This window comes from Pseudomonas sp. N40(2020) (assembly GCF_014472415.1).
Taxonomy (GTDB): Bacteria; Pseudomonadota; Gammaproteobacteria; order Pseudomonadales; family Pseudomonadaceae; genus Aquipseudomonas.
The window spans coordinates 54,196-111,866 of sequence record NZ_JACSZV010000015.1; the positions used below are offsets into that span (position 1 = coordinate 54,196).

Below are 57,671 nucleotides of genomic sequence, written 5' to 3' on the forward strand. Positions count from 1 at the left end.
CGGTCGATGGCTCCGTTTATGAAGTGAGCATGGACGACTGGATGTACTTGATGGACGAAGACACCTTGATCAATCGCACCACCATGTCCAAGTTCGGTGTCGAGATCGGCCAAGTGACATTGTTCTTCCGTCGCCAGAGTGCGGGAGACAATCAATGACCGACTCGCTCACGATGACTTCACTGGGTGACGGCTACCGCGCCCTGGTCATCGGCGCCAGTGGCGCACTCGGCGCTGCGTTCTGCGAGTGGCTGAAGCAGGACTCTCGATGTGCAGGTGTTCGTGAACTGGGGCGTAAAACGGATCCCCCGCTGGATCTGGAACGGCCAGAGACAATTGCCAGCGCCGCCGCGGAACTGGCGACAGAAGCGCCTTATCAACTGATCGTACATGCCGCCGGCCTGCTGCATCGCGATGCGATCAAGCCGGAAAAAAGCTACAGCGCGATGGAACACGACGCGCTCCAGGCAGTGTTTCAAGTAAACACGCTGGGGCCGGCGATGGTCTTGCGCTACTTCCTGCCACTGCTAGATCCCCAAGGCGCGATGGCGATGCTCTCGGCCAAGGTCGGCAGCATCGACGATAACCGTTTGGGCGGCTGGTACGCCTATCGCGCCTCCAAAGCCGCGCTGAACATGCTGATCAAAACCGCGGCCATCGAACTGGCCCGCACTCGCCCTCACAGTCGCTTGCTGAGCCTGCATCCCGGCACAGTCGTTTCGGCGCTGTCGCAACCTTTTCGCGGTGCATCGGCGGCCCGCCCGGCCAGCGTTGCCAGCCACGAATTATTGACCCTGATCGACCGGCTGACGCCGTCAGACAGCGGCCATTTCTTTGCCTACGACGGAGAACGCCTACCCTGGTAGGCAAGGAGTGATTGATGAATCTGCAAACCCTCACCGAACGCGCTGCCAATAGCGAAATACGTGAACTGGAACTGCTGTCGCTCGAAGGTGGCTTTTATCTGGCGCGCATCCGCATGGATCACGGCCATTTCACTTTGCTCGACGATGCGGCAAAACCCATGCGACTGCGCTCAATCAGTCATCTGCGGGACTTGCTGCAAACCGTTCCGGCGTTTCCCTGCGTGTTGGTGCAGCAATGTGTCCACGACGAAATGTGCGGCCGGGATTCAGGCCCGGTCGAAGAGTTGCGGCTGCCTTTTTCGCTGACAGCAACTTGATGAAGCGGACGCTGCTGGACTGTTCCGAATGAGCAAGGTCAATCGCCTGTGCCTGATCCTCGGTGATCAGCTTTCGTTTGACCTGGCCTCATTGCAAGGGCTCGATCCCGAACGGGATGCGGTGCTCATGGTCGAGGTGATGGAAGAAGCCAGCCATGTGACTCATCACCCACAAAAGATTGCCCTGATCTTTAGCGCCATGCGTCATTTCGCCAAGGCGTTGCAAGCCAGAGGCGTACGTGTGGAGTACGTCACCCTTGATGATCCGCACAACAGCGGATCGGTGCCGAGTGAATTAGGTCGCTGGCAGGCACTTCTGCAACCGGAAGAGCTGCACGTCACTGAATGTGGCGACTGGCGTCTGGAGCAGTCTCTCAGGGACTGTGATCCAGCCATTCATTGGCATGCCGATACGCGTTTTCTGTGCAGTCGAACGGAATTCAGTGCGTGGGCGGCCGGCAAAAAGCAGCTGCGTATGGAGTTTTTCTACCGCGAGATGCGCCGCAAGAGCGGGCTGTTGATCAATGGCGACGGTACGCCGGTCGGCGGCGCCTGGAACTTTGACGCCGAAAACCGCAAAGCCTTGCCCAAGGGAGTGAACGCGCCCTACCCGGCGGGTTTTTCCAACGACGCCATCACCCTCGAAGTCCTTACGCTGGTCAAAGCACGCTTCAGCCACCACTACGGTTCTCTGGACGATTTCAACTATCCAGTGACCCACGCCGACGCCCAATCACTGTGGCGTTACTTCCTCGATTATGGCCTGGCCGGGTTCGGCGATTATCAGGATGCCATGGCCAGCGATGAACCCTTTCTGTTCCATGCGCGCATCAGCGCTGCGCTCAATATCGGACTGCTGGATTTGCGTCAGATGTGCAGTGACGTGGAGTCGGCTTACTGGTCAGGCAGCGTTGCGCTGAATGCCGCCGAGGGATTCATTCGTCAACTGATCGGCTGGCGCGAATACGTGCGCGGTGTTTACTGGCTGAAGATGCCTGACTATGCCCAAGGCAATTCATTTGGTAACAAGCGCCCATTGCCGGAATTCTACTGGACTGGCGAAACGAAAATGAACTGCATGCGTCAGGCAATCGGCCAAAGCCTGAAACACGCCTATGCTCACCATATCCAGCGGCTGATGGTCACGGGGAATTTTGCGTTGCTCGCCGGCATCGCGCCGAGCCAGATCTGCGAGTGGTATCTGGCCATCTATATGGATGCGTTTGATTGGGTGGAATTGCCCAACACCTTGGGCATGGTCATGCACGCTGACGGAGGTTATCTCGGTTCCAAGCCTTACTGCGCCAGCGGCCAATACATCAATCGAATGTCTGACTACTGTCGCGGCTGTGCTTACAAGGTTAGCGAAAGCACTGCTGACAACGCATGCCCTTTCAATGCGTTGTACTGGCATTTTCTGATGCGCCATGGCGATCTTTTACGCAGCAATCAGCGTATGGGCATGATGTACAAAAACCTCGACCGCATGCCTGAGGCCAAGCAGCAGGCGCTTTGGCAGCGAGGCGAGAAGCTGCTCGCCACACTGGATGCCGGCGAGGCGTTATAAAACGGGCTTCCCCCTCCTGTGCGGGTGCAACTTAACCATCAGACGGCGTGTCAATGTGAGGATTCCCAGTGTTCGATTGAACCGCGTTGAATGAATTCAAACAAAAATCAAGAAGGCCCCTGTGGTGGAAATTCTGAAGCATCTTACTCGCGAGGAGCTTGAGGCAGAGGTGATGCGCCTGCGCCTGGCTCTGGAGAGCAGCGCAGTAGCAACACCGGAGATGGCCCAGCAGCTTGCAGCCAGCCGAGCGGCGCTCGCCAATAGTGAGGCGCGCTTCAGTACCATTCTGGAAACCATCGAGGCCGCATTCGCCATCGTCAAAGTCAAATTCGACGCCGACGACCACCCCGTGGATTATTGTTTCGTCGAGGCCAACCCGGCGTTCGAACGTCAGTGCGGCGTCAACCTGCGGGGTAAATGGGTCACAGAGTTCGCCCCTAACCTTGAGAAGTTCTGGTTCGAGACTTACGGACACGTGGCCAAGACCGGCGAGCCGGCAAACTTCGAGAATTACGCCAATACGTTTGAACGCTGGTTCGATGTGCGTGCAGTGCGGGTCGGTGACCCTGCCGATCGCCAGATCGCGATTTTCTTCAGCGACGTCACCGCACGCCGAGACGCCGAAGAGCGCTTGCGGATCAGCGAAGCGGTAGCGCGGGAAAACGTCGAGCGCGTGCAACTCGCCCTCGCGGCCGGCGCCATTATCGGTACCTGGCACTGGGATCTGCCGACCGATCGCTTCACTGTGGATGAGTCCTTCGCCAGGGTTTTTGACCTTGATCCCGCATTGGGCCGCGACGGCCTGACCCTGGAACAAGTGGTGATGACCGTACACCCCGATGACAGAGAGGGGCTCACCGGTGCGATCAATGAAGCGATTGCCCGCGGCGGCGCCTACTCCCATCAATACCGGGTGCGCCGCGCCGACGGGAAATACAACTGGATCGAGGCCAACGGTCGCGTCGAATGCGCCGACAACGGCACCCCGCTGCGCTTTCCCGGTGTGCTCATTGATGTTGAGGATCGGCGCAATGTCGAGGCGGAGCGCGACCGCGCCAACGCCGAATTGCGCGCGCTCAACGAAACTCTGGAACAGCGTGTATTGGCACGCACAGCCGATCTCATGCAAGCCGAAGAGAAATTGCGCCAATCACAAAAAATGGAAGCGGTCGGCCAACTGACCGGCGGCCTGGCCCATGACTTCAACAATCTTCTCGCCGGCATCTCGGCCGCCCTGGAACTGATAGAAAAACGCATCGCTCAAGGCCGCCTGAAGGAGGTCGACAAGTACTTGGTCACCGCCCAGGGCGCGACTAAACGCGCCGCGGCCCTGACCCATCGCCTGCTGGCCTTCTCCCGACGCCAGACCCTCGATCCACGGCCAACGGATGTGAACACCCTGATCGCCGGGGTGACCGAACTGATCCAGCGCACCGTCGGCCCGAGCATACGTTTGAATACCGTCGCCGCACCCGATCTCTGGCCGGCCCTTGTCGACGCCAGCCAACTGGAAAACGCCCTGCTGAATCTGTGCATCAACGCCCGCGATGCCATGCCCGATGGCGGAAGAATCACGGTCGAGACGGCCAATCGAACAATGGCGTTCGAGACCGCCCGTGCTCTGGACATGCCCGAGGGGGAATACCTCTGTCTATGTGTCACTGATACCGGCACTGGCATGAGCGCTGACGTCATCGCGAAAGCCTTCGACCCGTTTTTCACCACCAAGCCGCTCGGCCAAGGCACCGGCCTGGGGCTGTCGATGATCTACGGGTTCACCAAGCAATCCGGTGGTCAGGTGCGGGTGCATTCGAAAGTAGGCCAAGGCACCACGATGTGCATCTACTTGCCTCGGTATCGCGGGGAGGCGCTGCAAAATCACGATGCCACTCACAGCACGACAACGCCTCTGGCAAAAGCAGGGGAAACCATCCTGATTGTCGACGACGAGCCGACAGTGCGGATGTTGCTCATAGACGTACTCAGCGAACTCGGCTACACCCTCCTGGAAGCGGCCGACAGCGTCGAGGGACTGGAAGCATTACGCTCCAGCGCACACATCGATTTGCTCATCACTGATGTCGGATTGCCCGGCGGTATGAACGGGCGACAGATGGCCGATGCGGGCCGGGAAATCCGCCCAAAACTGAAGACCTTGTTCATTACCGGCTACGCCGAAAACGCCGTTATCGGCAGCGGCCAACTCGGGCCGGGCATGCAAGTGCTGACCAAGCCCTTTGCCGTCGACACACTGGTTTCGCGCGTCGGCAGCTTGATGTCCGCCAAACTGGATTGAGGCTGCCTCAGGCAACGACTCGCAGGCATCGCTGCGCCCGATATTGCGCTTCCGGGTCGTCGCCAGGATTGGACTTTCCAACTGCAGAAAAAACCAAAGCCTGCTTTTAAGGGCAGGCTTCTGGCATTGCAGCGTCGGCTTACTTCTGCTGAGCGGTCAGCGCCGCATAGCCATTCATCAAATTGCGATAGTTCGGAATTCGCTGCGACAGCAAGTTACCCAGCCCTTCGATGTCATTGCGCCAGTCGCGGTGCAGCTCACAGGCGACCGAGAACCAGTTCATCATCTGTGCGCCGGCCTGGGTCATGCGGTTCCACGCGGCTTGTTGCACGGTGGTGTTGAAGGTGCCGGAGGCATCGGTCACCACGAACACATCAAACCCTTCCGCCAGTGCCGACAGGGTCGGGAACGCTACGCAAACATCTGTTACCACACCGGCAATGATGATCTGCTTGCGGCCGGTGGCCTTGATCGCCTTGACGAAGTCTTCGTTGTCCCAGGCGTTGATCTGGCCTGGGCGAGCGATGTAAGGCGCATCGGGGAACATCTCTTTCAGCTCCGGTACCAGAGGGCCGTTCGGGCCTTGTTCGAAACTGGTGGTGAGGATGGTCGGCAGTTCGAAGAACTTGGCCAGATCGGCCACCGCCAGCACGTTGTTCTTGAACTCGTTCGGCGAGAAGTCCTGTACCAGAGAAATCAAACCGGTCTGGTGGTCGACCAGCAGAACTACGGCGTCGTCTTTGTTCAGGCGGTTGTAGGTTGGAGTGTTCATCTGTGCGTCCCTTTGTAATTGTGGAAGTTCGTTTGCGTTCAAGATGGGCACAGATTACTGAGACACTGAAACGGGATAAATCGGCTGAAAAGCGTTTCTCCGTCAACTCAGAAGAGACAATGTTGAAGAGTGGTTTGCACCGAGAGTTTGTCCAGGTTCTGCCACCGAGTGCTCACCGGAGCGATTACGGAAACGACGCCATGCTATGCTCTGAAAGAGTATATGAGGGGTTCCAAATGACTAGATCAGCCACTGACAGCGTTGCGTCTGAAGTTCGCCAGCTCGCCAAAGAACATGAGATTACCGCCGACCGCGACAGCCTGAGCCACATGGCCGTTACGATTACGCGCTTGGCCGGTGATGTCGTGGAACTGGACAGTGTTGAGCAAATGCTCGTCAACCTCAAAAGAAAAGGCGTACTGAGCAAGACAGAGCTCATGGCCTTTCAAGGGCGCTACCTGCAGGAAAAAAGGCGTTGTAAAAAGCAGATCAGCGCATGACTTTCGACCCCTTCGGCGATTTCGAGACTGAAGGTTATCTTCAAAACTCGCTCAAACTCAAAGACCCCATTGAAGTAAAAGAGTCTGAGCACCTCTCCTTCGAAGCCAGCATCGACGACGCTCTTGCCTATCTCGCCAGGAAGAAGCCTATCGACTACAACACAGTCCTCAAAACACACGAAATCCTTTTCTCCGGTTTTTATCCTTGGGCGGGGAAAGACAGGAATGAACTGGTCCCCCATTTGGCGGTTTTCAAGGGAACGAAGGATGATCCTCATCACACGATATTTGAGCGTCCCGACCTTATCAAAAGGTCGGTCGAATACGCGCTTGAACTTGCGGCAAACAAGAAACGCTTCCGGACTCGGCCTGGCGAGGTAATGGGCCAGTTGGCTTCTGCGCACCCTTTTCTCGATGGCAATGGCCGCACCATCCTGCTCATTTACATGGAGCTGTGCTTTCGGACCAGATTCGCCATCGATTGGTCAAAGACGAGCAAGGATGACTATTTGCGGGCACTCAGCGACGAGATTCGAGATCCGTTTCACGGCCATCTGGATAGCTACCTGGCGCCTTTCATCATCGATATCACCACCCGTGAGGAATGGCCGGAAATGATTGGCGGCATAAAAGGACTGGATGGTTTGGATAAGGACGGCATTTCGTACCAGAGTCTGGATGATCCCGAGGTTCAGCAGCTCTACAAAACGTATCGGGTGATGCCTCTCGAATAGCATGACTTCCCGATGAATCGCCACTGGAATGTGGATTCAGACTTCAACGGGCAAAAGCCTGCTTTTAAGGGCAGGCTTCTGGCATTGCAGCGTTGGCTTACTTCTGCTGAGCGGTCAGCGCCGCATAGCCATTCATCAAATTGCGGTAGTTCGGAATTCGCTGCGACAGCAAGTTACCCAGCCCTTCAATGTCGTTGCGCCAGTCGCGGTGCAGCTCACAGGCCACCGAGAACCAGTTCATCATCTGTGCGCCGGCCTGGGTCATGCGGTTCCACGCGGCTTGTTGCACGGTGGTGTTGAAGGTGCCGGAGGCATCGGTCACCACGAACACATCAAACCCTTCCGCCAGCGCCGACAGGGTCGGGAACGCTACGCACACATCCGTCACTACACCGGCAATGATGATCTGCTTGCGGCCGGTGGCCTTGATTGCCTTGACGAAGTCTTCGTTGTCCCATGCGTTGATCTGGCCGGGGCGAGCGATGTACGGCGCGTCGGGGAACATCTCTTTCAGCTCCGGTACCAGCGGGCCGTTCGGGCCTTGTTCGAAACTGGTGGTGAGGATGGTCGGCAGTTCGAAGAACTTGGCCAGATCGGCCAGCGCCAGCACGTTGTTCTTGAACTCGTTCGGCGAGAAGTCCTGTACCAGAGAAATCAAACCGGTCTGGTGATCGACCAGCAGAACTACGGCGTCGTCTTTGTTCAGGCGGTTGTAGGTTGGAGTGTTCATCTGTGCGTCCCTTTGTAATTGTGGAAGTTCGTTTGCGTTCAAGATGGGCACAGATTACTGAGACACTGAAACGGGATAAATCGGCTGAAAAGCGTTTCTCCGTCAACTCAGAAGAGACAATCAATTCATACTGAATCTTGCTCTGACAACAACCCGACCTTCCTGGCGATCCTTGTCATACTGTTGCCATGCATTACGTTGAATCGAAACCAAGGAGATGTTCATGCTCGGACGCCACCCGCCAGAGCGGAACGCTGACAAGCTCACCTCCCCCGCTGCCCTGAAAGCCGTGAGGGCGGGATCGACTTTTCGCCTCACGGTCAGTTTCATGCTGGTGGTGGTCGTTGCCTTTCTGGCAGTCGAGAGCTGGCGGACATGGCGCGACTATCGCGCCGCTTTCGCCTCCGCGCGCGACTCAGTTACCAACCTGACCCGCGCGACGGCTCAACATGCCGAAGACACCATTCGGCAAATGGATGTGCTGACGGCGGCCCTCAGCGAACGGATCGAAGGCGATGGTCTGCAAAACCTCGATGTGCCGCGCATTCACAAACTGCTGGTGCAGCAATCGACAATCATGCCGCAGTTGCACGGCTTGTTTATCTACGGGCCTGACGGACAGTGGATCGTGACCGACAAGGAGGTCACGCCCGAGACTGCTAATAACGCCGACCGCGATTATTTCCAGTACCACCGCACCCATGACGATCGGCAAGTGCGCATTGGCGAGGTGGTCGAAAGCCGCTCCACCCACGACCTGATCATTCCCATCTCGCGCCGCCTGAATAATCCCGATGGCTCGTTCGCCGGTGTACTGCTGGGCACGATCAAAGTGAGCTATTTCGTCGACTACTACGGCGACTTCAGGATCGACGACAAAGGCGCGCTGGTGTTGGCCAAACGTGACGGCACAATCCTCGTGCGCCGCCCGTTCATTGCGTCAGTGATCGGCAAGAGCCTGGCCAACAGCGAGATATTCAAGACCTACCTGCCCAACTCCAATGTGGGCATCGCGCAAGTGCGCGCCGTCATCGACGACACCGAACGTCTGTACGGCTATCGCGCCCTCAGCACTTATCCGCTGGTGGTGGAGGCCGGGCTTTCCCAGGAATCGATCATCGAACCATGGCGCCAGGACTTGCTGAAAAACGGCTTCGTGCTGGTGTTTCTGATCCTGGTGCTGACTTGCTTCGGCCTCATCGTACTGAGCCAACTGCGCCAGCGCATGGCGATGGAGCGGGAAATCCGCCACGCCCACCAGACCATGCGCGACATGGCGCTGACCGACAGCCTCACCGGACTTGGCAACCGGCGCCGACTGGACAATGCGCTGGCCGATGAAGTCCGTCTGGCCCGGCGCCAAGGCTCGGCACTCTCGCTGATCATGCTCGATGTCGACTACTTCAAACGCTACAACGACCAATACGGACATGCCGCCGGAGATGACTGCCTGAGCGCGGTCGGACGCGCGATCCAACAAGCGGTCAAGCGTCCGGGTGACTTGGCCGTGCGCTACGGCGGCGAGGAGTTCACCGTGCTGTTACCCAATACCGATAGCGATGGAGCGATTCAGGTGACCGAAGATATTCTGCAAACCATACGCTCGCTCAGAATGGAACACGCCAGGCACCCTTTGGGCTATGTCACGGCCAGTGCCGGGATTACCACGCGTCATCCGGTCGATGACACGGTCACGCCTGCCACCTTGCTGAAATCGGCGGATACCTGCCTGTACCAGGCCAAGCAACAGGGCAGAAACCGTTGGTGCTCAACGGCTCCGGTTATGAGCTAATAACGCCTTCATTAAACCGTCGCTCAAACGTTGTACTAGGATAAGAACCAATTTCTGCAATTTTCGTCGCTCAAGGACATCGTCGACAAAGTCGCAGGAGTGTTAGCCCCCGCAAACTCATGGATGATGTAAATGAATTCATACCTGTTCCCTCACATCGGCAAAGTCATCGCCAGCACCGGTAGCCGTCATTTCCCGCGCATGCTGCATGACCTGATCCTCACTCAACTGGCAGTCGATGCCACGCACATCCGCCAGATGCGTGTTGAACCGGTGGGCCGCACCGCGACCCGCAGTGAACCGGAACCCATGAAAGAGCCGGCGTTGTTGGCCGAAACGGTATTTTCCGACCACAGTGTCGCGGCGGTCGACGATTTGCCTAATCCGGAATCATCGACCGCCGCCGAGGCTTCGCAACTGCACCTGACCCGGCGCAAGGACGGTTACCGCTACGTGATTTCGGTATACCGCAACGGCCAGTCGCAACGCTTCTCCGCGCAGGAGCGCAGCCTGTTGCAGGACATCTCCCCGGTTCTGTTGCCGATGGTGGAAAAGCACATCGATGCACTCCAGCCAGCCAACCCTTGTGCAGAAAACCCGGGCGAAGCTGCCGAGGGCACGGGACTGGAAACCCTGCGGGCGCGCTTCAATGAACGCTTGCAGCAATTGGGGTTGAGTCTGTCCAATCGTGAAACCGAAGTGTGCATCGGCCTGCTTGCAGGACGTACTGCGCCGGAGCTGGCCGAGCAATTGCAGTTGAAGGTCAACACGGTAGAGAGCTATCTCAAGCGCGCGGCGATCAAGTTGGGGATCAGCGGGCGGCATTCGTTGATGCGCTGGATGTATTCGCCGCAGGAAACTTCGGCTTCCACGGCGGCCTGACAAAAATCCCACCTGTAGGAGCTGCCGAAGGCTGCGCCTACAGGAATTCGGTGAGTACCATCAGTCGCGGGCCAACGCCTCGATCGGATCAAGCCGTGAAGCATTGCGCGCCGGCACAAAACCAAACACAACGCCGATCAGCGTCGAGCAAACCACCGCTGTCAGCACCGATGCCAGCGAGAACACCATCTCCCATTCTTTGATAAATACTGAAAACAAGTGGCCAATGGCGTAGGACAGCGAAATCCCGATCGCCCCGCCCAACAGACAGACCATCACCGCCTCCACCAGAAACTGCTGACGAATATCCGATTGCCGGGCGCCGACCGCCATGCGAATCCCGATCTCGCGAGTACGCTCGGTCACCGACACCAGCATGATATTCATCACCCCGATACCGCCGACCACCAGCGAAATCACCGCAATCAACGACAGCAGCAATGCCAGCGAGCGACTGGTTTTCTGCACGGTCTGCATGATGCTGTCGAGGTTATTGGTGAAAAAATCCTTGGTGCCGTGGCGTTGCAGCATCAGTTTGTTGACGTGTTCATCCACCACGTTGCTGGGTTGGCCGTCCTTGAGCCGCACGCTGATGCTGTCCAGGTAGCGCTGGCCCAACAGGCGCCCGGCAGCAGTTTCGTAAGGCACCCAGACGTTGAGCGACTTGCTCGCAGCGAACAGGTTTTTGTTCTCGGCGGCCACACCGATCACCGTACAAGGCAAGTTGCCGATCAGGATCACTTGCCCCAACGGGTCGACATGTTCGCCGAACAGCCGAAGCCGGGTTTTGTGATCGATCACCGCCACCTGTGCCTGGCGCCGGGCGTCGCTTTCACTGAACGGGATACCGGCCTCCATCTTGATACCGCGTACCTGAAAGTACAGGTCGCCGACACCATTGACCTGCGCATCCAGATCAATATTGCGATAACGCAGCAGCAGGTTTCGGCCGACCACCGGCGTGGCGCTGTCGACGTAATACAGCTGATTGAGGGCGGCAACGTCAGCGGGCACCAGGGTTTCGATGGCCGTCGAGCGGCTGTCGCCAAAACTGGTGCCGGAATAGATATCGATGGTGTTACTGCCGATCGCCTGAATGTCCTTCAACACGTAACGTTTGGCACCCTCGCCGATTGCCGAGATCGACACCACCGACGTAATGCCGATTACGATGCCAAGCATGGTCAGCAAGGTGCGCATGCGGTGCGAAACCAGCGCGACCCAGGCCATGCTGAACGCTTCCTTGAACAAACCGAGGCTGGCGACCAGGCGTCGTCCAGCGGTGGATTTGGCAGGGACCGCTTCGTCGCCTGACAGCTGCGCCGTGTCGCGCTCGTTGCGTCGGTCGCTGAGGATCTCACCGTCACTGACCTCAATGATGCGCTCGGCGTTGGCCGCGACTTTCGGGTCGTGGGTCACCAGGATCACCGTATGCCCGGCAGCGTGCAATTCCAGCAGAATGCGCATGACCTCTTTGCCGCTGGTGGTATCGAGAGCCCCCGTTGGCTCATCGGCAAGGATCACATCACCGCCGTTCATCAACGCCCGAGCGATACTCACCCGCTGCTGCTGCCCGCCGGACAGCTGACTCGGTCGGTGGCTCAGGTGCCCTTGCAGACCCAATCGCGCCAACAATTCCCGAGCGCGGGCATGACGTTGCAGCTCCGGGATGCCCGCGTAGATCGCGGGCATCTCGACGTTATGCATGGCACTCAGGTGCGGCAGCAGGTGATAGCGCTGGAAGATGAAGCCGAAGTAGTCGCGACGCAATGCCGCCAGGGCCTCGTTATCGAGGTCACGGGTTTCCTGACCGTTGATCCTGTAACTGCCGGCGGTGGCGTAATCGAGGCAGCCAAGAATGTTCATCAACGTCGACTTACCGGAGCCAGAGGCGCCAATGATCGCGACCATTTCCCCGGCATGGATCGTCAGGTTGATGTCCTTCAACGCGAGAAACTCACGGTCGCCGGCGGTAAAGCTGCGGCTAATCCCGCTCAGTTGCAGCAAGGGCTCGTTCATCGTCAAGACCCCGCCACGGTCGACACCGGATCACCGATCACCACGCGGTCGCCCTCGGCCAGACCGTCATTGACCTGCACCTTGACGTTGTTGTTGATCCCGGTCTGCACATTGCGCGCCTGTGCCTGGCCCTTGGCGTCCAGCACGCGTACTGGAAAACTGCCGTCGCTGTTGCGCGGCCCCAGCGCTGCCACCGGAATGGTCAACACGGATTTGGCGGTATCCAGCACCACCCGCACCTGCGCGGTCATCGAGATGCGCAAGCGATGATCCGGGTTGGGCACCTCGAACAGTGCGTTATAGAACACCGCCGTGTTCTGTTTTGGCGTGCCGGCGGGCGGCGTTTCGAGAAAGTTCTGCGGTGCCGGTTCAGTGCCGCGCAGCTTGCCGTAATAGCGTTTGTCCTCGCCGAGAATGGTGAAATACACCTCCTGCCCCGGCATGATATGAATCACGTCGGCCTCGGAAACCTGCGCCTTGACGGTCATGGTGTCCAGATCCGCCAATTTCAGCAGGATCGGCGCCAACTGGTTTGCGATAACGGTCTGGCCTTCTTGAGTAACGATGCCGACCACGTCGCCATCGATCGGCGCGACGATTCGTGTGTAGGCCAGGTTGACCTTGGCGGTGTCGATCTGGATGTGCGCACTCTTGATCTGCGCGTCCAGTGACATCAGATTGGCCTGCTGCACTTCGTAGTCAGACTGCGCGGTTTCGAAGTCCTGGCGCGAGATCGACGCGTCGTCCTGCAAGTTCTTGTAGCGTTCGTAAATCGCCTTGGTCTGCCTGAGTTGGGCCTGCGTGGCGCGTTTTTGCGCTTGCAGGTTTTCCTCATCGACCTGGGCTTGACGCAGGGTGTTCTGCAACACCAGCGGATCGATTTCTGCCAGCCACTGGCCCTTTTTCACCTTGTCGCCCACCTTGACCTTGAGCGACTTCAACTGGCCGGACACTTGCGCACCGACGTCCACCTGCTTGATGCCTTCGAGCAACCCGGTGGCCAGCACCGCGTTTTCGATATCACTGCGTTCAACCGTGGCAGTCAGGTACTGCGGCGCCTCGGCCGGCGCCTTTACCGCATAGAACACCAACCCGGCCAGCGCCACCAACGCCAATCCCATACCGACTTTGCGCAACTTCGACTTTTCCATAAATGACCACAAGTCCGTTCAGGATTGAACCCGGCCAGCGGCCGGGCTCTGGTAGATAAACAACACTCAGGACAGCACTTCGTTAACCGGCACCGACAAGCCGTCATGCCACCACGCCGCAAGACTGAAGACGTTGGGCGCCTTGAGAATCGTGAAGTGGTTGCCCGGCCCGTACCACACCGCCAGATCCGTCACCTGGCGCTGCCAGCCTTCGACCATCGCCGCTTGCTCGCGCTGATTGCCCGCCGCGTCCAGCGTCGGGTCGTCGACCAGCGCCAGCCGCACCAGGCCGGTGTAAGCCTGGCGTGGCTGGTAAACAGTGCGCAGCGCAGTGGCAAAGGTGCGCACCGGGCCATGCATCGCCTGTTCGGATGAGCGTGCGGACAGCACGCCGGCACGCACCATGCCTTGGTGCAACAGGCGCATTTGCAAAGCGTCGTCAGCCTCGGCAAACGCCTGCGCATCGATACCCAGCGATTTACCGGAAGACAGCTGCAACGCCTCGATCAAGCGCTGTAGCGCAGCAGTGGTCGTGTACGGTTTGCCCACCACACCGTTACCGCCGGGCGCTTCGCTGTCGATCAGGGTCAACGAGGCGACCTTGCGCCCGGCATCCTGCAATTGCGCGGCCATGGCGTGGGCGACCCAACCACCGAATGAATGGCCGATCAGGTGCACCGGACCTTGCGGGTAGAGTTGCTCGATGGCTTGCAAATAAAACCTGGCGGCGGCCTCGACCTGACTGTGCGGCACCGTGGCGCCATCGAGACCACGCGGTTGCAGACCGTGAATCGGCCACTCCGGCCCGAGTGCCTCGGTCAGATGGATAAACCCGGTGACGCTGTCACCCGCGCCGGGTACGCAAAAGATCGGTGCATGCCCGGGGTGGCCGGTCTGCACCGTCAACAACGGCTGATAAGTGACGGGCGCAGGAACCTTCGCCCCGTCCAGTGCCTGACCCAGCGCTTGTCCCAGGGCACCGATATGCGGCGCCTTCATCATGCTCTGGTGATCCCCGGGCACGTCGATGCAATGCAGCAAACCCGCAGGCAACTCTTCGGCCCAACCCCGCGTCGGGCTGAGCAGTGACATTTGCGCCGAACGCTCCTGAGCGCGCAGTAAATACAGGGGTAGCGGAATCGGAGCAATCCGGTAGTGCGCCAGCGCATGCCCGTGGGCCACTTCACGGTCGAGGTAGTGCCAGGCATCCGTCGAAGCGATCGCCGCCAGTTCCGGACGCAACAATTGTTGTTCCCGGCAGCGCTCGAACAGCTCCGCGAACCCCATCGGCTCCAGCTCGGTCTGCAGCAGGGCCAGGCGAGCCAGGGCTTGCTGCCCCTCGGCACCCTGCCCGGCCCAATGCGCCGTACAGTGCAGCAACAATTGGCGCTTGTGCACATGGGCATCGTTCCAGCGTGCCTTGTCCGGGTCGGCCAGACGCGGCACATAGGTATCGATCAAGCCGAGGAATTCCACCCACTCATCCATGCCGAGCAATTGCAGGGCAATTTCATACGCCAGTACGCCACCGAACGACCAGCCGGCCAGTCGATATGGCCCACTAGGCTGCTGTGCACGGATAATCCCGACCAGCCGCGCCGCGAGGCATTCCATCGTGCGTAATTGGGGTTGCCCGAGGTCGATGCCCGGCAAGCCATAGATGGGGAACTCACCGGCGATGTGCGTGCCCAGCGCCGGGAAATACACGTCCCGGCCACTGAATTCATGCACCAGGAACAACGGTGTGCCATGACGGCCGGCACGCACCACGACCAGACCGTTTTGCGGCTCGGCAACGCCGTTGCGCGAGCTGAGCAGCGTTGCCGCAGACTCCACAGTCGGATGCTGGAACAGTTCGGCCAGAGTGATCGTCTGGTTGTTCTGTTGCAGCAGGCTGACCAGACGCACCGCCAACAATGAATGCCCGCCCAGTTCAAAGAAGTTGTCGTGGCGGCCGACGCGTTCGACCTGCAACACCTCAGCCCAAAGCCGGGCAAGATTCGCCTCCACGGGATTGGTCGGCGCTTCGTAAACGCGACTGAGCAAGGCTTGCGGTGTCGGCTCCGGCAACGCCTTGCGATCGACCTTGCCATTGTTGTTCAGCGGCAGCGTGTCGAGGCGCACCCAGGCCGCAGGCACCATGTACTCCGGCAGGCGTGCTTGCAGCAGCGCACGCAGGGTGGCGCTTTGCAGACTGGCATCATGCGCCGTGTAATAGGCCACCAGGCGAATCGGTTCCTGTCCGTCGCGCCGGGCCAGTACCACCGCTTCCCTGACGCCCGGACAGCTCAACAGGCGGTTTTCGATTTCACCCAACTCGATGCGGAAACCGCGGATCTTCACCTGATCGTCGTTGCGCCCGATGCATTCCAGTTGCCCCGGCGCCAACCAGCGCACCAGATCTCCGGTGCGGTACATCATTGCCTCAGGCTTGGCGCTGAACGGATCGCGGAGGAATTTCTCGGCAGTCAGTTCAGGTCGATTCAAGTAACCCAACGCAACGCCCTGCCCGCCGATATACAGCTCACCGATCACACCAAACGGCACCGGTTGCTGATGGGCATCGAGCACATACGCAAGGGTGTTGGAAATCGGGCCACCGATCGACACGCTGTCGGCATCGTTCGCAACAGAGCGCACTTCAAAAGTAGTGGCGTAGGTCGTGGTTTCCGTCGGGCCGTAGCAGTGCACCAGACGCAGATCCGGCGCCTGCGCCAGCAGAGCGCGAAACGCCGCCGGATCACCCCGTTCACCACCGCACAGCAGGATTCGCAGACCTTTGAGTGCCTCGGGAATCAGTTGCACGTACTGGTTGAACAGCGCGGTGGTGACAAACAGGATGGTCGCCCCGCAGCGGCGCAACTCGTGCCCGAACGCCTGCGGGTCGAGCAAGGTGGCTGGGTCGATCACCGCAACCTGAGCACCGTTGAGCAGCGCCCCCCAGACATCCATCGTGCTGGCATCGAATGCCGGGTTGGAAGCGAAGGCCACCCGATCAAGCGGATTGAAATCGGCGTAGCCGTTATTGATCACCAGCCGGGTGATCGCCCGGTGTGGCACCATCACGCCCTTCGGTGTACCGGTTGAGCCGGAGGTGTACATGATGTACGCCAAAGACTCTGCCGACTGCGGCAGTTGCGGGTTGTGCGACGGTTGCCCGTCGAGTGCCAGGGCATCCAGATCAATCCGGAGCACCGGGTCATCGAATACGGCACCGGTCGCCGTCAGCAAGGCCGCCGCCTGACAGTCCTGAACCATGAACGCCTGACGATCGGCAGGCGCGTTGATGTCCAGCGGCAGGTACGCCGCCGCGCATTTAATGATCGCCAGTTGCGCGATCAACAGATCCAGCGAGCGCGGCAGCAGAATCGCCACAGGGTCGCCGGGACTTACGCCCTGAGCCATCAAGTAATGGGCCAGTTGGTTGGCCTTGCGGTTCAATTCGGCGTAACTCAACGCTTGCGCGCCATGCACCGCCGCAACGGATTCGCCCCGCGCCGCCGCGTGCTGTTCAAACACGCGGTGAACGGTCAGGGTTTGCGGATACTCCCGTTCAGTGGCGTTGAAGTCGACCAGCAATCGCTGGCGTTCCTCGTCATCGACAAGTGGCACGTGTTCCAGCACCGCTTGATCATTGCTGACCATCGCCTGCAGCAACTGCTGGAAGTAACCGACAAACCGCTGCGCCGTTGCTTCATCGAACAGTGCCGTGGCGTACTCCAGCCACCCGCCGATAACGCCCTGCGCGTCGCCCAGGGTCAGCGTCAGGTCGAACTTGGCGAAGTGGCTTGGCTCCGCGACGGGCTCCAGCGTCAGCTCACCCAAGGCCAGCGCCGGGCCATCGCTGTTACGCCAGTTGAGCATGTTCTGGAACAGCGGGCTGTGCGCCAGACTGCGCACCGGCCGGGTGATTTCCACCACTTGTTCGAACGGCAGATCCTGATGCGCCTGGGCTTGCAGCGTCAGCGCCTTGACCCGCGACAGCAACGCTTCGACGCTCAGCGCTCCCGAGGTATCGATGCGCAATGCGAGGGTGTTGACGAACAGGCCGATCAAACCTTCGATTTCGGCTCGCGAGCGGTTGGCCACCGGTGAGCCAATCACCACATCAGCCTGCCCGGACAAGCGACTGAGCACCATCGCCCAGGCACTCATCACCGTCATGTACAAGGTCACGCCATGACGCTGACTCAAGGCTTTGAGCGCAGCGCTCAAGCGCTCGTCCAGGCGCACCTCGACGCTGCTGCCGGCATAGTCCTGTTGCGCCGGGCGCGGTCGGTCGGTGGGCAGCGTGAGCACGGCCGGCGCGTCAGCCAGCGTGCGTTGCCAGTATTCACTCTGGCGCTGCAACACCTCGCCGCTCAACCAGCGTCGTTGCCACAGCGCGTAGTCGGTGTACTGCAACGCCAGCGGCGGCAACGGATCTTCCTCGCCATGCCTGAACGCCTGATACAGCGCCATCAGTTCACGGGTCAGCACGCCCATCGACCAGCCGTCCGAGATGATGTGGTGCAAGGTAATCAACAACACATGGTGATCGTCCGCCAACCGCACCAGCCGTCCGCGAATCAATGGATCGCTCTCCAGATCGAACGGCCCCGATGCCTCGCCCTGAATCAGCGCGAGCAAAGCCTCGTCAGCCGCCGGGTGCAGACGCAAATCCTCAACGCGCAACAGCAAACCGCTGTCCACCGGCGTAATCAGCACCTGTGCGTCGCCGTTGAACGGGGCAAAACGACTGCGCAGGGTCTCGTGGCGCGCGACGATGCGGGCCAGCGCCCGTTGCAGCGCATCGTCGTCAAGCACGCCTCGCAAGCGCAGGCCGATCGGGATGTTGTACGCCGTGTTGGCACCTTCCATCTGCGCCAGAAACCAGAATCGCTGCTGGGAAAATGACAGCGGCAGCCCCCCTTCGCGCGGCACGGCCAGAATCGGCGGCTGCGTACAGCGCCCGGCCTGGGTCAACGCTTGCGCCACCGCCGCCAGTTCGGCATTGGCGAACAACTCGCCTAGCGCAAGCTCGACGCCCAGGCGCTGGCGTACTTGCGCGACCATGCGCATGGCCAGCAACGAATGGCCGCCCGACTCGAAAAAGTGATCTCGACGCCCGACCCGTTCAACCTGCAACACCTCGGCCCAGATCTGCGCCAACGTGGTTTCCACTTCACCCTGCGGCGCCTCGTATGCCCGAGTGAACAGCGCCGAGCGCTCAGGTTTGGGCAAGGCCTTGCGGTCGAGTTTGCCGTTGGCGGTCAGCGACAGCGCATCAAGTTTCACGAAGGCTGACGGCACCATGTACTCGGGCAACTGGGTCAGAAGCTGCGCGCGCAGTTCAGCCACGGCCAATGGCTGGACCTGCGCCTGTTCGGTGAAATACGCCACCAGTCGTGGCTGCCCCGGTTCATCCTCGCGAGCCAGCAACACCGCCTCCTGAATGCCGGGGAGCTGGTTGAGACGGTTCTCGATTTCCCCCAACTCGATGCGCACGCCACGGATCTTCACTTGATCATCGTTGCGCCCCAGGTATTCGAGGGTGCCGTCGACCCGCCAGCGTGCCAGGTCGCCAGTTCGGTACATCCGCGCTTGCGGTACGCGGCTGAATGGATCGCGCAGGAAGCGTTCGGCGCTCAGGTCCGGCCGATTCAGATAGCCGCGGGCAACACCGCTGCCGCCGACATACAACTCTCCCGTCACACCAATCGGTACCGGACGCTGTTGAGCATCGAGCAGATACACCGTCGCATTGCTCACCGGTTTACCGATGTGCAACCCATCGCCAGCCTCGATGCGCCCGGACGTTGCCACCACGGTGGTCTCGGTCGGGCCGTAGTTGTTGATCACGTCGAAGTGCTGATTGCGCGAAAACTGCCGCAACCGGTCGCCACCGATCAGCAGCGTGCGCAGGGTCGGATGTTCCAGGTTCTGGCTGAAGGCGTACTCGGCAACCGGCGTCGGCAGAAAACTCACGTCCAACGGCTGCGCACGCCACCAGGCGAGCAAGGCATCAATGTCTTCACTGCCCTCGTGAGCCGGGGCGATATGCAAGGTCGCGCCTGCACACAGCGCCGGCCAGATTTCCCATGCCATGGCATCGAAACCGAACCCGGCCAGACTTGAGGTGTGGCGGCCGGCGCATAAATCGAAGGCTGCACAGTGCCAGTCAACCAGATTGCACAGCGTGTGGTGCTCGACCATCACCCCTTTGGGCAGGCCGGTGGAGCCGGAGGTGTAAATCACATAGGCCAGATGCGAGGGATTCAGGCCGGGCACCTGGGGATTGTGGGTGGGGCCCAGCGGCCAGGTGCATGGGTCAAGATCGATCACCGGCACGTCCAGAACGGGCAGGCGTTGCGCAAGATCACTGGATGTCAGCACAGCCACCGGCGCACTGTCGCTGAGCAGGTAGCTCAAGCGCTCGGCGGGGTGCGCCGGGTCCACCGGTACGTAAGCGGCCCCGGCCTTGAGAATCGCCAGCAATCCGACCAGGGTTTGCAGGCCGCGTCGGGCGACAATCGCCACCCGATCGTCGGGTTTCACGCCCAGCCCGATCAGATAGTGGGCCAGGGCGTTGGCCTTATGGTTCAACTCGGCGAACGTCAATGTATCACCCAGATACACCGCCGCCAACGCGTCGGGCCGGGCGACAACCTGAGCCTCAAAACGATGATGAAGGGGCTGCGCCGGCGGGCACTCGACGTGAGTGGCGTTGAACCCCGACAAAACCTGCTCGCGCTCGGCCGGCGGCAACACCGGCAATTGATTCAACGGGGTGTCCGGTGTGCGCTCCAGGGCCAGCAGCAGATTTTCCACCGCGCACAGCATGTAGGTGCAGATTCGGTGGGAGTCGACCTCGGTGCTGGCGAGCAACGTCAGGCTGAAGCGGTCAGCAAAATCGTCGATGCTCAGGGTCAGCGGGTAGTTGGTACGTTCTTCCGAACGCAAGACACTGATGCCCTCCCAGGCTGCGAGCGCCTCGGCGCTGGCATTGGCACTCGACGCGCTGTGCCGGTAATTGAGCAGCGTGCTGAACAACGGCGAAGACGCCACCACGCCACTGCAACGCTGGGCCAGCGCCAGCGGCGCGTGTTCGTGGCGCATCAGGGTGGTCAGGCGCGCATGAGTGGCCTTCACTGCCTCGCCCGCCGCTTGCGCCCCCGCATCGACCCGCAACGGCAACGTGTTGATGAAAATCCCCAAGGCGCGGTCGGTGGATTCGGCGCCTTGCATCCGCCCCATCAGCACGGTGCCAAACACCACATTCGATTTACCGGTCAGCGCGCTCAAGACCTGCGCCCAACCGAGATGAAACAGGCTCGCGACACTCACCCCCAGCAACCGTGCCTGTGCCCGCAAACGCTGACCGAGTAGCGGATCAAGCGCCAGACTGAGCTCCTCGATATCGCTGCCGTCACCGTGGACGCCTTGCAAACCAAACGGCAATGTCGGCTCGTCAATGTCACCGAGCATGTCGCGGAAAAAGGCTTCATGTTCCTGCTCGCTGATCCCCAATCGAGCGTGTGCCACGTAGTTGCGAAACGGCACGGGCGGCCCCAATCGAGCAGCGAATCCTGACAGACAGGCTTGCAGCTCTTCGCTGACCACCGCGAGCGCGGAATGGTCCATCGCCATGTGATGAAACAGCAACATGGCGACGATGCGCTCCTCGCGCGGATCCCACGCGTGGACCAGACGCAACAGCGGCGCACGGGAGACATCGAGGCGAAAATGCCGGGCGTCGAAACGCTTGTGCAACTGCGTCAGCACGTCACCGTCGGCCACTTCCAACTGCACCTCTTCCAGCGGCAGCTCGGCGGTTCTCAAGACCACTTGCAACGGCGTATCAAGGCCCTCCCAGAACACCGCCGTGCGCAAAATGTCGTGACGGTCGATCACGGTCTGCAAGGCCCGGACGAACGCCTGCAAGCGCTCGCGCCCGCTGAACGCAAAATGCGCCTGCATGACGTACGGATCGCCATGGGTGGCACTGACATGGTGGTAGAGGATGCCTTCCTGCAACGGTGTCAGCGGATAGATGTCCTGCACGTTGGCGGCGCCACCGGGGATGGTGTCGACCAATTGATCGAGACGGTCCTGACTCAGCTCGGCGAGCGTCAGCATCGCCGACGTGATTCGCGTGGAGCCTGGGACGATGCCATTGACCGGCACCTCGACTTGCCCCGCTCTCGCCGCCGAATACGTCCCGGCCTTGATCAGTTCGATCAGCGCCGGCTTGTGTTCGCGCAGTGACGCCAGCAGGGCCGGCTCGCTCAACGCCTGTTTGTTGCCGTTGACCCGTAACTGGTCATCGGTGACCGCCAACTGGATGTCCTTTTCCTTCAACGTCACTAACAGTTCGTTCACGTTCACAGGACGATCTCCATTCTTTCCGTGATTGCCGCGTAACCGGCCAGGGTCGGGTGTTCGAACAACGCCCTGACATCCGCTTCCATGCCTTCCTGTTGCAGGCGTCCGACCAGACTCACCGCCAGCAACGAATGCCCACCCAACTCGAAGAAATGGTCGTGACGCCCTACCCGCTCGACGTTGAGCAACTCGCACCAGAGCGGCGCCAGGATGATTTCCAACTCACCGACCGGCGCTTCGTATTCGCGGCTGATCACCGAGTGCTGATTCGGTACAGGCAACGCCTTGCGATCGAGTTTGCCGTTGGGGCTGAGCGGCAAGCGGTCGAGATGGACGAAAATCGCCGGGACCATGTAGTCCGGCAGATGCTGCAGCAACGCCCCACGCAGAATGTCGACATCCAGCCGTGCGCCGGTGTAATAGGCCACCAGGCGTTTGTCCCCTGGAACATCTTCGCGGGCAACCACGACCGCTTCCTGCACGCCGCCGATCTGTGTCAGGCCTGCCTGAATCTCGCCAAGCTCGATGCGCAGCCCACGGATTTTCACCTGGTCGTCGTTGCGCCCCAGATACTCGATATTGCCGTCGGCACGGTAGCGGGCAATGTCGCCGGTGCGGTACATCCGCGCGTGCGTCTGATCACTGAACGGATCGTTGAGGAACCGTTCGGCGCTCAGCTCGGCACGGTTCAAATACCCCCGCGCCACTTGCACACCGCCGATGTACAACTCGCCGACCACGCCTTGCGGCACCGGTTGTTGCCACGCATCAAGGATGTACATCCGGGTATTGGCGATCGGTTTGCCGATCGGCGTGTTGTCTGGAATGTCTTCGCAAGATCCGGTGCAATGCCAGGCAGTGACATCCACCGCCGCTTCGGTCGGGCCGTACAGGTTGTGCAGTTCGCTGGCCGGCAATTGTTGTTTGAACCGCCGCACCAGACTGCCGGGCAACGCTTCGCCGCTGCACATGACCTGACGCAGCCCTGTACAACGCTGGGTCTGGCCGTGGGCGAGAAACACATCGAGCATCGATGGCACGAAATGCACGGTGGTGATGTTCTCGCTTTCGATCACTTCACTCAGGTAGGCCGGCTCCTTGTGTCCGCCGGGACGGGCCAGCACAAGCCGCGCACCGGTCATCAGCGGCCAGAAAAACTCCCAGACCGACACGTCGAAGCTGAACGGCGTTTTTTGCAGCACCGCGTCCGCCGGTGTCAGCGCGTAGGCGTCCTGCATCCACAGCAGGCGGTTCACCACTGCCGAGTGCTCGTTGGCCACCCCTTTGGGCTGGCCGGTAGAACCGGAGGTGTAGATCACATAGGCCAGATGGTTGGGTGTCAGCCCGGCGACTGGCGGATTGTCCGCCGACAAGTCCTGCCAGGTTTCCTGATCCAGATTGATCACCGGCACAGCCACTTCAGCCGCCAACCCGGCCGTAGCGCTCTGCACCAGCAGCACCACGGGAGCGCTGTCCGCGAGCATGTAAGCGATGCGTTCCGGTGGATAATCCGGATCGAGTGGCACATACCCGCCACCCGCCTTGAGAATCGCCAGCAAGCCAATGACCATTTGCACACTGCGCTCGACGCCGATCGCCACCCGTGAATCCGGCTGAACGCCAAGATTGCGCAGGTGATGGGCCAAGCGGTTGGCGCGCTCGTTCAATTGCTCGAAGCTCAAGCGCTGGTCACCGACTTGCACCGCTGGCGCTTGCGGGGTTCGCAGCACTTGCGCCTCGAACATGCCGTGCAGGGTTTGCTCCAGGTTGTAGTCAACCGTGTTGGCGTTAAAGTCGAACAGCAGTCGCTGGCGCTCCTGATCGGGCAGGATCGACAGGCGATTAAGCGGTTGTTGCGGCGCCTGCTCCAGTGCCTCCACCAGCACGCTCAACGCCGTTTGTACGTAAGCACAGATCCGTTGCGAGCCGACCTCTTCCGAGGTAATCGCAGTGATTCTGAAACCCGCGCCCAAATCGTCGACATTGAGGCTCAGCGGATAGTTGGTGCGTTCTTCGCCGGCCAACGTCTCGATGCCCTGCCAGGCCGGGTGCGCTTGCGTTAGGGGTGCGCTGCTGTGCCGATAGTTGAGCATCGCGCTGAACAGCGGCGCCGGCGCAGCGACACCGCTACAACGCTGGGCCAGAGCCAGCGAAGCGTGCTCGTGTCCAAGCAGTCCGGTGAGTCGCGCATGCGTCGCCTTGAGCGCGGCGCGCACCGGTTGGTCGCCGACATCCACGCGCAGCGGCAAGGTGTTGATGAACATCCCCAGCCCGCGATCGGCCCCCGCCCCACCCTGCATCCGCCCCATCAGTACGGTGCCGAAGACCACGCGTTCCTGCCCGGAGGTGGCCGCCAGTACCTGCGCCCATGCTAGGTGAAACAGACTGGCAACGCTGATGCCCCCTTGTCGCGCCTGACTGCGCAAGCGTTGCGCCAATGCCTCGGGCAAAGCCAGAGCGGTTTCCTCAAAAGCACTGGCCGAGCCGTTCACCTCACTTAAACCGAACGGCAAGGTTGGCTCATCGATGTCGCCGAGCATGTCGCGGAAAAACGCCTCGTGCTCCTGTTCACTGATGCCCAATCGGGCCTGTGCCACGTAGTTGCGATACGGCACCGCCGCCGGTAACGGCTCGGTCAGCCTCAGCAGGCTCGCCTGCATCTCGTGACGCACCACTTCCAGCGCGGTGTGATCCAGGGCGATGTGATGGAACAACAACAGCCCCGCCACGCGGTCATTGGCCGGATCGCGGGCATACAGCAGCCGAATCAACGGCGCCTGACTGAGATCCAGGCGCTGTTCCAGCAGTTGCTCGATCGCAACCTCCTGCACCAGTAACTCGGCATGACGCCACACCACCTGAAGCGGCGCGGCCAAGCCCTGCCAGACGATGGCCGTACGCAAAATATCGTGGCGCTGCATGATGTGCCGCAGCGCGTTGGCGAAGGCCTCGACGCGCTCGACGCTGGCGAATGCCATTCGCGATTGCAGCACGTACGGGTCGCGTTCGGCGGCAGTGATGTGGTGGTAAAGAATGCCTTCCTGCAACGGCGCCAGCGGGTAAATATCCTGCACGTTGGCCGCGCCACCCGGCACCGTGGCGACGACCCGATCGATACTGGCCTGATCCAGATCGGTCAGGGTCAGCATGTCCGGGGTGATGCGCGTGCAATCGGCTGGAATGCGATTGGCCGGTACGTCGATTTCGCGACCACTGCCCACCGCAGCAGCCAACGCCGCGAGGGTCGGCTGGTTGAACAGCACGCGCACATCGCTGCTCAGGCCGATCTGGCGCATGCGTTCGATCACACTCACTGCCAGCAACGAATGCCCACCGAGTTCAAAGAAGTTGTCGTGGCGGCCAACCTGTTCGACTTTCAAGACCTCGGCCCAGATCCGCGCCAGCGCGGTTTCCACCGGGCCTTGCGGTGCCTCATAGGCGCGGCTGAGCCATGCACTTTGATCCGGTTCGGGCAGAGCCTTGCGATCGAGTTTGCCGTTGGCGGTCAGCGGCAAAGCGTCCAGTCGCACGTAGGCCGCCGGCACCAAGGCTTGTGGCAAGCGGTTTTGCAGATGCTTGCGCAAGTCCTCGATAGCGACTGACGTGCGCTCGGTAAACCAGGCCAGCAATTGCCCGTCGCGCACCAGCGTTACCGCTTCCTGCACCGCTGGATGGCTGGCGAGCGCCGCATCGATTTCGCCCGGCTCGATCCGTACACCGCGCAGTTTGACCTGATCGTCGTTGCGGCCCAGGTATTCGATATTGCCGTCGGCCAGCCAGCGCACCAGGTCTCCGGTGCGGTACATACGCGCACCTTGGGGGCCGAACGGGTCGTTGATGAACCGCTCGGCAGTCAAATCGTCACGATTCAGATAACCCCGCGCGACGCCCGCACCACCGACGTACAACTCACCCGCGACGCCGACTGGCACCGGGCGCTGTTGCGCATCGAGTACATAGGCCCTGGCATTGGCAATCGGCCGCCCGATGTGCAGAACCTGCCCGCATTCGATCCGCCCCGATGTCGCCACCACCGTGGCCTCGGTCGGGCCGTAGTTATTGATCACGTCGAAGGTCTGATCACGCGGGAACTGCCGCAGCTTGTCGCCGCCGATCAACAGTGTGCGCAAGGTCGGGTGGCCAAGCTCGCGACTGAACGCATATTCGGCCACCGGCGTCGGCAAGAAACTCACCTGCAACGGCTGCGCCCGCCACCAGTCGAGCAATTCATCGAGGTGTTCATTGCCAATGGATTCGGGCGGCAGGTGTAAGGTCGCGCCGACACACAGTGCCGGCCAAACCTCCCACGCCATCGCATCAAAACCGAAGCCGGCGACACTCGCAGTATGGCTGCCGGCATGCAGGTCGAAGGCTTGAGCGTGCCAGTGCACGAGGTTTTCCAGGGTCCGGTGTTCGACCATCACGCCTTTGGGCTGGCCGGTGGAGCCGGAGGTGTAGATCACGTAGGCGAGGTGGTGCGCGGTCAAGCCGTTGACCCGGGGATTGTCCGCCGATAAATCCTGCCAGTGGTCTTCGCCAAGATCGATCACGGGCACCGTCACCTCACCCGGCAACCGCGTGTCCAGTACCAGCACCGCCAATGGCGCACTGTCGCTCAGCAGGTAAGTGATGCGCTCCGCCGGATAAGCCGGGTCGATCGGCACATAGGCAGCGCCGGCCTTGAGGATCGCCAACAACCCGACCAGCATCTGTGGGCCGCGCTTGAGACAGATCGCCACTCGCGTATCCGCCCCCACACCCATCCCGACAAGGTAATGCGCCAGGCGATTGGCCTGTTGGTTGAGTTGCAAGAAGCTCAATCGCTGCTCACCCGCCTGCACAGCCAACGCATGGGGTGTGCGCAGAACCTGCGCTTCGAACAGTCCGTGAACGGTCTGACTGACAGGGTAATCGGCGCTACTGGCGTTGAAGTCGTGCAGCACTCGCTCACGCTCAAACGCTGACAGGACTGAAAGGCGATTCAGTGGCTGTTCGGGGTTGTGTTCCAGCGCCGTCACCAGCGCCGCGATAGCGGTATGCATCAGATCGCAAACCCGCTGCGCGCCGACGTGGCTCGGGGTCAGGACCGCCAGGTTGAACCCCTCGCCCAAGTCATTGATGCTGAGGGTCAGCGGATAATTGGTGCGCCCGTCATGGGCAAGGAATTCGATGCCTTGCCAGGCCTGTGACGCCGCTGATCGCTCGGCGCTGTGTCGATAGTTGAGTACCGAACTGAACAGCGGCAACGGCGCCGCCACACCACTGCAACGTTGCGCCAGGGCGAGGGACGCGTGCTCATGCCCCAGCAGCGCGGCCAGTCGCTTGTGCAAACTCAGAACCGCGTCGCCGACACTGCGGTCATCAATGTCCATGCGCAACGGCAAGGTATTGATGAACACCCCAAGCGCCCGGTCAGCGCCTTCGCCTCCTTGCATCCGGCCCAGCAGCACAGTGCCGAACACGACGTGTTGCTGAGCCGCTGTCGCCGCCAGTACGTGCGACCAGGCCAGATGGAACAGGCTGGCCGCACTGACTCCGAACAACCGGGCCTGAACGCGCAAGCTCTGGCTCAGCCCGGCCGGCAGCGTCAGCAAATGCTCCTCGATATCGCGGGCATCACCCTGTACGTCGCGCAAGCCGAACGGCAGGGTCGGCTCGTCGATATCGCCGAGCATCTCGCGGAAGAAGGTTTCGTGTTCCTGCTCGCTGACGCCATGGCGAGCCTGGGCCACGTAGTTGCGATACGGCGCCGCTAACGGCAGCGGTTCGGTGCTGCCCAGCAGACTGGCCTGCATCTCGTGGCGCACCACCTCCAGCGCCGTGTGATCGAGGGCGATATGGTGAAACAGCAACATCCCCACCACTCGGTCATGGGCCGGGTCGTGGGCATACACCAGACGCAACAGTGGCGCCTGGCCAAGGTCGAGACGGAAGTGGCGGGCATCGAATCGCCCGTGCAACTGTCCGAGGATGTCACCGCCCGCCGACTCCAGCGCAACGGCTTGCATGCTCATCGGCGCCTGACGCCAGACCACTTGCTGCGGGTTCGACAGCCCTTCCCAAACCACGCTGGTGCGCAGGATATCGTGACGTGCGATCACGCTTTGCAACGCCTCGGCAAAGGCGTGCAAATGCTCGATATCGGCGAATGCCAGACGTGACTGCAGCAAGTAGGGATCACCGTCTGCGGCGCTGATGTGGTGATAAAGAATGCCCTCCTGTAACGGTGCGAGCGGGTAAATCTCCTGCACATTGGCCGCACCACCGGGCACGGTGGCGACGATGCGTTCGATGCTGGCCTGATCCAGATCGGTCAGGGTCAGCATGTCCGGGGTGATGCGCGTGCAATCGGCTGGAATGCGATTGGCCGGTACGTCGATTTCGCGCCCGCGCCCCACGGCTGCCGCCAGCGCCGCCAGGGTCGGCTGGTTGAACAGCACGCGCACATCGGCGCTCAGGCCGATCTGGCGCATGCGTTCGATCAGGCTCACCGCCAACAGCGAATGGCCACCGAGCTCAAAGAAGTTGTCGTGACGGCCGACTTGATCAACCTTGAGTACAGTCGCCCAGATCTGCGCCAACGCGGTTTCCACCGGGCCTTGCGGTGCTTCATAGGCGCGGCTGAGCCACGCACTTTGATCGGGTTCGCGCAGTGCCTTGCGATCGAGTTTGCCGTTGGCCGTCAACGGCAAAGCGTCCAGACGCACGTAGGCTGCGGGGATCAGGGCGTCCGGCAATCGGGCCTGCAAATGGCTGAGCAGTCCGGCAATTTCGACAGATTTGCGTTCGGTGAACCACGCGACCAGCCGCCCGTCGCGCACCAGCACCACGACATCCTGCACCGCATTGTGAGCACTGAGTGCGGCTTCGATTTCACCGAGTTCGACACGCACGCCGCGCAGTTTGACCTGATCGTCATTGCGGCCCAGGTATTCGATGTTGCCGTCGGCCAGCCAGCGTGCCTGGTCGCCGGTACGGTACATCCGGGCGTTCGGCTCGTCACTGAATGGATCGTCAAGGAACTGCTCGGCAGTCAATTGCGCGCGATTCAGATAACCCCGTGCGACACCGGCGCCGCCGACATACAGTTCACCTTGCACACCCACCGGCACCGGCTGCTGCTGGCTGTCCAGCAGATAGACTCGGGCATTGGCAATCGGCCGCCCGATATGCAAAACCTGTCCGCATTCGATCCGCCCCGATGTCGCCACCACCGTGGCCTCGGTCGGGCCGTAGTTATTGATCACGTCGAAGGTCTGATCACGCGGGAACTGCCGCAGCTTGTCGCCGCCGATCAACAGCGTGCGCAACGTCGGATGCCCCAGATGGCGACTGAACGCATAGTCGGCCACCGGCGTCGGCAGGAAACTCACCTGCAATGGCTGCGCACGCCACCAGTCGAGCAGTTCATCAAGGTGTTCATTGCCAATGGATTCGGGCGGCAGGTGCAAGGTCGCGCCGACACACAACGCCGGCCAGACTTCCCACGCCATCGCATCAAAACCGAAGCCGGCGACACTCGCGGTGTGGCTACCGGCGTGCAGGTCGAAGGCTTGAGCGTGCCAGTGCACGAGGTTTTCCAGGGTCCGGTGTTCGACCATCACGCCTTTGGGCTGGCCGGTGGAGCCGGAGGTGTAGATCACATAGGCGAGATCCCCCGGATTCAATGCCGGCAACTGAGGATTGGTCTGCGGGAAGCGCTGCCAGTCATCACCGTGCAGGTCGATCACTGGCACGCTTGCCGGTAGATCGCGCGTCGAAGGCTGGGCGAGCACCGCCACCGGCTCGCTGTCCTGCAACAGATAAGCGATACGCTCGCGCGGATGAGCCGGATCGACCGGCACATAACCGGCGCCCGCCTTGAGAATAGCCAGCAGCGCCACGAGCATGTCCGGGCCGCGACGCAAGCAAACGGCGACACGATCATCCGGTTGCACACCGAGGCCGATCAGGTGGTGCGCCACGCGGTTGGCACGCTGATTCAGTTCGCGATAGCTCAAGCGTTGCTCGCCCTGCACGGCCGCCCATGCATCGGGGTGCGCCGCGACTTGCGCTTCGAACAAACGCTGGATGGACTGCCCACTCGGGTAGTCACGGCCGGTGATGTTGAAACCCACCAATACCCGTTGACGCTCACTCGGCGACAAGATTGACAGCTGCTGCAGCGGCGCGTCAGGCGTGTATTCGAGCGCCGTTACCAGACCGTGCAACGCCGTTTGCAAGTAATCGCACACCCGCGCGCCATCCACTTGTGGCACCGCCTGCACGCTCAGCCGGAAAGCGTTACCAAGGTCGTCGACGCTGACCACCAACGGGTAGTTGCTGCGTTCGCGAGAGCTGAGAATCTCAATGCCCTGCCACGCCAGCGCCGCCGAATCCGCCGCACTGTGACGATAGTTGAGCAAGGTGCTGAACAGCGGCAGTGCAGCCGATACGCCGCTGCAACGCTGAGCCAGCGCCAACGATGCCTGCTCGTGCCCGAGCAATTGCGCCAGGCATTGATGAGTGGCGCGCACACTGTCCTGCACCGACGCGGCGGCCACGCTGACGCGCAGCGGCAACGTATTGATGAACATGCCCAGCGCACGGTCGGCGCCCTCGCCGCCCTGCATCCGGCCCAGCAACACGGTGCCGAACACCACATCCTGCTGACCGGAGACTTTCGCCAACACCTGCGCCCACGCCTGATGCACCAGACTCGCAATACTGATGCCGAGCCGACGCGACTGCTCGCGCAGACGCTCGCCGAGGCCGGCATCCAGCGCTGCATGACTGTCGAGAATATCGCGGCCGTCGCCGTGCACGTCCTGCAAACCGAACGCCAGGGTCGGTTCGTCGATATCGCCGAGCATGTCGCGAAAGAACGCCTCATGGACTGCTTCGCTTGCGCCAAGCCGCGCCTGCGCTACGTAATTGCGATATTGCACCGGCGCCGGTACATCGATTGTCCGGCCGTGCATGACGTCGTTCACTTCCGCTACCAGCACCTCCAGCGCCGTGTGGTCGAGCACGATGTGATGCAGCAAAAGTATCCCGATCCACCGGTTATGCGGCTGATCTTCGGTATAAGCAAGGCGCATCAGCGGTGCTTGGTTGAGATTCAGGCGTGCTGTTTTTGTCGCAGTACGCGGATCGAAGCGTGCCTGCATTTGCTCCAGTACATCGCCGTCGAGTTCGTCGGCATCGACCCGTTCCAGCGCCAGCGGTGCCTCGCGCCACACCACCTGTACCGGTTCTTCCAGCCCTTCCCAGACCACACTGGTGCGCAGAATATCGTGACGGCCAATCACCTCATTCAAGGCGCGGACAAAGGTTTTGATCTGCGCCAGACCGTCAAACGCGAATTGCGCCTGCAACACATAGGGATCGCCGGCGCTGGTTGCCAGGTGGTGATAGAGAATCCCGGCCTGCAACGGCGCCAGCCCATAGATGTCCTGCACATTGGCGACGCCGCCGGGCACACTGGCGATGACCCGGTCGATGCCGATCTGATCCAGTGCGGCCAACGGCAGCATGTCGGGGGTGATGTGCGTGCAACCGGGCTCGATCAGGTTCTCCGGCACCACGCTGACACTGGCTGTGCTCAAGGTCGCCGCCAGCGCCGCCACGCTCGGCTGGCCGAACAGCACGCGCACGTCGCAATGCATTTCGTGTTGGCGCATACGCTCGATCAGCTTCACCGCCAGCAGCGAATGACCACCGAGTTCGAAGAAGTTGTCATGCCGGCCGACCTGTTCGACGCCGAGCAGGCTCTGCCAGATTCCAGCGATGAGCGCTTCCACCTCACCCACCGGCGCCTCGAAACCACGCCGGGCGAACGCATCGCTGTCCGGTGGCGGCAAGGCCTTGCGATCAAGTTTGCCGTTGGGGGTCAGCGGATAGGCATCGAGGCGCACGAAGGCGCTCGGCACCATGTACTCGGCCAACGAAGCCTGCAGGTGATCGCGCAACTGCGCAGCACTGGGCTCAACGCCCTCGTCAGCCAGCCAGTACGCCACCAGACGTTGCTCGCCGGGGCTGTCTTCACGTGCAATCACCACCGCTTCGCGCACGCCTGCGCAAGCGGCCAGGCGTGCTTCGATCTCGCCGAGTTCGATTCGGAAACCGCGGACTTTCACCTGGTCGTCGTTACGCCCCAGGTATTGAAGACTGCCGTCTGCGGCCCAGCGAGCAAGATCGCCGGTCTTGTACAAACGCGCCTCGGCATGGCCGCTGAACGGGTCGGCAATAAAGCGTTCGGCGGTCAGGTCCGGGCGGTTGAGATAGCCACGGGCAACCCCGGCGCCGCCGACGTACAACTCGCCGGTCACACCGACCGGCACCGGTTCGCGTTGCGCGTCGAGCACATACAGTTGCAGGTCGGGTATGCGCACACCAATCGGGCTTACGCCCGTCAATTGCGCGTCCGCCGCGACCAGCGGTCGGTAGGTCACGTGCACCGTGGTCTCGGTGATGCCGTACATGTTCACCAACCGCGTACCGGCATTGCCAACTCGCGCGTACCACGGCTTAAGCAGGCCCGGCTCCAGCGCCTCGCCACCAAAAATCACTTCGCGCAAGGAATGCTGCAACGGGCTGCGGGCCTGTGCGGCGACCATTTGCCGGAACGCGCTCGGCGTCTGGTTAAGCACGGTGACGCCGGTACGGCACAGCAGCGCATAGCAGTCGTCCGGTGAACGGCTGACGGCTTGCGGCACCAGCAGCAACTGCCCACCAAAACTCAGCGCGCCCGAGATTTCCCATACCGAGAAATCGAAGGCAAAAGAGTGGAACAGCGCCCAGATGTCCTGCGGGTTGAATTGAAACCAGTCATGAGTGGCCGAAAACAGTCGCGCGACGTTGCGGTGTTCGACCATCACGCCTTTGGGCAAACCGGTGGATCCGGAGGTGTAGATCACGTACGCCAGGTGCGCCGGGGTCAGTTCCGGGATCTGCGGATCAGTGGCGAATTCGGCGCGTAAATGAGCGCTGTCGAGATCGACTGTCGGCACGTCGAGATCCGCCACGCGGTCGCGCGTCGCCGCTTGCATCAACACCGCGACCGGCGCGCTGTCCTGCAGCGTGAAAGCGATTCGATCCAGTGGATACACCGGATCGATCGGCACATAACCGGCGCCCGCCTTGAGTACGCCAAGCAAGCCGATGATCATTTGCGGGCCGCGCTCGACGCAGATGGCGACACGGTCGTCCGCACGAATGCCCAACGCCAGCAAGTGATGTGCAACCTGATTGGCGCGACGATTCAGTTCGCCATAGCTCAGGGTTTGTTCACCGAAGATCAACGCAGTGGCGTCCGGCCGGGCCTGCGCATGGGCTTCAAATTGTTGATGGATTAGTGGCGTATCTGGGAACTGTGCCAGCGGCGCGTTAATGCCGTGCAGCAGTTGTTCACGTTCCCTGGCCGGCAAAATATTCAGGCTGTGCAGCGGCTTTTGCGGATCGGCTTGCAACGCTTCAACCAAACCTTCCAGCACCGTGTGCAAGTAACGGGCAATACGCTCGGCGCCGAGGCTGGCGTCCGCCAGCGCGGTAATGCGCAAATCCTCGCCGAGGTCATCGATGTTGACGGTCAACGGGTAGTTGGTGCGTTCCCGGGCGCCCAGCACCTGAACGCCGGGCGCGATATCAATCACCTCGGCGACTTCTTCGACGGCGCTGTGACGGTAGTTGAGGATTGCGCTGAACAACGGCGTCGGTACTGCCACCGCACTGCAACGTTGGGCCAGCGCCAGCGAGGCCTGCTCATGGGCGAGCAACGCAGTCAGGCGACGGTGGGTCTTCAGCACGGCGGCGTGAACACTTTCCGCGCCAACATCCACCCGCAGCGGCAACGTATTGATGAACATCCCCAACGCCTGCTCACCGCCCTCGCCCGCCTCCATCCGCCCGAGCAACACGGTGCCGAACACCACCGCCGTACGCCCGGACAATTGGCCCAACACCCGCGCCAGCGCCAGGTGCATCAGGCTTGCCACGCTCACGCCCAATTGCCGCGCGTGCTTACGCATTGCTCGGCTCAAGTCGCTGTCGAGCATCAACCAGGTTTCCTCGATGGCCTGCCCGTCACCTTGAACGTCCTGCAAACCGCAAGGTAGCGTCGGTTCGTCAATGTCAGCAAGCATCTCGCGGAAAAACGCCTCATGCGCCTGTTCACTGGCGCCAATACGCGCCCGCGCCAAGTGGTCACGGTAAGGCACGGGCGCCGCGACCTGAGCGGTCTGCCCGAGCAAATACGCCTGCGCTTCGCGGCGCACCACGTCCAGTGCGATGTGATCCATGATCAAGTGGTGAAACAGCAAGAGCGCGACCACTCGCCCGTTCGCCGGATCTTGCGCGAACACCAGCCGCAACAGCGGTGCCTGCTGCACGTCAAGGCGGAAGAACTTCGGGTCATAGCGATCCAGCAACTGCTGCAGCACATCACCGCGGCCCTGCAACTCGACCTCTTCACAGCTCAGCGAAGCCTTGCGTTGAACCACTTGCAGCGGCTCGTCCAGCCGCTCCCAGATGAAAGAAGTACGCAGGATGTCATGGCGTCCGATCATCCATTGCAGCGCTTCGGCGAACGCATCCAGTCGTTCACGATTGTCGAAAGCGAATCGCGCTTGCGACACATACGGATCGCCTGCGGGTGCCGACAGGTGCAGGTAAAGCATGCCCTCCTGCAACGGCGCCAACGGGTAAATGTCCTGCAGATTCGCCGCGCCGCCCGGCACCGTGGCGATGATGCGGTCGAGGGTTTCCTGATCCAGCGTCACCAGCGGCAGCATGTCCGGGGTGATCCGGAACGCCGGGCTCAGCCAGTCGCCGCCATGGCTGGCGACCAGTTCCAGCAGTTGCGCCTTGTGCGCAGCGAGGCTGTCCCACAACGCGTCATCCAGCGCGTCGTCACCCAGAATGACCAGGTCTTCATCTTCCTGTTGAAGGCGGATCGCATGGGTCGAAATAACAGCCATCAGTTCGCTGAAATGCATGGAGTAACCTGCTGTAAATACGGGAAAAAGGAGCGCGCAGCAGCCAGTCCGTGCAAGCGGCGCGCAGCCTGGAAAAACTAAAACATCGGGGCTTGGGTGTCTGACATGGGAAGCGGGGACAAGCCGTACTCCCCAAGGGCCGCGGCGCTTTGATTTCCTGTGTAGGCGCTGCCGAAGGCTGCGATCTTTTGATCTGGCTTTTTAAAGTCAAAGTCAAAAGATCGCAGCCTGCGGCAGCTCCTACAGGGGGGAGAACTCCCTGTCAGAGGCGGCGTTTGCGGTTGAGGTTCGGGATGGTGGTCTGAGCGATTTCCACCTGTTTCGCATGCCGGGTGGTCTGCGCTGCCAACGCTGCCAATGTCGGCTGACTGAACAGCGTCCGCGCATCGACATGCAGCCCGGCCTGACGCATGCGCGCCACCAGACTTACCGCCAGCAAGGAGTGCCCACCCAGCTCAAAGAAGTTGTCGTGACGACTGATCTGATTGACGTCGAGCACCAGCGCCCAGATCTGCGCCACGGTATTTTCAACTTCACCTTCGGGCGCTTCGTAAGGTCGGTTGAGCACCGCCTCCACACCCGGTTCCGGTAAGGCCTTGCGATCAATCTTGTCGTTGGGCGTCAATGGCAGCGCGTCGAGCTGCACAAAAGCCCCGGGCACCATGTACTCCGGCAAACACCCCAGCACATGCGCGCGCAAATCCCCCAGACTTGGTGCAACAACGCCGGCACGCACGGTGTACCAGGCCACCAGACGCTCATCACGCACCATCACCACTGCTTCACGCACCGCCGGATGCTCGATCAGCCGCGCCTCGATTTCCCCCGGTTCCAGGCGCAGACCGCGCAGTTTGACCTGGAAATCGTTGCGACCCAGAAATTGCAGGTTGCCGTCACTGCTGTAGCGCACCAGATCACCGGTTCGATAAAGCCGATCATCCTGCACAAACGGACTGTCTATAAAGCGCTCGGCCTGCATCTCGGGCAGTCCCAGATAACCGCGCGCCACGCCGACTCCGCCGATGTGCAACTGACCGCAAACCCCCAGCGGCACTGGTTGATCATGGGCATCGAGAACGTACAGCCGCGTGTTGGCCAGTGCCTTGCCGATTGGCACCACGCTGTCCGGCACCGGCATATGCGGCTCCAGCGTCCAACCGGTGCTGTCGACGGTGCTCTCAGTCGGGCCATAGACGTTATGCAGGCGTACCCACGGCAGGCGCTCGCGCACTTGGCGGGCCAGCGTGGCGCTGAGTTCACCGCCACCGTTGAGTACGTCAGTCAGGCTGGTGCACTGCTCGACATCGTCCTGCTCGATGAAATGCTGGAGCAGCGCCGGTACGAACTTGACCACGGTGACCTGCTGCTCGCGAATCGTCTGCACCACATAGGCTGAATCACGGTTGCCGTCGGGCCGCGCCAATATCAGACGCAGACCGGAACACAGCGGCCAGAAAATTTCCCATACCGAACTGTCAAAACTGAACGGCGCCTTTTGCAACAGCGCGCCGTGTTCGGTTGGCGGACTGATCTGCGAGCCCCAATGCACCATGTTGCAGGCGCTGCGGTGCTCGACCATGACGCCTTTCGGCAGTCCGGTGGAGCCGGAGGTGTAGATCATGTAGGCGAGGTTTGAAGCACTCAGGCCGGGCACTTGCGGATCGTCCTCCGGTTGATCCTGCCAATGGCTGTGGTCGAGATCGATCAGCGCCACCTCGGCTTGGCCAAGCAGATTGCGTGTAGCCTCATGCACCAGCACCGCGACCGGCACACTGTCCTTGAGCATGTAACTCAGGCGCTCCAGCGGATAATCCGGATCCAGCGGCACATACGCCCCACCTGCCTTGAGAATGCCAAGCAGACCAATCACCAGATCCAGTCCACGCTCAACGCAAATCGCCACTCGCGCATCCGGTTGCACACCGATTTCACGCAGGTGATGGGCCAGTCGATTGGCGCGCGTATTGAGCTCGCGATAGGTCAGACGTCCTTGCTCGGATTGCACTGCGATGGCATCCGGTCTGCGCCTGACCTGCGCCTCAAACAGTGCGTGAAGCGGTTGCTCCAGCGGGCAATCGACTTCAGTAGCGTTGAACTCGATGAGCAAGCGTTGCAGCTCCTGAGTCTGCAAAATCGGCAAGCGGTTGAGCGGTTGTTGCGGCGCCTGCTCCAGAGCGTCCACCAAGCCGCTCAAGGCTGCTTGCACATAACCGCAGATCCGTTGGGCGCCGATCCCTGCCACCGTTCTGGCGGTCAGGCGCAGGTCGCTGCCCAGATCGTCCACACTCAGGGTCAGCGGATAATTGGTGCGCTCCTCATTGGCCAACGTTTCGATACCTTGCCACGCCTGACGTGCCGGCCCAAGCAGCTCGCTGGGGTCTGTGTGTCGGTAGTTGAGTAACGCACTGAACAGCGGCGATGGCGACGCCACACCGCTGCAACGCTGAGCCAGTGCCAGCGAGGCGTGCTCATGCCCCAGCAGCGCGGTCAGCCGTGCATGCGTCGCCTGCATCCCAGCCAGAACACCCGTATCGACATCGATGCGCAGCGGCAAGGTATTGATGAACACGCCAAGCGCCCGGTCAGCGCCCTCGCCGCCTTGCATGCGCCCCATCAGCACGGTGCCGAATACCACTCGCTCCTGGCCTGAGGTCGCCGCCAGCACCCGCGCCCACGCCAGATGAATCAGGCTGGCGATGCTGACGCCGGCCTGCCGCGCCTGGCTGCGCAAGCGCTGATACACGCCCTCTTTCAGTGTTTGCTGCGCTTCTTCGATGCCGCGACCATCACCGTGCACCTCTTGCAGACCGAACGGCAAAGTGGGCTCGTCGATATCGCCGAGCATCTCGCGAAAGAACGCCTCGTGCTCTTGCTCGCTGACTCCCAGACGCGTCTGCGCCACATAGTTGCGATACGGCACCGGTGGCGCCAGCGGCTCGACCTGCCCGGACAGGCTGGCCTGCATCTCGCCGCGCATCACCTCAAGCGCAACGTGGTCCATCGCCAAGTGATGGAACAGCAAGATGCCGACTACCCTGCCGAGGGCCGGATCACGGGCATACACCAGGCGAATCAGCGGTGCCTGGCTGACATCAAGGCGATAACGGCGGGCGTCGAAGCGCTCGTGCAATTGATCGATGATCGCGCCTTGAGCGGGATCAAGAACGACTTCCTCCACGGGCAGAATCGCCTCGCGCCACACCACCTGCACTGGCGTGGTCAACCCTTCCCAGACCACTGCGGTGCGCAGAATGTCGTGACGGGCCATGACCTGACGCAACGCGTCGGCGAAGGATTCGACCCGCTCGACACTGTCGAATGCCAGCCGCGATTGCAGCAGATACGGATCACCCTGCGCGGCCGTGATGTGGTGGTAGAGAATGCCTTCCTGTAATGGCGCCAGCGGATAGATGTCCTGCACGTTGGCCGCGCCACCCGGCACTGTGGCGACAATGCGGTCGATGGTCGGCTGATCCAGTTGCACCAGCGTCAAAATGTCCGGCGTGAGGTGGGTGCAATCCGCTGCGATACGGTTTTCCGGCACTTCGACCTCACGCCCCGACCCCACCGAAGCCGCCAGCGCTGCCAATGTCGGCTGACTGAACAGCACACGCACGTCGCTGCTCAGATCGATCTGGCGCATGCGTTCGATCAGGATCACGGCCATCAACGAATGCCCGCCCAGTTCGAAGAAATGGTCGTGGCGTCCGACTCGCTCGACTTGCAGCAGTTCGGCCCAGATTTGCGCCAGCGCAGTTTCCACTGCACCCTGCGGGGCTTCATATTCGCGGCGAATCAACGCCTCCGGCCCCGGCGCCGGCAAGGCTTTGCGGTCGAGCTTGCCGTTGGCGGTCAGCGGCAACGAGGTCAGGCGCACATAGGCGCTCGGCAGCATGGCGCTGGTCAGGCGGGTTTTCAGGTGCGCGTGCAACTGATTGATATCCAGCGGCTGACGCTCGGTAAACCACGCCAGCAGTTGCCCGTCGCGAACCAGCACCACGGCGTCCTGTACCGCGTCGTGACTGACAAGCGCGGTTTCGATTTCGCCCGGCTCAATTCGCACGCCCCGGATTTTCACTTGATCGTCGTTGCGCCCCAGGTATTCGAGATTGCCGTTGGCACGCCAGCGCGCGAGGTCGCCGGTGCGGTACATGCGCGCGCGGGGCGCATGACTGAAAGGATCGTCGAGGAAGCGCTCGGCGGTCAGGTCTGCCCGGTTCAGATAGCCTCGGGCGACTCCGGCGCCGCCGACATACAATTCGCCCGTAATGCCAATCGGTACCGGCCGTTGCTGCTCGTCCAACAAGTACACCTTTGTGTTGCTCACCGGCCTGCCGATATGCACCGCCTGCCCGGACTCGATCCGGCCTGAGGTCGCAACCACCGTGGCTTCGGTCGGCCCGTAGTTGTTGATCACTTCGAAGGATTGCTGCCGATTGAACTGACGCAGGCGATCACCGCCGATCAGCAAGGTGCGCAGTGTCGGGTGATCAAGTTCGCGGCTGAAAACATATTCAGCGATGGGTGTCGGCAGGAAACTCACGTCCAACGGCTGGGCGCGCCACCAGGCGAGCAAGGCATCAATGTCTTCACTGGCCTCGTGGCTGGGCGCCAGATGCAAAGTCGCGCCGGCACACAGCGCCGGCCAGACTTCCCAGGCCATAGCGTCGAAGCCGAACCCGGCGAGGCTTGAGGTGTGCTGACCGGCACGCAGCTCAAAGGCGTCACAGTGCCAATCCACCAGATTGCTCAGCGTGCGGTGCTCGACCATCACGCCTTTTGGCAGGCCAGTGGAGCCGGAGGTGTAAATCACATAGGCGAGATTGGCCGTGGTCAATCCCGGCACTTCGGGGTTGGAAACCGTCGCCGACCCACCCTCCAGATCGAGCTCAAGAACCGGCACGTCCAGCACCGGCAGCCGATCGCGCAGAACACTTTGGGTCAATACGACGATCGGTGCGCTGTCGGCAAGCAGATAGCTCAAACGCTCGGCAGGATGCTGTGGATCAATCGGTACGTAACCTGCCCCGCTCTTGAGGATGGCCAGCAAACCGACCAAAGTGTCCAGCCCGCGATAAGCGATAATCGCCACGCGCTGATCCGGCCGCACACCGAGGTCGATCAAGCGCTGGGCCAGGGCATTGGCCCGGCCATTGAGTTCAGCAAACGTCAACGATTGCCCCTGATAAACCGCCGCAATTGCGTCCGGGCGCTCAGCCGCTTGCGCTTCGAAACGCTGATGAATCGTTTGGCCTTGCGGACACTCCAGTCGCGTGTCGTTCCATTGCTGCAGCAGCATCGATTCGGATTCAGTACTCAGGCAAAAATCGCTCACCGAAAGCTCCGGGCACTCCAGCCCTTGCTCCAGAATCGACAGTAACCGTGCCGCCAGTGCCTCGATCTCATCGGTCTCGAAAAATGCCTCGCTGTAGACCAGATGCAGCCAAACTTTGTCGTTGTGACGGTTGCTGCGCAGGTGAATCGCCAACGGTGTAGCTTCGTGGCGATTGGAAACCTTGACCGTATGCCCCAACGCCGCGCCATAGCGGTAATCATGATCATCCTGTTCGTAGGACACCGACACCTCAAAAAGCTGCGAACGCTCTTCGCGCATCAGGCCGAGTGCGCGATTCATCTCGCTCAGGGCGAAACGCTGGTGGCGGAAATCCTGTTTCAGTTCATCACCAATGGCCCGGACCAATTGAGCGAACGACTGCTCTTGGCCAAAGCGCAGACACACGGGACTGACCTGGGTAAATAACCCGAGCGTCGCTTTGAATCGGGCACCGGAACGGTTGAGAATCGGCAGCCCGACAACCCATTCATCACGCTGCAAGGTGCGGCTGAAATAGACGTGCAGTGCCGCCAGCAACACATGGAATGCCGAGCCGCCTGACTGTCGCGCCGTGTGTTTCATGCGTTCGTGCAACAGCGAAGGAAAGGCTTGAACGTGTGTCAGGGTCGCCGCTGCCCGTTTGGCAAAACGCTCGCGATAACGTGGCACTAGCAGCGGTTCCGGGACTGTCCGGTACTTGTCGAGCCAGTAGGCACGGTCACGCGTATGACGAACAGAGTGGTGATAACGCGCGTCGTCCTGGATGAACTCAGCGTAGGAAGGCGTCAGCATCTGCGGTTGTTGCCCTTGAGTCAGCGCGCTGTAAATCTCGCCGAGCGCTTTGAGCATCTGACCAAACCCCCAGCCATCGAGGATCAGATGATGGGCCTGGGTGGCGAGCCAGTGACGGTCGTTGTCCAGGCGGATCAGAGAGAAACGGAAAAGCGGCTGTCCATCCTGTTCGTAAGTCTGTTCCATCGCCTGCTGGATCAGAACCTGCGCCGCCGACTGCGGCTCCGGGTGCGCGGAAAAATCAAAAACCGGCATAGACACCGGCAGAGACCGGGCGAACCGTTGCAACGGCAAACCGTCAGCACCGGCGCCCACCAACAGGACTGTTCGCAAGGCATCGTGACTGGCAACCAGAGACTCAAGGGCCGCGTGCATCAAATCTGCATCCAATGGCCCGGTCAGCTCGACATAACCACCAATGTTGTACAGCGGCGAATCTCCACGGCTCAGTTGATCAAGCCAGATATCCCGTTGGGCGGCGGTCAGAGGGAACGTTTCGACAGGCGCGGACAGATCGTCCGCCGCGTTGGCAGAAGTAGGCTGCATAAGGTCCATCTCATGTAATTTGTCGCGTATTCAAGCATCGGCCTCCCCACCGACATGACACCTGAAACCCGGACAACCACCCCGCCCACGCACGCCTGAGAGCCTCTATTGAGGCGAGTCGCGCACGTATTTTCTAAAAATCCGGAGAGGAAATACTGAAAAGCTTGTAGGAAAAGAACCACATGTCCATACCGCCTTTTACTCAGGCGCTGCCGACCGGAAATCACGACCGCCCCGTTTTCAGGGCCTTTGGCGTGACTGGGCAGTCATTCGCGACAACTGTTGTGCCATCAGTCCCGTCAGAACCCCGGCGCCAACATTCATAAATAGTGGCACTTTGTGTCCCTGTTTTCCCCTACAGACGTAGGACAAATGTATAGGCTTAAATCCTGCCCCAGATCATGTTCTAGGAGAAATGACTGCGTGGGCGGCTTTTACGACGGCAGACGATTCAGTGATGGCTCTGAACCAGGGATGAAAAGGATATGAATCTGACCGGCATGATTCGCGATGTGGAAAACCCGCACTTCTACTGGCAACTCGGGGAGCTGATTGCAAGCACGGGCGATGATCACTTCGCCACGAACATGTTCCAGTTGGTCGACACGCTGGTGCCGGTCAACCGGGTCGATCTGAGCGAGTGGACGCTGGATGAGCGTCAAGCCAGCGTGGTCGAGATCAAGCCGCTGGGCAGTGCCGGTCTACCGCAGATTTTCCCTGCGCCCGATCCGCTGGAGAGCCCGGACAATCATCCGTTGTTGCAGAAAATGATCGAGATGAACGACTCGCTGTTGATTCAACTGAAAGCCTCGCTTCTATCCCGACATCCGCACCACAGCGTCCATCAATGCAATCTGGTGTCGCGCAGCTCCAACCGCCGCTGTGTCATTTCGTTTTACCGGCCGCATACCCAGCGCGTGTTTTCCCTGCCGGAACTGTCTTTTCTCAAGAGCCTGTCCGACACCCTGCTGCCGCTGATCGAACGCCATGCGCAGATCAGTCGGCAAACCCTGGCCAAACAACCGCGCCTGCCGTTGGCTGATCTGGATCAGGCACCGCTTGCACGAGTGTTCGATGAACGATTGGCATTGAGCGGCATCGCCTTGTCAGCGCGCGAGAAAGAAGTCTGCCTGGGCTTGCTGACCGGCGGCACAGTGCCGCAAATGGCCGAAAGGCTTCGGGTCAAGAACAGTTCGATCGAGACCTACCTCAAGCGCGCCACGGCCAAGCTTGGGGTCAGTGGCCGGCATGGTCTTGCCAAATGGATGGCTGGGGCCTGATCCGGCAGTTCTGCTGAAAAACGGGCACCGATACAAGACGTGCCCGCTGTCTTCCGTGCATGAGGCTGTTCGATGTCCACCCTGCGAATTTCCTTGCTGTCCCTGGCAATGCTGGCGGGCGGCTGTTCACTGATTCCCGATTATCAGCGGCCCGCGCCACCGAGTGCTGCGCAATATCCGCAAGGAGCAGCCTATCCGGTATCGAGCCAGACTGCGGGCAACGAAGACTGGCGCACACTGTTCAATGATCCGGCCCTGCAACAGTTGATCGAGCGCGCGCTGGTCAACAACCGCGATTTGCGCGTGGCCGCATTGAACGTCGAAGCGTTCCAGGCGCAGTACCGTATCCAGCGCGCCGACCTGTGGCCGGCGGTGTCGGCCAATGCCAGCGAATCGCGCCAGCGCATGCCACCGAGCGTGACCCAAAGCAAAGCGCTGATCAATTCGACCTATTCGGTCAATCTCGGCATCAGCGCCTATGAGCTGGACTTTTTCGGCCGCGTACGCAGCCTCAGCGAGCAGGCGTTGCAGACTTGGCTGTCGACCGAAGAAGCTCGCCGCAGCGCGCAGTTGAGCCTGGTGGCCAACGTCGCCAACGCCTACCTGACCTGGCGCGCCGATCAGGAACTGCTGGCGCTGACCCGTGAGACCCTCGCCGCCGATCAACAGAGCCTGCGCCTGACCACACGCAACCGTGAGGCTGGTAAATCGTCGGCACTGGAGCAGGCGCAAGCGAAAACCAGCGTCGACACCTCACGGGCCAATCTGGCGCGCTATCAGCGTCAGGTCGCGCAGGACTTGAACAGCCTGACGCTGCTGGTCGGCGCGCCGGTGCCTGAGTCCCTACCGGCGCGGCCGTTGGCCAGTGATCTGGTGCAACAACTGCCGGCGGGGCTACCGTCGGATCTGCTGCAACGGCGGCCGGACATTCTTCAGGCCGAGTACAAACTCAAGGCAGCCAACGCCAATATTGGCGCGGCGCGGGCAGCGTTTTTCCCCAGCGTCAGCCTGACCGCGAATGCCGGCACCTCCAGTCGTGACCTGTCTGGCCTGTTTGGCGCAGGCTCCGGGGCTTGGACGTTTCAGCCGCAGATCAGCCTGCCGATTTTCAATGCCGGCAGCCTGCGCGCGAGCCTGGATTATTCGAAGTTGCAGAAAGACGTGGCGGTCGCCGAATACGAAAAATCGATTCAAACGGCGTTTCAGGAAGTTGCCGACGGACTGGCGGCGCGCACGACTTATCAGCAGCAATTGCAAGCGCAGCGCGATCTGGTGCAAGCCACACAGGACTACTACAACCTGGCGCAACACCGTTATCAGAACGGCGTCGACAGCAGTCTGGTGTTCCTTGATGCCCAGCGTTCGCTGTTCAGTTCGCAGCAAGGCTTGATCACTGATCGCCTGGCGCAACTGGTCGCCGAGGTGAATCTGTACACCGCGCTGGGCGGCGGCTGGCGGGCACAGGAGTCGACGGTTCACTAGGTACTCGTCACTTTTTCTTAAACCTTTTGTCGCCCTGCGACACCCTGTCAGCTGATCGAAAACCGACTCGCCGGTTCAGTTTGGTATCATGCGCCGCTTTTACGGTTAACCCCTCGCCAGTCCTGCCGACTGACGGGCTGCAAAAGGCGGTATTAGATGACGGCTTTGTTGACTCGCCGCAAGGTACTTGCGGGAATGGGCGTGCTCGGGCTCGGCCTGCTCGCCGGCTGCGACACCCGCGGCCAACTGTCGTACAAGTACGGCAAGGATCTGAGTAACAAGATCATGGGACGCACCTTCAAACTGAAGAACACCGACGGCGAAACCATGACGCTGTCGAGCTTTCGCGGTTTGATGCCGATGGTGTTCTTCGGCTTCACCCAGTGCCCGGCAATCTGCCCCACCACGCTCGCCCGCGCGGCCAAAATCAAAAAACTGATGGGCAAGGATGGCGATCGCTTGCAGGTGATCTTCATCAGCCTCGATCCCGAGCGCGACACGCCAGAAATCCTCGACGCCTACATGAAAGCCTTCGACCCTACCTTCGTCGCGCTGTACGGCACGCTTGAGGAAACCAAGGCCACGGCCAAGGAGTTCGACGTGTTCTTCGAGAAGGTGCCGGCTGGCGACACCTACACCATCTCGCACACCGCCACCAGTTACGTCTACGACTCGCGCGGCGAGCTGCGCCTGGGACTGTCCACATCGCTTTCGGCAGAAGAATGCACGGAAGATTTGCTTACTGTTATGGAGGTTTGCTGATGCACCCCGTTCTGAACAACATCAAACGCGTCGTGTTCGGTCTGTCCCTGCTGGGCCTGGCTTTTCAGGCGTCGGCACAAACCACCGTCAGCGACGCCTGGGTACGTGCCACCGTGCCGACCCAGTCCGCCAGCGGCGCATTCATGACCGTCACCGCCGACAGCGACAGCAAGCTGCTCAGCGTCGCGACCCCGGTGGCCAAAGACGTGCAGATCCACGAAATGACCATGAAGAATGACGTCATGAGCATGGGCCCGGTGAAATCGGTCGACCTGCCAGCCGGCAAAACCGTCAGCTTTGATCCAAACGGCTACCACGTCATGCTGATGGGCCTGACCGGTCAGTTGAAAGAAGGCGAAACCGTGCCTTTGACCCTGACCGTGGAAAACGCCAAAGGCGAGAAAGAAACCGTTGAAGTGAAGGCCGCCGTGCGTTCGCTGACCAACATGCAACGTCACGATCACAGCAAAATGCATTGATCTGACTGACTGAAACACCCGCGGGGCGGCCTGATCGTTATCAGGCCGCCCCGTTTTTTTTGCGCGAAGGAAACGTTTACCGCTCGTCGCGTGGGGCCTGTCGAGCGGGTTGACAGAACTCTGGGGCAAGAGGATTATTATTACATCGCGCGCGATCTAACCGCATGCGATAACAACTTCAATCATTATGTCTTTGAGGATTAATCCCATGAGCAAAATCGAAAAAGTCCTGGCCACCGGCAAAACCCACACCACCGCTGCCAGCGCCGGCATCACTTCGCGCGGTCACAACGGTAACCTCGACATTCAACTGTCGTCGCCGGGCAGCGCCAAACCGGCCCATGTGTTTGCTAACGCCCTGCCGCACCCAACTGCCGAGCAATTGTTTGCCGGCGCCTGGTCCGCTTGCTACACCGCCGCGGTCGGCCTGGTCGCCAATGACCTGAATGTGGTGCTGCCGGCCGACATGTCCGTGGACATCGAAGTCGACCTCGGCCAGACAGGCCCGGCCTACTTCCTTCAGGCTCGTCTGACCCTGCGCGTACCGGGCATTGCCGACGACATCGCGAAAACCCTGGCGCACACCGCTGACCAGATCTGCCCCTACTCGAAAGCCACTCGCGGCAACATCGATGTGGCGTTGAATGTCATCACCGAATGATTTTAGCCAGCCAAATACATCGCATGCGATATAGGCGCATAGGATAGAGATGCAATCGGTTCGCCCTGCGTTCACGGGCGAACCGATTGGCGTTTCAAACACCAGCAGCACTCCCGATAAAATCGCATCCGACGTATAGTTCGCCCCATACGTTTCAACGGTTCAGCAGACCCACGAGGATGAACATGAAAAACACCCTGGCCCCCACCGATCTCAAACTCAGCGACTTCCTGTGCTTTGCCGTCTATTCGACCAACCTCGCGTTCGGCAAGGCCTACAAACCGATCCTCGAACGGCTCGGCCTGACCTACACCCAATACATCACCATCGTTGCACTCTGGGAACAGGACGACCAAACGGTCGGCAGTCTCGGCGAAAAGCTGTTCCTGGAATCCAACACCCTCACCCCGATCCTGAAAAAACTCGAAGCCATGGGCTATCTGCAACGTCAACGCGACCCGGCGGACGAGCGTCAGGTGCGGATCGGCCTGACCCAAAGCGGCAAAGACCTGCGCAACGTGTCCTCGGGCAGCAGCCTGTTCGACGCAACCGGGCTGACCGTGGACGAGTTCACGCAGATGCAGCAATCGATCGTGAAATTGCGCAATAACCTGATCAAGTCGGTGAATGCCGAGGACTGATTGGCTGCGGCACCATGGAAAGCATGCTTTACATCAGGAAAATCTTCGGCGACTATGTAAAGGGTCTTTTACATAGGAAGTGAAGCATGAATCGGTATTACCTCGAAATGGGCGCAGCATTGATCCTCTACATGCTGGTGCTGACTGCTTCATTGATTGCTTCGCAATACTTGATGGACGCCAATATCGTTGTTCGTTCAGCTGTCGCGCTGACGCCCATCATTCCGGCGGGTTTGATGTGCTGGGCCATCGTGCGCAACATGCGCCGCATGGACGAAATGCATCTACGCATCCAGTTCGAAGCGTTGGGCTTTGCCTTCGCCGCATCAGCACTGCTGATCTTCAGTTATGGTTTTCTGGAGAACGTCGGTGCCCCGCATATTCCATGGACCTGCGTCTGGCCGGTAATGGGCGCGATGTGGATCCTCGGCCTGCAAATCGCCCGACGTCGCTACCAATGAAAAACCGCCTAAAGGCACTGCGCGCCGAGCGCAAATGGTCACAGGTCGATCTGGCTGAAAGGCTCAACGTGTCACGCCAGACGATCAACGCCATCGAGAACGAGCGCTACGACCCTAGCCTACCGCTGGCGTTCCTGATTGCCCGAGCGTTCGAGATGCCGATTGAAAGCATTTTTGATGATGGCGAGGGCTGATAAACGCAGCGCAATCCTGTCACTGCTCGATATCACTGCAGGAGCTGTAACGGTCTTTCGTCGTGGAATGATGCGATCCTTTTCGCTGAAGTCCTTGAGGGTCTTGATGTTGGGGGTGTGGCCTGAAATGGCAGCGAAACAGAGCCGACTAAACAGCCTGAAACAAATAAAAAACCCACAGCGCTTGCCAGCCGGACTCCAACTGATCCTCTGACACGGAAGCGGGTTAAGGCCTCAAGCCTTCAAAGCCGTTCGGACTGCCATCTGACAACAGAACACCCGCACGTTTAAAAAGGCGATCAGACAGCTCACCCTTGGTATCATCACCCACACTTTTTTGACGGTTTGATGACTGGAAGGTCTTTTTTGTGAGCGCTCTTTTGACCGGGTTGCGACACCCACATGCCCGCCTCTTTTCCTTGATTTTTCTGGTTCTGATCGTGCCGGTCTGCCTGCGCGCGGCGCTCGGCTGGTCGACGCCGCTGGGTTATTTGTCGGATCTGGCCATTGGCAGTTTGCTGGTGGTGTTGCTGCATCTTCGTCCGTGGTGGCTGGCATTGCCGGTGCTGCTGCTTTGCGCACTGTTGAGCGTGGCGACGGCTGAACTGGTCAGCGCTGTAGGCCGTCTGCCGAACCCTTCCGATCTGCATTACCTGATCGATCCGCAATTTGTCGAAAACTCCACGGGGGGCGGTTTGGCGCATCCGGCGCTGGGCATTACCTTGCTGCTGGCGTTGGTGTTTTGGCTGCTGACGCAGTTCGCTGCGCGTGGCATACCGCGCCCGGCTCTGCCCCGCGCCGTATGGAGCGCGCCGCTGGTGCTGTTTGCCGCGCACTGGGGTGCGCAAAACCTGTGGCCGAGCGAGGACGATCCGTGGCGGGCTTACAACCTGCCGCATCAATTGCTGGCCACGCAGGTCGCCGATATACAGATCCAGGCCGAGGAATGGCTGGACGGCGATGTCGAAGAAGCCGCGCCAGCGATGGCCGGGCTCACCGACGTCGATCTCAATGGCCACAAGCTGCTGACCGCCCCGGGTCAGGCGCGCAACGTATTGGTGATAGCCCTGGAAGGCATTCCCGGCGCCTACATCCGCGCCAACCGCGAGGCCATCGGCAGCCATTATCAGGAAGACCTGATGCCCAACCTCAGCCGTTGGGCCGAGCGCGGCATGAACACTCCGGACTACGTGCTGCACACCCACCAGACCATTCGCGGTCTGTACGCCATGCTCTGTGGCGATTACGACAAGCTCAACAACGGCACGCCAAAAGGCGTGGAAATGCTCACCCAGCAACAGCGCAATCAGGCCTGCCTGCCGGCACAACTGCGCGAACACGGCTTCAGCACCCACTACCTGCAAGGCGCCGGTCTGCGCTTCATGGCCAAAGACAAGATCATGCCGCACATCGGTTTCGATGCGACCCATGGCCTGGAATGGTTCACCAACGCCAACTATCTGGAGTTCCCTTGGGGCAAGGATGACAAGGCGTTCTTCGAAGGTGCGCTGGATTATGTCGGCCAATTGAAGAAGCAGAAGCAACCGTGGATGCTGACGTTGCTGACCGTGGGCACCCATCAGCCCTATTCCGCGCCAGAAGACTATCTGCAGCGCTACGAGACGCCGAAACAGGCAGCGGTCGGTTATCTGGACGATGCGCTGGATCAGTTCCTGATCGGACTTGAACGCCAGGGCGTGTTGAAAGACACCCTCGTCGTGATCACTTCGGATGAATCCCACGGCATCGACGGCGTGCGTCTGGCCTCCTCCTGGGGCTTCAACCTGACATTGGCGCCCGAACATGAACAACTGCCGCGCCTCAACGCCGGGGTGTATGGCCATGTCGATCTGAGCACCTCCATCCTCGATTACTTCGACCTGCCAGTGCCAAGCGCGCTGAGTGGCCGCTCGCTGTTTCGCGACTATGACTCCGGGCGCGAGATCATGTCGTTTACCAACGGCAAACTGCGCTATCACGACGGTCGGGGGATTTTTTCCGAATGTGACATGCCACGCCGTTGCCGCTACTACGAAAGCGCAGGGTTTATCGCCGAGAGCGCCACGTTCAAGGGCACCTACAGCGGTCAGCGCGCTCGACAGATCGCGGCCCGCGCGAATGCCCTCGATCTGTCGCTGCTGCGCACCCCGCTCAATCAGCGCTATCAGTTCGGCAGCACCAACGTCATCCCGTTGCAAGCGCAGATCAATGACGATTGGGCCGACAACCTGATTGGCGCGCAATATCTGGAAATGCCCAAGGGCACGCAAACCCGCGTGCGCCTGACCGTACGTTCGGTCGATCCGCAGCAGGCGGCATACATTCAGCTCAAGGCCAAAGAGTTTGAACAGGACGTGCAACTGGGGCTGCCTTCAGAAATGGTCGCCACGGCGGATCAACCGCTGGAGATGGATTTCAGTTTTGACAACCCGCAGCAGCGCAAGGCCTTCTCGTTTCACCTGTTGGGATATGGACTGGGTGCAGTAGAGGTGACGGATTTCAGTGTGATCACCGAAGTGCCGGGGCAGGAGGAACTGCTGGACGAAGTGCCTGAGGATGAAGTCGCGCAATCCAGTTGATTCATCGGTAAAAGGTTCTGCCTATCAGTGTCCAATAGTCGGGCTATTAGCTGACTTGCCAAGTCGGGTCTAGCCTTACAAGTCCGAAGTCGGCACGAGCCGGCCGTACAAGACCTGATAAGGATCCGAACATGGCAAACGAATCGAAATGCCCGTTCAACCACGCCGCCGGTGGTGGTACGACGAACCGTGACTGGTGGCCGAATCAACTCAACCTGAAAATCCTGAGTCAGCACTCGCCCAAGTCCGATCCGCTGGGCAAGGATTTCGACTACGCCACCGCCTTCAAAAGCCTGGACTTTCAGGCCTTGAAACAGGACCTGCGCGCCCTGATGACCGACTCTCAGGACTGGTGGCCGGCAGACTTCGGCCACTATGGCCCACTCTTCATCCGCATGGCCTGGCACAGCGCCGGCACCTATCGCACCGCCGATGGTCGCGGTGGCGCCGGTTCCGGGCAGCAACGTTTCGCCCCGCTCAACAGCTGGCCGGACAACGTCAGCCTCGACAAGGCCCGGCGCCTGCTGTGGCCGATCAAACAGAAATATGGCCGCAATATTTCCTGGGCCGACCTGATCGTACTCACCGGTAACGTTGCACTGGAATCCATGGGCTTCAAAACCTTCGGTTTCTCCGGCGGCCGTCCCGACGTGTGGGAGCCGGACGAAGACGTGTACTGGGGCTCGGAACACGAATGGCTGGGCGGCGACAGCCGTTACGGCAAGGACAAGTCTGCCATGCAGGAACCCGGTGACGGCACGCTGGTAGCCGAACCTGATTTACACGGCAAAGAAGAAAGCCGCACCGATCAGGGCGAACGCAATCTGGAAAACCCGCTCGCTGCCGTGCAAATGGGTCTGATCTACGTGAACCCGGAAGGCCCTGAGGGCAACCCGGACCCAGTGGCCTCGGCCCGGGACATCCGCGAAACCTTCGGCCGCATGGCCATGAACGATGAAGAAACCGTGGCACTGATTGCCGGTGGTCACGCGTTCGGTAAAACCCACGGCGCCGGCCCTGCCGATAATGTCGGTGCTGAACCGGAAGCCGCCGGCCTTGAAGAGCAAGGCCTCGGCTGGCGCAACGCCTTCGGCACCGGCAAGGGTGGCGACACCATCACCAGCGGCCTCGAAGTGACCTGGACCACCACGCCGACCCAATGGAGCAACAACTATCTGGAAAACCTGTTCGGCTTTGAGTGGGAGCTGACCAAGAGCCCGGCCGGTGCGCACCAGTGGCAACCGAAGAACGGCGCTGGGGCTGGCACCGTTCCCCATGCCCACGACCCGAGCAAAAAACTCTCGCCGACCATGCTGACGTCTGACTTGGCGCTGCGCTTCGACCCGGCCTACGAGCAGATCTCGCGCCGGTTCCTGGCCAATCCCGATCAGTTGGCCGACGCCTTCGCCCGTGCCTGGTACAAACTGATCCACCGCGACATGGGCCCGCTGTCACGCTACCTCGGACCGGAACTGCCCGCCGAAGAACTGCTGTGGCAAGACCCGATTCCTGAGGTCACTCATGCGCTGATCGACGACAACGATGTGACCGCACTGAAAGGCAAAGTACTGGCGTCTGGGCTTTCCGTCTCGCAACTGGTCTCCACCGCGTGGGCGGCAGCCTCGACATTCCGGGGTTCGGACAAACGCGGCGGCGCCAACGGTGGCCGCCTGCGTCTGGCACCACAGAAGTTCTGGCAAGCCAACCAGCCTGAGCAGTTGGACAAGGTGCTGAACACCCTTGAAGGCATTCAGGGAGAGTTCAATGGTGGCGCATCCGGCAAGAAGGTCTCGCTGGCGGATCTGATTGTGCTGGCGGGTAATGCCGGGGTCGAGCAAGCGGCAAAAAATGCCGGGCACTCGGTCACGGTGCCATTCACGCCGGGACGTGCGGACGCGACCCAGGAGCAAACCGATGTCGACTCGTTCGGCTTTCTGGAGCCGATTGCCGATGGGTTTCGCAACTACAGCAAAGGCAAATACCGGGTGTCAGCCGAGGCCCTGTTGATCGACAAGGCGCAACTGCTCACCCTCTCTGCTCCGGAAATGACCGTGCTGCTGGGTGGCCTGCGCGTGTTGAACACCAACGTCGGGGGAACGCGTCATGGTGTGTTCACCAGCCAGACCGAAGCACTGACCAACGACTTCTTCACCAACCTGCTGGACATGGGCGTGGAGTGGAAGCCGACGTCACGGGACGCGGACGAGTTCGAGGGCCGTGACCGTAAAACCGGTAGCGTGAAATGGACGGCGACAAGGGTTGATCTGGTGTTTGGCTCCAATGCGATATTGCGTGCGCTGGCGGAGGTGTATGCCAGTTCGGATGCAAAGGAGCAGTTTGTTAAGGACTTTGTTGCTGCATGGACGAAAGTCATGAACCTGGATCGCTTCGACCTGAAGTAATTTAGAGCAACAAAAAACGCCGCTTGTTTAAGCGGCGTTTTTTTGGATGCAAACTGGATTATTTCGGTGTTTTTTAGATCTTAACCCCCTCACCCCAGCCCTCTCCCCCAAGGGGGCGAGGGGGAAAGGGAGCCGATCTCGATGTGCTTCAAAACCAACGCTCGACTCGGTCTTTCAAGTCGGTGTAACTCGACCATCCACCTCGGTCAGTCCCCTCTCCCTCAGGGAGAGGGTTAGGGTGAGGGAAAAGCTCCAAACGCCATATCAAGCCAAGCTCTTGCTAACCACCTCATACACATCGCTCGACAGCTGCCCCGAAGCCCGAATCCGCTCCAGCTCCCCTTTCATCAACGCCTGACGGGCGCTGTCGTATTTACGCCAGCGAGTCAGCGGCGCCAATTGGCGCGAGGCAATCTGCGGGTTGAAGCCGTTCAGCTCAATCACCAGATCCGCCAGGAAGCGATAACCCGAACCATCCGCCGCGTGGAAGTTGATCAGGTTCTGCCCGGCAAACGCACCGACCAGCGCACGCACCTTGTTCGGGTTCTTGATGTTGAACGCCGGGTGCTGCATCAACGCTTTCACTCGCTCCAGACCACCCGGCAAGGTGCTGCCGGCCTGCACGCTGAACCACTGATCCATGACCAGCGGGTTGTCCTTGAATTGCTCGGCGAAACTGGCCAGCGCTTGGTCTTTCTGCTCGTCGAACGGCGAGTTGACCAGCACCGCCAGCGCGGTCAGGCGCTCGGTCATGTTGTCGCTGGTGTCGAACTGTTCAAGCGCCGCTGCCAACACTTCCGGCTTGCCGCTGAGCATCAGGTACGACAGCGCGATGTTCTGCAAGGCACGACGGGCGAAATGCTCGGCCTCGGCCACATACGGGGTTTTCTTCGACAGGTCACGGTTGGCCTGATAACGCAGCCACAGTCCTTCGAACAGGTTGTCGGCCAGTTGCTTGCGGGCAAATTCGCGTGCGATATGGATGGCATCGACGTCCGCCACTTCGCTGATTTCAGTGAGGTACGCCTCACCCGGCAGCGAGAGCATTTCAGCGACCATCGCCTGATCCAGCGACTCGTCGGACAACACCGTGCGCAGCGCCGAAACCAGACGCGGATCGAGCACCAGACTTTCGCCCTTCTGCTGCTGCGCGATCAGCTCTTGCAGTACCTGTACCGACAGTTGCTGACCGGCATCCCAGCGGTTGAAGCCGTCGCTGTCGTGCTGCATCAGGAACATCAACTGGTCACGGTTGTACGGGAAGCTCAGTTTCACCGGCGCCGAGAAGCCACGCAGCAACGATGGCAATGGCTGCTCGCTGATGTCGACGAAGGTGAAGGTCTGCTCTGCCTCGGTCACCGAGATCACGCGGGTGGTGCCTTGCGCCGATGCTTCACCGGCCAGACGCAGGGCGATCTCGTTGCCCTTGCTGTCGAGCAGGCCCAGTTCGACCGGAATCACGAACGGCAGTTTTTCTACCTTGTCCGGGGTTTCCGGGCAGCTCTGGCGGAAGGTCAGGCTGTAGGTTTTCGCCGCGGCATCGTAAGACTCGCTCACCGCCAGGCGTGGCGTACCGGCCTGGCTGTACCAGCGTTTGAACTGGGTCAGGTCGACGCCGTTGGCATCTTCCATCGCCTTGATGAAATCGTCGCAAGTCACGGCCTGGCCGTCGTGGCGATCGAAGTACAGGTCGCTGCCCTTACGGAAGCCTACGGCGCCGAGCAAGGTATGGATCATGCCGACCACTTCCGAGCCCTTTTCGTACACGGTCAGGGTGTAGAAGTTGGAAATCTCGATGAAGCTGTCCGGGCGCACGGCGTGGGCCATCGGGCCGGCATCTTCGGCGAACTGATGGGTACGCAGGTACGCCACGTCCTGAATGCGCTTGACCGTGGCCGAGTTCATGTCGGCGGAGAAGCCGGAATCGCGGAACACGGTGAAGCCTTCCTTGAGCGACAACTGGAACCAGTCGCGGCAGGTCACGCGGTTGCCCGACCAGTTGTGGAAGTATTCGTGGGCGACGATCGCCTCGACCCGCTGGTGCGCGGCGTCGGTAGCGGTTTCGGCGCGGGCCAGCACGGCGCTGGAGTTGAAGATATTGAGGCCTTTATTCTCCATGGCGCCCATGTTGAAGTCGTTGACCGCGACGATCATGAAGATGTCCAGATCGTACTCGCGACCGTAGACCTCTTCGTCCCAGCGCATCGACTTCTTCAGGCTGTTCATCGCGTGCTGGCACTTGTCGATGTTTTCCGGCTCGACATAGATGCGCAGCGCGACGGTGCGCTCGGTCATGGTGGTGAAGGTGTCTTCAACGCACCACAAATCACCGGCCACCAGCGCGAACAGGTACGCCGGTTTCATGAACGGGTCTTCCCAGGTCGCCCAGTGCCGGCCGTCTTCGCCGGGGCCGGAAGCGATCGGGTTGCCGTTCGACAGCAGCACCGGATAGCTGTGCTGCTCGGCGACCACCGTGGTGGTGAACTTGCTCATCACGTCGGGACGGTCGAGGTAATAGGTGATCTTGCGGAAGCCTTCGGCTTCGCACTGGGTGCAGAACATCGTGCCGGACTTGTACAGGCCTTCCAGCGCGGTGTTGGTTTCCGGGTGGATCTTGACGCTGGTGTCGACCGTGAAGGTTTCGCTGGTCGGTTGCAGGGTCAGGTGGTTTTCGCTGAGCTGGTAATCGTCAGCGCTCAGCTCTTTGTCGGCGAGTGTGACCGCGAGCAATTCCAGCTGCTGGCCATCGAGCACCAGCGGCGGCAGGCCCGCGCCACGGGCCGGGTTGCGGCGCATCACCAGTTGCGCGTGGACCAGGCTGTGGTCCTCGAACAACTCGAAGGTCAGGTGTGTTTCGTCGATCAGGTACTCAGGCGCCTGATAGTCCTTCAGGTAAATCATCTTCGGTTGTTCGGTGCGCATGCTGGAATCCTTATTGATGCACGGCGAGCTGATAAGCCGTGTACTTACGAATGTTGATCACGCCGGTATCGAAGATCAGGTACTGGCCCTTGATCCCCAGCAGCGTGCCTTCGGCAATCGGGTTCTTGTCCAGGTTGAAGCTGACGATCTTGGCCGGGTATTGCTCGACCGGATAGCGGATTTCGATAGGTTCGACATCGGCAATCGTCTGAATTGCCTGTAGGCCGAATCGCTCCTGCAAGCCTTGCAGGCCCTCGGCGCAGCTTTCGAACAACTGATCGCGTACTTGCGCCAGATCGACTGCCACCGCATCGCCCTTGAGCAGTGCGCGCCAGTTGGTCTTGTCGGCGACTTGACTGCGGAACAGATCTTCGACGAAGCCCGATTGCTGCCGCGTCGCCACACGCATGATCGGCAACGCCTGACTGGCACCCTGATCGAGCCAGCGGGTCGGCAATTGGGTAGCACGAGTGATGCCAACCTTGACCCCCGACGAGTTGGCCAGATAGACCACATGGTCGGTCATGCAGAACTGCTCGCCCCACGCAGGATCGCGGCAGGTGCCGGCGTCAAAGTGGCAACGCTCCGGGCTCATGATGCAGATATCGCACTGGGCCAGCTTGGTCATGCACGGGTAGCAGTAACCCTGGCTGAAACTGGTTTTGGTCTTGCGCCCGCAATGGGTGCAGTGGATCGCCCCCAGGTACTCCAGACGCACCGTGGTGCCGATCAAAGGATTGACCGGCACCTCGACGTCATCCAGACGAAACGCGTATTGCACGTTCGGCCCGTCAAGGCACGCCGACATTTTGCTGATTGCACCGCGGCCAATCTCGATCAATGGATGGCATCCGACTTGAACAGAATGTTCGGCACTTCGATCGACTTCGACGCACACTCCTGCGGGCCCATGTAACCGGTGCGCTGTTCTTCAGGCAGGTTCTGGATTTCCCAGGCGATCATCGCCTGCAACGACAGCTCGCGCTGTTCGGCGGTGAGTTTGCCACCGTCCGACCACTTGCCGATTTCCACGGCCAGTTTCAGGCTCTCGTAGATGTCCGGGGTGATGTTTTTGATCATTTCGTTAAAAGAGGACATCAGGGTCTCCGTGCTCTTTATTCACTGAAAATTTTAGACGGCCAGTTTACGGCGGTTATACAAACCGCCCAACAAACCGGTTAAGCATCCGATGAGTAACCCGCCGACGTGGGCGGCATTGGCAATTTCGCCGAAGCCGATCATCGAGATCAGCCCGGACATGCACACCAACAGCCACACCAGCATCATCACCAATACGCCGCGCGGCAGGCGATAGGCCGGGTTCGGCGACAACAACTGGAAGATCCAGCAGTGGCCGAGCAAGCCGTAAAGCACACCGGACAGTCCGCCGAACAAGGTCGCGCCGCTCCAGGCGAACTGCGCGTAGTTGGACACCAGGCTGAACAGCAACGTCAGGCCGATCAAATTGATACTGCCCTGACGCGACTCGATGCGCCGCCCCAGCTCCCAGTACCACATGCCGTTCATGGCCAGGTGGAGGATGCCGAAGTGGATCAGCATCGGCGTCACCAACCGCCACCACTGCCCCGCCGCGAGGCTGTCAGCCAACGGAGTGAAGTGGATGTATTCGCCGATCACACGGAAATCGAGGAAGGTCAGCCAGCGCAGGGTTTCCAGGTTTTCACCCAGAAAGGTCAGGCCGGCGACGATCAGGCACAGCAGCAGAATGAAGCCTGTGGCCTTGGCGTGCTTCAGTTGTTCGACGAAGCCCGGACGCTTGAAGGTCTGGGCTACCGGGATGTCCAGGGTTTGCTCGGGATCACCGGCCGGGAAGCGCTCGTACAGCGAACGAACGTCGTCGCTGACCTCCGCTGGCGCCCACAACACCTGCTCGCCCGCCTCCTCACTGACCCGGTGCGGCACCTGCATGCGTTGCAGCAGCGTGACGAAACCGCTCAAGTCCACCGCCAGGGGCAGACGCAATACCGCTACCGCACTCATTGCAGCACCTCCGGCCGCTCGACATCGACCCAGACAAATTTATGCGGATCAAGGCGGGTTTCCTGATCCAGACGATAGGCGACGAGTTTGCCGTAGAGCACCGCGCTGTAATCCAGACACGCGAGGTTCGGGCGGATCGGTGCCGGTTTGCCGCTGCGCCAGTAATGGCCG

31 protein-coding genes (2 of these 31 only partly in view) are annotated in these 57,671 nt (G+C 60.7%); 19 read left to right on the forward strand and 12 right to left on the reverse strand.

From position 1 onward, the window contains the following. From IAI51_RS12225 to IAI51_RS12245, 5 genes are all read left to right on the forward strand, one after another. Positions 1-158, forward strand: partial view of a DUF3833 domain-containing protein gene (locus IAI51_RS12225; RefSeq protein WP_187678724.1) — the 3' portion only. 385 nt of this gene lie to the left of the window's left edge; only the last 158 of its 543 coding nucleotides appear in the window; its start codon lies off the left edge, out of view; its stop codon occupies positions 156-158. Further along, positions 155-865: an SDR family oxidoreductase gene (locus IAI51_RS12230; RefSeq protein ID WP_187678725.1), complete on the forward strand. Its 711-nt coding sequence runs from the start codon at positions 155-157 to the stop codon at positions 863-865. Before IAI51_RS12225 ends, IAI51_RS12230 begins: the two co-directional genes overlap by 4 nt. A gap of 14 nt (positions 866-879) precedes the next feature. Then, entirely contained in the window at positions 880-1,182 is a 303-nt protein-coding gene (locus tag IAI51_RS12235; RefSeq protein WP_187678726.1) for a DUF6482 family protein, read from the forward strand. Positions 1,183-1,210: 28 nt separating this feature from the next. Continuing rightward, positions 1,211-2,749: a cryptochrome/photolyase family protein gene (locus tag IAI51_RS12240; RefSeq protein WP_187678727.1), complete on the forward strand. Its 1,539-nt coding sequence runs from the start codon at positions 1,211-1,213 to the stop codon at positions 2,747-2,749. Between the two features lie 124 nt (positions 2,750-2,873). Beyond that, complete coding sequence (locus IAI51_RS12245) at positions 2,874-5,045, forward strand: ATP-binding protein (RefSeq protein ID WP_187678728.1); 2,172 nt, start codon at positions 2,874-2,876, stop codon at positions 5,043-5,045. A gap of 139 nt (positions 5,046-5,184) precedes the next feature. On the opposite strand, the gene ycaC (IAI51_RS12250) is transcribed toward IAI51_RS12245, so the two are convergent. Continuing rightward, entirely contained in the window at positions 5,185-5,817 is a 633-nt protein-coding gene (gene ycaC, locus IAI51_RS12250) for an isochorismate family cysteine hydrolase YcaC (protein ID WP_187678729.1), read from the reverse strand. A 236-nt stretch (positions 5,818-6,053) separates the two neighbouring features. Here ycaC (IAI51_RS12250) and IAI51_RS12255 point away from each other — a divergent pair, with 236 nt between their 5' ends. Continuing rightward, on the forward strand, positions 6,054-6,317 hold the full coding sequence (locus tag IAI51_RS12255; RefSeq protein WP_187678730.1) for a hypothetical protein: 264 nt from the start codon (positions 6,054-6,056) through the stop codon (positions 6,315-6,317). Further along, on the forward strand, positions 6,314-7,051 hold the full coding sequence (locus tag IAI51_RS12260) for a Fic family protein (protein WP_187678731.1): 738 nt from the start codon (positions 6,314-6,316) through the stop codon (positions 7,049-7,051). The genes IAI51_RS12255 and IAI51_RS12260 overlap by 4 nt, the downstream gene beginning before the upstream one ends. Before the next feature lie 97 nt (positions 7,052-7,148). Here IAI51_RS12260 and ycaC (IAI51_RS12265) read toward each other — a convergent pair whose 3' ends face one another. Continuing rightward, positions 7,149-7,781 (reverse strand): isochorismate family cysteine hydrolase YcaC, encoded by a 633-nt coding sequence (ycaC, locus tag IAI51_RS12265; RefSeq protein WP_123532046.1) that lies wholly within the window; start codon positions 7,779-7,781, stop codon positions 7,149-7,151. Between the two features lie 223 nt (positions 7,782-8,004). Between ycaC (IAI51_RS12265) and IAI51_RS12270 the strand changes: the two genes are divergently transcribed. Beyond that, complete coding sequence (locus IAI51_RS12270) at positions 8,005-9,573, forward strand: sensor domain-containing diguanylate cyclase (protein WP_187678732.1); 1,569 nt, start codon at positions 8,005-8,007, stop codon at positions 9,571-9,573. 132 nt (positions 9,574-9,705) lie between these two features. Continuing rightward, on the forward strand, positions 9,706-10,455 hold the full coding sequence (locus IAI51_RS12275) for a helix-turn-helix transcriptional regulator (RefSeq protein WP_187678733.1): 750 nt from the start codon (positions 9,706-9,708) through the stop codon (positions 10,453-10,455). A 60-nt stretch (positions 10,456-10,515) separates the two neighbouring features. Here IAI51_RS12275 and IAI51_RS12280 read toward each other — a convergent pair whose 3' ends face one another. From IAI51_RS12280 to IAI51_RS12300, 5 genes are all read right to left on the reverse strand, one after another. Continuing rightward, complete coding sequence (locus tag IAI51_RS12280; RefSeq protein WP_187678734.1) at positions 10,516-12,474, reverse strand: MacB family efflux pump subunit; 1,959 nt, start codon at positions 12,472-12,474, stop codon at positions 10,516-10,518. A gap of 2 nt (positions 12,475-12,476) precedes the next feature. Further along, positions 12,477-13,625 (reverse strand): macrolide transporter subunit MacA, encoded by a 1,149-nt coding sequence (gene macA, locus IAI51_RS12285; protein ID WP_187678735.1) that lies wholly within the window; start codon positions 13,623-13,625, stop codon positions 12,477-12,479. 66 nt (positions 13,626-13,691) lie between these two features. Next, positions 13,692-21,992: a non-ribosomal peptide synthetase gene (locus IAI51_RS12290; protein WP_187678736.1), complete on the reverse strand. Its 8,301-nt coding sequence runs from the start codon at positions 21,990-21,992 to the stop codon at positions 13,692-13,694. Continuing rightward, a complete protein-coding gene (locus IAI51_RS12295; protein WP_187678737.1) occupies positions 21,989-34,963 on the reverse strand; it encodes a non-ribosomal peptide synthetase in 12,975 nt (4,324 codons plus the stop codon). The genes IAI51_RS12290 and IAI51_RS12295 overlap by 4 nt, the downstream gene beginning before the upstream one ends. 262 nt (positions 34,964-35,225) lie before the next feature. Next, entirely contained in the window at positions 35,226-41,636 is a 6,411-nt protein-coding gene (locus IAI51_RS12300) for a non-ribosomal peptide synthetase (protein WP_316249768.1), read from the reverse strand. A 485-nt stretch (positions 41,637-42,121) separates the two neighbouring features. On the opposite strand from IAI51_RS12300, the gene IAI51_RS12305 reads away from it, so the two are divergent. From IAI51_RS12305 to katG, 10 genes are all read left to right on the forward strand, one after another. Beyond that, positions 42,122-42,916: a helix-turn-helix transcriptional regulator gene (locus IAI51_RS12305; protein ID WP_187678738.1), complete on the forward strand. Its 795-nt coding sequence runs from the start codon at positions 42,122-42,124 to the stop codon at positions 42,914-42,916. A 72-nt stretch (positions 42,917-42,988) separates the two neighbouring features. Beyond that, a complete protein-coding gene (locus tag IAI51_RS12310; RefSeq protein ID WP_187678739.1) occupies positions 42,989-44,398 on the forward strand; it encodes an efflux transporter outer membrane subunit in 1,410 nt (469 codons plus the stop codon). A gap of 156 nt (positions 44,399-44,554) precedes the next feature. Further along, positions 44,555-45,160 (forward strand): SCO family protein, encoded by a 606-nt coding sequence (locus tag IAI51_RS12315; RefSeq protein WP_187678740.1) that lies wholly within the window; start codon positions 44,555-44,557, stop codon positions 45,158-45,160. After that, on the forward strand, positions 45,160-45,639 hold the full coding sequence (locus IAI51_RS12320) for a copper chaperone PCu(A)C (protein ID WP_187678741.1): 480 nt from the start codon (positions 45,160-45,162) through the stop codon (positions 45,637-45,639). The genes IAI51_RS12315 and IAI51_RS12320 overlap by 1 nt, the downstream gene beginning before the upstream one ends. A 208-nt stretch (positions 45,640-45,847) precedes the next feature. Further along, complete coding sequence (locus tag IAI51_RS12325) at positions 45,848-46,300, forward strand: Ohr family peroxiredoxin (RefSeq protein ID WP_187678742.1); 453 nt, start codon at positions 45,848-45,850, stop codon at positions 46,298-46,300. A gap of 185 nt (positions 46,301-46,485) precedes the next feature. Beyond that, positions 46,486-46,941 carry a MarR family winged helix-turn-helix transcriptional regulator gene (locus IAI51_RS12330; RefSeq protein ID WP_187678743.1) on the forward strand — a complete coding sequence of 152 codons (456 nt, stop codon included), beginning with the start codon at positions 46,486-46,488 and terminating at the stop codon, positions 46,939-46,941. An 86-nt stretch (positions 46,942-47,027) separates the two neighbouring features. Further along, a complete protein-coding gene (locus tag IAI51_RS12335) occupies positions 47,028-47,402 on the forward strand; it encodes a hypothetical protein (RefSeq protein ID WP_187678744.1) in 375 nt (124 codons plus the stop codon). Then, entirely contained in the window at positions 47,399-47,596 is a 198-nt protein-coding gene (locus IAI51_RS12340) for a helix-turn-helix transcriptional regulator (protein WP_187678745.1), read from the forward strand. The genes IAI51_RS12335 and IAI51_RS12340 overlap by 4 nt, the downstream gene beginning before the upstream one ends. 368 nt (positions 47,597-47,964) lie before the next feature. Continuing rightward, a complete protein-coding gene (locus IAI51_RS12345; protein WP_187678746.1) occupies positions 47,965-50,175 on the forward strand; it encodes an LTA synthase family protein in 2,211 nt (736 codons plus the stop codon). A gap of 131 nt (positions 50,176-50,306) precedes the next feature. Further along, positions 50,307-52,577: a catalase/peroxidase HPI gene (gene katG / locus IAI51_RS12350; protein WP_187678747.1), complete on the forward strand. Its 2,271-nt coding sequence runs from the start codon at positions 50,307-50,309 to the stop codon at positions 52,575-52,577. A 264-nt stretch (positions 52,578-52,841) separates the two neighbouring features. Here katG and pepN read toward each other — a convergent pair whose 3' ends face one another. The 5 genes in view from pepN to IAI51_RS12375 are tightly spaced (at most 33 nt apart) and all read right to left on the reverse strand, a layout consistent with a single transcriptional unit that may run on beyond the window. Then, positions 52,842-55,499 (reverse strand): aminopeptidase N, encoded by a 2,658-nt coding sequence (gene pepN, locus IAI51_RS12355; RefSeq protein WP_187678748.1) that lies wholly within the window; start codon positions 55,497-55,499, stop codon positions 52,842-52,844. Positions 55,500-55,509: 10 nt separating this feature from the next. Then, on the reverse strand, positions 55,510-56,340 hold the full coding sequence (locus tag IAI51_RS12360) for a DUF2797 domain-containing protein (RefSeq protein ID WP_187678749.1): 831 nt from the start codon (positions 56,338-56,340) through the stop codon (positions 55,510-55,512). After that, complete coding sequence (locus IAI51_RS12365; protein WP_093221961.1) at positions 56,337-56,597, reverse strand: YeaC family protein; 261 nt, start codon at positions 56,595-56,597, stop codon at positions 56,337-56,339. Before IAI51_RS12365 ends, IAI51_RS12360 begins: the two co-directional genes overlap by 4 nt. Positions 56,598-56,630: 33 nt before the next feature. Then, the gene (locus tag IAI51_RS12370) at positions 56,631-57,500 is read right to left on the reverse strand and encodes a rhomboid family intramembrane serine protease (protein ID WP_187678750.1); all 870 of its coding nucleotides are present in this window, start codon (positions 57,498-57,500) and stop codon (positions 56,631-56,633) included. Next, positions 57,497-57,671, reverse strand: the 3' end of a protein-coding gene (locus IAI51_RS12375) for a metallophosphoesterase (protein ID WP_370872657.1). 800 nt of this gene lie beyond the right edge of the window; only the last 175 of its 975 coding nucleotides appear in the window; its start codon lies off the right edge, out of view; its stop codon occupies positions 57,497-57,499. The genes IAI51_RS12370 and IAI51_RS12375 overlap by 4 nt, the downstream gene beginning before the upstream one ends.

Excerpts from the sequence above, each read along its gene's own strand:
- IAI51_RS12315 (WP_187678740.1), top strand. The coding sequence starts at position 44,555 with ATGACGGCTTTGTTGACTCGCCGCAAGGTACTTGCGGGAATGGGCGTG.
- IAI51_RS12230 (WP_187678725.1), top strand. The coding sequence starts at position 155 with ATGACCGACTCGCTCACGATGACTTCACTGGGTGACGGCTACCGCGCC.
- IAI51_RS12320 (WP_187678741.1), top strand. The coding sequence starts at position 45,160 with ATGCACCCCGTTCTGAACAACATCAAACGCGTCGTGTTCGGTCTGTCC.
- IAI51_RS12235 (WP_187678726.1), top strand. The coding sequence starts at position 880 with ATGAATCTGCAAACCCTCACCGAACGCGCTGCCAATAGCGAAATACGT.
- IAI51_RS12275 (WP_187678733.1), top strand. The coding sequence starts at position 9,706 with ATGAATTCATACCTGTTCCCTCACATCGGCAAAGTCATCGCCAGCACC.
- IAI51_RS12325 (WP_187678742.1), top strand. The coding sequence starts at position 45,848 with ATGAGCAAAATCGAAAAAGTCCTGGCCACCGGCAAAACCCACACCACC.
- ycaC (WP_187678729.1), bottom strand. The coding sequence starts at position 5,817 with ATGAACACTCCAACCTACAACCGCCTGAACAAAGACGACGCCGTAGTT.
- ycaC (WP_123532046.1), bottom strand. The coding sequence starts at position 7,781 with ATGAACACTCCAACCTACAACCGCCTGAACAAAGACGACGCCGTAGTT.
- IAI51_RS12335 (WP_187678744.1), top strand. The coding sequence starts at position 47,028 with ATGAATCGGTATTACCTCGAAATGGGCGCAGCATTGATCCTCTACATG.
- IAI51_RS12240 (WP_187678727.1), top strand. The coding sequence starts at position 1,211 with ATGAGCAAGGTCAATCGCCTGTGCCTGATCCTCGGTGATCAGCTTTCG.
- IAI51_RS12270 (WP_187678732.1), top strand. The coding sequence starts at position 8,005 with ATGCTCGGACGCCACCCGCCAGAGCGGAACGCTGACAAGCTCACCTCC.
- IAI51_RS12255 (WP_187678730.1), top strand. The coding sequence starts at position 6,054 with ATGACTAGATCAGCCACTGACAGCGTTGCGTCTGAAGTTCGCCAGCTC.
- pepN (WP_187678748.1), bottom strand. The coding sequence starts at position 55,499 with ATGCGCACCGAACAACCGAAGATGATTTACCTGAAGGACTATCAGGCG.
- macA (WP_187678735.1), bottom strand. The coding sequence starts at position 13,625 with ATGGAAAAGTCGAAGTTGCGCAAAGTCGGTATGGGATTGGCGTTGGTG.
- IAI51_RS12310 (WP_187678739.1), top strand. The coding sequence starts at position 42,989 with ATGTCCACCCTGCGAATTTCCTTGCTGTCCCTGGCAATGCTGGCGGGC.
- IAI51_RS12370 (WP_187678750.1), bottom strand. The coding sequence starts at position 57,500 with ATGAGTGCGGTAGCGGTATTGCGTCTGCCCCTGGCGGTGGACTTGAGC.
- IAI51_RS12340 (WP_187678745.1), top strand. The coding sequence starts at position 47,399 with ATGAAAAACCGCCTAAAGGCACTGCGCGCCGAGCGCAAATGGTCACAG.
- katG (WP_187678747.1), top strand. The coding sequence starts at position 50,307 with ATGGCAAACGAATCGAAATGCCCGTTCAACCACGCCGCCGGTGGTGGT.
- IAI51_RS12280 (WP_187678734.1), bottom strand. The coding sequence starts at position 12,474 with ATGAACGAGCCCTTGCTGCAACTGAGCGGGATTAGCCGCAGCTTTACC.
- IAI51_RS12300 (WP_316249768.1), bottom strand. The coding sequence starts at position 41,636 with ATGCAGCCTACTTCTGCCAACGCGGCGGACGATCTGTCCGCGCCTGTC.
- IAI51_RS12305 (WP_187678738.1), top strand. The coding sequence starts at position 42,122 with ATGAATCTGACCGGCATGATTCGCGATGTGGAAAACCCGCACTTCTAC.
- IAI51_RS12365 (WP_093221961.1), bottom strand. The coding sequence starts at position 56,597 with ATGTCCTCTTTTAACGAAATGATCAAAAACATCACCCCGGACATCTAC.
- IAI51_RS12330 (WP_187678743.1), top strand. The coding sequence starts at position 46,486 with ATGAAAAACACCCTGGCCCCCACCGATCTCAAACTCAGCGACTTCCTG.
- IAI51_RS12295 (WP_187678737.1), bottom strand. The coding sequence starts at position 34,963 with ATGCATTTCAGCGAACTGATGGCTGTTATTTCGACCCATGCGATCCGC.
- IAI51_RS12260 (WP_187678731.1), top strand. The coding sequence starts at position 6,314 with ATGACTTTCGACCCCTTCGGCGATTTCGAGACTGAAGGTTATCTTCAA.